The following is a 57,277-nucleotide window of genomic DNA, read 5'->3' as shown; positions in this document are numbered from 1 at the left end:
TCCAGGCCGGTGGAATAGAAGCAGCGCAGGGCATGCCAGGGGGACTCCACCACCGGCTCGCCCTGGATGTTGAAACTGGTGTTGAGCAACACCGGCGTCCCCGAGCGCGCCTCGAAGGCATGCAGCAGGCGATGGAACAGCGGATTGCTGTCCCGGTGCACGGTCTGCAGTCGGGCGCTGCCGTCCACGTGGGTCACGGCCGGCAGCCGGGCACGTGCCTCCGGGCGCACATTGCAAACCTTGAGCATGAAGGGCGCGTCCACCTCGATGTCGAAGTATTCGCTCTTGCGCTCCGCGGGCGCGGCCGGCGCAAAGGGACGGTAGGGCTCGCGGTACTTCACCTCGGCGTTGATCTTGTCCTTCATGCCGGGCAGCGTGGGATTGGCCAGTATGCTGCGGTTGCCCAGCGCCCGCGGCCCGATCTCCATGCGCCCCTGGTGCCAGCCGATGATCTGGCCCCGGGCGAGCAGATCCGCCGCCACCTCGACAATATCGCCGTGCTGGCGCGCCGGCAGCTTCGCCTGGCGCAGCACCCGGGCAATCTCCTCGTCGCTGTAGGCGTTGCCCACGTAGGGGTCCAGGTGAGCGTACCGGCGCGGCAGCCCCAGCAAACCGTTGTAGAGATAGAAGGCCGCGCCTATGGCCGTGCCGTTGTCGCCGGCGGCGGGCATGACGTAGAGGTCCTTGAAACCGGCTTCGCGCAGGATGCGCCCATTCATGACACTGTTCAGCGAGACGCCGCCGGCGAGCACCAGATAGTCGGCGCCGGTGCGCTCGCGCAGGCGGCGGCAGATGGCGAGTACGCGATCTTCCAGTACCCGCTGAAAGGCCGCCGCCACGTCCTGGTGGTGCTCGGCGAATGCCCCGCCCCGCCGGGGCGGCCCGAAGGTGCGGTGAAATTTCGGCGAGCAGCGTTGAAAACCCCAGTGCTGGTAGCTGAAATAGGACAGATCGACCCGCGTCCCCCAGTCACCGTCCGGGACGACGATGCGCGCCACCGTGGGCTGGAAGCGTCGCGGGTCGCCGAAGGGGGCCAGCCCCATGGTCTTGCCTTCGTCGTAGTTGGGCCGGAAGCCACAGAATTCGGTGGCGGCTTCGTAGACGGAGCCCAGGGAGTGGGGAAAATAATTGCCGCCCAGGCGCTTGACGCGGTTGCCCTCGCCTACGCCCACCCAGGAGGTGGCCCACTCACCGGCGCCGTCCAGCGAGAGCAGCGCCGCACGCTCGTAGGGGGAGACGAAGAAAGAGCCGGCGATATGCGCCAGATGATGCTCGATGTAGTGCACCTCCGGCCGACACGCCGGGTCAGGCCAATGGCGCTGCAGCCAGGCGCGGAAACCCCGCTGACGGCGCGCGCTGTTGAGGAACTCGTGGCGCAGGAATGGCTTCAGCTGCCGCGGGTGACGCAGGCCGTAGGCGAGTTTGGCGCCCCGGTCCAGGCCGGGCTTGATGGAGACCGCGATATGGTCGATATCGTGAAAATCCATCCCCTGTTGACGCAGACACTGTTCCACCGCCTGAACCGGAAAGGCCTGGGTATGCTTTTGGCGGGTGAAGCGTTCCTCTTCCAGCGCCACCCGCAGTTCACCGTCCACCACCAGACAGGCCGTGGAGTCGTGAAAGAAATAGTTGAGTCCGAGTATTACCATTGCGCCCTCCCTGGCGACTCCATCGAGGCCCATGCGTCGCGGCTATTCGACCGAAGCCGAAACGCCGATGCGCCGCCCCTGGTCCGGAAACCCTGTTTCAGGCTGCTCCTCAGCCGCAGTGCGAGGCGCGCCAAGTCCGCCCGCGGCCCGGGTCGAAACACCCATAGGTCCAGCAGTTCTTCCAATTGGGGGTTCCAGCGGCGGGCCCAGTCCGGCGCGGTGGTCAGATCGACCCGCGCCACATCGCCACGGGCCACGCAATCGCGGAGCACTTCATCGAGCAGAATGACCCCCGGCCCCTCGCTCTTGAAGGCCTCGTCGTAGCCGATCTTCAACACCGCCAGCCGCCCCCGGCCCAGCAGACAGAACTGCCCGGCCGCGTACTGATCACCAATGCGCAGCAGGTTGATCTGACAGCGCCCCAGCGCGGCGAAACCACGCATCAGACCGCGGTAGTAGCGGCGCAGATCCGGACAGCTGGCGATGGCACTTCCCGTGCCACCCGCCCCTTTCCAACCGGCGCTCTCCAGCCGAAGGAAGGTTTCGAACGCCGACTCCAGCGCGCCGGGCGCACGCACGATCTCGACCCGCAGCCCCCGCCCCTGCTCGGCGCGGCGCCGCAGCCTCGCCAGATTGCGGCGATGCGTCCCCGGATAACGCCCCATCACCCCGGCCTCGGTCCGGCAATCGAACCAGGCTCGGACGCGACGGGTCCGCACCAGCACTCGGCCAGGTGCCAAGCGCCGCATCAACTGAGGAACCGGCGAGGCTGCCGGAATATTGCGCAAGCGCAACACGTCCCAGTTCAGTCCCCGCCCCCGCGCCCCCAACAATGCCTGCAGGGTCGATTCCAGGTCCGCCGGCGCCGCCGCCACCGACAAGGGCACGCCCAGACCGCTGAGGTGCGGATGAGACGGTGTCTGCAGCAGGCGCAGACCCAGGGGCCCTCGGCCCAGCGTGTGGCGCTGCAGGGGGACGATCAGCGTCGGTGCCTTCTCCTGGCCCACCGCGAGCAGCAGGCCGGCACCGGGCTGGCGCTCCAGGCAGCGCTGATAAGCCCGGTAGTATTCAGGGCGCTCGTAGTAACACCCCCCGTCACCGGCCAGCATTCGCTCCCAAGCGGGCCATAAGGCTTCCAGCCCCGTCTCTCCGCCGTGTAGCGCGACTTGCCAATCCAGACCGGGCTCGTCCCGGTTCTCCCCGGGCGCTGCCGGACAGGGTTGCGACGAATCGGCGTCTTTCCCTGTCGCATCGGCGGATGCACCCCAGGAAGCCGCGGCCTGCAGCTTCCACGGCCCCTGCTGTTTGACCGGTTCCAGATTGCGCGTGCTGTCCATCCCCTCATCGGAGAGCCAGGCCACTAGGCCCCGCTCCCGGCAGGCCGTGCCCGCCCCAAGGCGCCAGAAACCAATCTCACCGGCCGGACCCGCTTGCCGGAGCATTCGACGGCAGTTTTCACGGCCATGCTTCGCCCCTCCCAGATTGATTGGATCAGCACTGACTTATTCTTCAATCCCCTGATAACTATCCGGGCTTGCGGGACAAGTAGATATTCACGTCGCTCCAGAAAGGCAAGACCCCGCCGAGGCCCAAACGCTTCGCGGCGCTTCGCAGGCGCCGGCTCAGCGCGATGGCGCTGCGCTCGGAAAGCAGGGCGCGACGTCGAAACCGCAATGGGCCCAGCCCCAGGCCTTCGCGGTGCTCCAGCACCAGGCCCGCCGCCTCCACCGCGGCGCGCACCGCCGCCGGGTCCAGGGGGCGACCCGGGCCTTTGGGGAAATCGTCCCCGCGCCCCAGCAGACGCCTCACCAGGTACCGGGTAAGCGCCACCGGATCCCAAAGCACCGGATTGAAACGGTTTCGGAAGCTCACCAGGGCAAGCCCCCCCGGGCGCAGCACGCGGTATATCTCCCGCAGCGCGCGTTGCGGATCGGGCACGTAGCTGATGACTCCCAGACAGACCACGCAATCCACGGAGCCCTCCTCGTAGGGCAAAGCGGTCACATCGCCTTCCGCGAGCAGGGCCGGATCGCCGCCCAGCGCAACCAGGCGCTGGCGCCCCAGCGCGAGCATGTCGGGTGCGCAATCCAGGCCCAGGGCGCGATATCCTCGCTCCCAAAGCCCGGCCACCACCGGCCCCGTGCCACAACCGACATCCACGATACGGGCAGCCGGGGAATAACGCGCGCCGATCAGATCCAGCGTGTAATCCCGTCGCAGGCGAAAGTTTTCCTCCTCCAGGCTTTCGGTGGGGACGTCGTACATTCTTTTCCACTTCGGCGCCGCCACCGCGGTGGAGAACCGTGCCCGCGCCTGTTCCTTCCATGTATTGTTCATCAGCCACTCACTCCCGCATTCCCTGCGCGCAAAAAGCCCTATACACCGTCGCCGATCGACGACCCGCCGAATCAGCTCACAAAACCCGCGTGAACCCCCGCACAGAGCGGGCATGCCGCCGGCACACGCCCATCGAACTGTGACGAACATCGAACTCGACCCTGCTCACCCTCGCTAGGCTCCAGTGCGACACCAGAACCGGACCCTCCCAACCGGTCACCCGTCAATCATGAGGAGTTCCATGAATACCGTATCCTTGCGTTACGCCCTGCGGGCGGCCCTGCGCGTGCCCGCTCCCCGCGTCGCCCTGCCGGCGATATCCCTGACCCTGGCCGCGGCACTGCTGCCCCAGACCGCCGGCGCCGGCGCCATCCTGCAGCCCGCCGACGATGCCGGCCTGCTCGTCATCGAGGCCGAGGATTTTGACCGCAACGAGGCCCGCGGCGCGCATAGCTGGGTGGCCGGGGAATCCGGCGACGCCAGCGGCGCCCGCATCATGCGGAGCACCCCGAACAACGGCACTCGGCTGGATTCCGGACTCGCCAGCCGCAGCCCCCGACTCGACTATGAAATCGAGTTCCGGCAGGCCGGCACGCACTACCTGTGGTTACGCGGCCTGGGCGCGAGTGGCGATGATGATTCGGTACATGTGGGCCTTAACGGCCTACGGCAAGATGGCGGTAACAGCATCGCCAATTTCAGCCCGAGCAACGGCTGGTCCAATCTGCGTATGGGGCAGCACGTGGCTGTGCTGAATATCCCCGCGCCCGGCCGGCACACCTTGAACGTGTGGATGCGGGAGGACGGCTTCGAGCTGGACAGGATCCTGCTGACCGCAGACGCCAGCTACCTGCCCGAGGGTGACGGCCCGGCGGCCAGCCCGCGCGCGCCGAGCACCGTGACCGCCGTGTTCATGCAGGGCGATGATGGCCTGCTGACGGTCGACGCGGAGAACTACCATCGCAATACGCCCCGCGGCGCGCATGCCTGGCAGGACAGGGCGGACAGTGCGGCCGTGGGGGGCGCCGCCCTGATCGCGACACCCAACGACGGTGCGCGCCTGGACAGCAATCTGGCTGAGCTCAGCCCCCGACTGGACTACGAGGTGGAGTTCCAGCAGGCCGGCACCCATTACCTGTGGCTGCGCGGCCTGGGCACCAGCGGCGCATCCGATTCGGTACATGTGGGCCTGAACGGCCAGCGCCAGGAAGGCGGCGACAGGCTCGCCAACTTCGGCCCCAGCTTCGGCTGGTCAAATATGGCCATGGGCCAGAGGATCGCCACCATCGAAGTGCCCGCCCCCGGTCGGCACACCATCAACGTATGGATGCGCGAGGCCGGTTTTCAGCTCGATCGCCTGCTGCTGAGCCCCGCCGCCGACTATGTCCCCGAAGGCGAGGGGCCTGCCCAAAGTACCCAAAGCGACGTCGGGGACGGCGAAGAAACCCGCCTTTCGGCGATTCGCCAGCAGGCCGACGGTCTGGTGGTCATTGACGCGGCCGACAGCGATGACCGCGAATCGCGCAACGGCATGGAATGGCGGGACCTGAGCATCAGCGGCCAGACCGGTGCGGGCGCCCTGCAGGCCTGGCCCAATGACAATGTCGGCATCGATACCGACTTTGTCACGCAAAGCCCGCGGGTGGATTACCGGGTAGCCTTCAACGCGCCCGGCACCTACCAGGTCTGGGTGCGCGGCCTCGGCGCCACCGGCAAGGACGACTCCCTGCACGTGGGGCTCAACGGCGCCGCCGTGGACAGCGCGGACCGCATCGAGGGCTTCGGCGCGAACTTCGGCTGGTCACAGGACACCCGCGACGGTGCCCCGGCCAGCCTGACGATCCCCAGCGCGGGGGTGTACACCGTGAACGTGTTCATGCGCGAGGACGGCTTCGTGCTGGACAAGCTGCTGCTCGTCCCCGAGGCCAACGGCTATGTGCCCAGCGCGCAAGGCCCCGCGCCCAGCCCGCGGGAAATGGTGGACGCCGACGACAGCGGGCAGCCGAACGATGGCAACGACGACAGCCACACGGACAGCCACCCGCGGGCGAACCCGGATCAGGCCCTGACCGAGGAAGGCCAGAGTGTCCTTATCGCCGTGCTCGACAATGACAAAGACCTGAACGACACGCCGCTGACGGTGCGACTCAGCCAGCAACCCAGCCACGGCAGCGCGGTGGTGGATTCCAGCAACCGCATCCTCTACACGCCGGACACCGGCTTCAGCGGCACCGATGACTTCATGTACTCGGTCACCGATGCCGATGGCGACCGGGCCGACGCCAATGTGCGTGTCACGGTGGAATGCAGCCGCTGCGCCGACGGTGTGCAGGTTCGTCTGAACTGGGCCCCCAGCGGTGGTCCGGTGGAGGGATACCGGATCTACACCGGGCCCGACAGCGACCGGATTTCCACGCTGCTCAAAGACCTGCCCCTGGAGAGCCTGGACGCGGGCAAGCCGGCGGCGAGCTTCGATGCCGCGGCCGGGCTGGGCCTGCGGCTGGGCGAACAGGCCTGCTTCACGGTCCGGGCCTACAACCCACAGGGCGAATCCGAACCCACCACGCCACGCTGCGTGAAACTCTAAGCGGACGCCCGCGAACCGGCGAAGGGCCCACTACGGGCCCTTCGCCCTTTACCGACCCCAGACCGCGCCTAGCTCGCCCCCGGGGACCCCTCCTCCAGGGATCGGCGCGTGTCTTTGCGACCCAGGACCCGCTGGTAGACTTCCAGCACCCGCCCCGCGATCCGCTCCATGCGCAAATGCTGGCTCCGCGCCCGACCGTCCGGTGGTTGCGGCGAGCAAAGCACCTGCTCCAGCTTGGTGGCGATATCCTCCGGCTCGTAGTCGCACAGCGCGCTCGCGCCGATCCCGTCCAGCAACTGCTCGGTGTCCCCGACGCGGACGGCGACAACCCGCGTATTGCAGGCCAGCGCCTCCTTGACGGTGTTCGGCGAGCCCTCCCAGAAGGAGGCCAGCACCAGGACATCGGCGGCATTCATGTACAGGGGCATGCGCTCGTTGGGGACGCCGTCGGCGAACAGCACCCGGGCGTCCAGACCGCTGCGCCGATTCAAGGCCTCCACCGCCGCCTTCACGCCCGCGTAGTTCTTGCGCGGACGCTTGGGGTCGTAGGGAAAGAGGATATAGACCCGATCCTGCTCCAGCCCGAGTTCCCGGCGGCAGGCGGCCCGATCCAGGGGGCGGAAGCGCTCGAAATCCACGCCGTTGGGAATCACCGTGACCTCGGCGCGGGTGCTGGGCAGAAGTTCCGCCATCGCCGCGCTCTTGACGATCACGCCCTGCATCAGTCGGGCGGACTGTCGATGCAACCAGGCGAGGATCAGGCTGCGCCGGGTGGCCTTGCCCGATTCATCCGCATGCCCGTAGAGATCATCGCCGCAGAACGAGACCACCACCGGCGCGCGAAACTGCAGCCGCGCCGCCAGCGCGCTCAGACCGTAATGGGCATGCACCAGGTCGTAGCGCCGGCGCAGCGTCGCCCACAGCACACCGAAGGGTGCGCTCAGATAACTGAGTTTCCGGCGGTAACCGGGGATGTAATACAGATCCACTTCCACACCGGCGCGGGCCAGGGAGTCGATCTGGGATTTGACGAAAGCCCCATAGCCCGGCCTGTCCGCGCTGGGGTACATATTGGTGACCATCAATACTTTCATGCTCATGCCTGCCTCCCGGAACCCATGCTCGCCACGCCGGCATCTGCCGCACCGGGTGCCGCGCTCGCCGCGGGCATTCCCGCGGCCCCCAATGCCTGCTCATACGCCGCGATCATGCGCTCGATGCCGAAGCGCCGCTGCACCCGGGGCCTGGCGGCGGCGGCCAGGCGAGCGCGATGCCTGGGGTCGGTCACCAGAGGGCGCAGCCGCGCGACCAGGCGTTCCACATCCCCGGCGGGATAGATATGGCCGTTCACGCCTTCCTCGACCATTTCCGCCGCTCCGCCCAGGCGGGAGAGCACCACGGGCAGCCCCATGGCCATGGCCTCCAGCGCGGCATTGGAGAAGGTTTCGGAGGCCACCGAGGTGAGCAGGAAAATGTCCATGGCCAGCAGGGCCGGGCGCACATCGGACAGTTCCCCCGCCCAATGCACCGGCACCCCCAGCGACTGCGCCAGAGCCTGCAGCCGGGCGCGCTCCGGCCCATCGCCCACGACCAGGCCGCGCACCGGATGGCCCTCGGCGCGCAGGCGCGCCAGTGCGTGCAGATAATCCGGATAGCCTTTTTTCGGCAGGCACTGGCCGACCATGCCCAGTACCAGCTCCCCGGGAGCACGCCCCACCGTTACCCCGCCCCCATCGCGAGGCGCCGCCAGCGGATCGAAGCGGGCGGTATCCACACCGTTGTAGATGTACGTGCAACGCTCGGGCGGCAAACGATAACGACGCAGCCATTGGCTTTGCTGGAAACGACAGCCGAACACCACGCGCCGGGCGCGGCGCAGCACCAGGCGATAGAGCAGCATCTTGGCTTCTTCGACCCGGTTCGGCAGACGCGTGCTATTGAGATAGACATGGAAACGGCGGCCCGCATCGTCGCGGGGCGCGACCAGATAGCCGTACAACATGGGGTATCGGTTCACGCAGTGAATGCTGCCCACGCCGTGTTCCCGCATATAGGCGCCCAGGGTTCGCACCGCACGCCAGTCCAGCTTGCCACGGCGCTCCAGACACAGCCGCGGCACGCCCGGGTCCAGCTGGGCCAGCAGGGTATGGGGCGGATTGAGGTAGATCAGGTGCACTGGCCAGCCCCTGCGATGCAGGGCGCCCAGCAGGGCGACCATCTTCTTCTCGGACCCCCCCACCTGCAGGGAATTCAACAGAAAAACCACGGGCGCCGCTTCCCTCGCGGCGCCTGGTGCTGCGTCCTGCATTGATGTCTCTCCGTGTTCCTTGTCGTCAGGGTCTCAGCGGGGCAAGGCTTTCACCCCTGTTCCGTACGAGCGCTCGCCGGGAAGGCATCGCCACCGCCGCGCCGCGCGTACAAACGGGCATAGACCGCCAGATAACGCCTTGCCAGCGCCTCGCTGGAGAACTCGCGAAGCACCCGTTCCCGGGCGGCCTCGCCCAATCGGCGGCGCAAGTCCGCATCGGTGCACAGGCGGCCCAGCGCTTCGGCCAGCTCCGCCGCACTGCCCGGGCGCACCAGCAAACCTTCCTGCCCGTCGCGCAAGGTGGCGGGAATCGCCCCCACCCGGGTGGCGGCCACCGCCAGCCCGCGGGCCATGGCCTCCAGCAGGGATACCGGCTGCCCCTCTTCCACCGAGGAGAGCGCGAAGATATCGAAGCGGCGCAGCCAGCCATCCACATCGGACTGGAAACCGGGCATGCTCACCTGCCCGCCCAAGCCTCGCTGGCGGACCAGCGTTTCCAGTTCGGCGCGTTGCGGCCCATCCCCCAGCAGGCACAGCTCGAAGGGCAGCCCCCAATCGCGCAGCAGCGCCGCCGCCTCGATGAGTGTGCGAAAATCCTTCTGCCAGACCATGCGCCCCAGGGTGCCTATCCGCACCACCGGGCGCTCCCCCACCGACACCGGTTCCGGCACCTCGGTGCCGTTGACCACCAGCTGCAGCTTGCGCGCCGGCACGCCGCAGCGTTCGTGCAGCATTCGGGCTATGTGGCCGGAGACGCAAAAGCGCAAGTCCGCCGCGCGCCCAATCAACTGGCCATCCAGCCAATGGTGACGCGGGCGTTTCCAGGCGCCTATGCCGTGGTCGGTGGTGACGACCACCGGCACGCCCGCCAACCGCGCGGCCAGGGTGCCGTAGAGGCTGGGCCAGAACATGTGGGTATGCACCACATCGATGCGCTGGCGGCGCAACCAGCGCGCGAGGCGCCAGATCTGCCAGGGGCTGCTGCGCACGCGCATGAAGCTTCGGCGCAAGGTAATCTCCGGGGCCAGCTGCGCGGCGAATCCGGGCTGACCCTGGTCACGCAGCACCACGGCGAACTTCTTCGCCACGGGCATGGCATTGAGGATGCTGACGAACTGGCGCTCGGCGCCGCCGTATTTGAGGGTGTCGATGATATGGCAGACCCGCAGCCCGCCTGCGGCCGGGGGCACCGGCGCCGGACCCTGCCGGAGTGTTGCGTTCATGTTCTTGCTGTCTCCCTGCCGGAATCCTTATCCGTACCGGGAATGGGGGCGGTAAAACGAAAAATCTCCCCCCGCGACCAGCGCGGAGGGAGATTTTCTCAGGGGCGGTACGGGGCGGCGCCCCGCCCGGTCAGGGATAGAGCACGTCCACCTGCAGATCCGTCGGCGCCTTCGGAATCGTGGGGCCGGCATTGCCCTGCTCCACTTCCCGTGCGTAAGCGTGCAGCCACTCTTCCAGGTTGGTGTAACCGTCGCGGTTATCATCGCCGTTGGGGTTGGCGGGCAGCTGCAGCGGGCGGGTATTCACCGCCAGGCTGGGCCAGCCCCCCACCTGTCGCTGGCTGCCGATGATCCGACCACTGCCGCTCTTCACATCGTTGACCACCCGCTGATCGACGCTGTCCCGATCCGCGGGGCGCGCACCGGCGTACGTCAGCACATAATCGTAGGCGTCGCGGGCCGCGAGCGGCTTGTAGCCGGACTGCCGCACCGTGGGCGAACGGCTGTCGGTGAAGCCGCAGCCGATGTTATCGGCCATATACAGCGCCGAGGGGGCACGTTCATGGACACAGCTGCCGCGGGTATCCGCGCCTTTCTTGAAGTAGTTGCCCACCAGGTTGGCGTCACCCTCGGTGTCCAGCGCGTGGTTGCCCCAGTTGTAGACCACATTATTGTGGAACTCGGTTTCGGAACCTTTCTTGAGGCGCGGGTTGCGGGCGTTGTTGTGAGCGAACAGGTTGCCGGTGAGGGTCACCCGCTTGATGTCCGGCCCGACAATGATCCCCATGGAATGGGGGCCCTTGGGGTGGATGGAGTCGTGCAGCGCCTCGCTGGAGATGGAGTTTCGGATGGTGATATCGCTCACGCCGGTATGCCAGAGCTGGAAGTTCTCGTCGACGCCCCAAGACACCGAGACATGGTCCACCACCACGTTCTTCACCGGCGCCTTGCCGGCAATGATCTGCAAGCCGTCCCGGTTGTCCGGGGAGGCGCCACCGGCGCCGTTGGCGTCATCGCCTACGCGGATGCGCAGATGCTGGATCAGCACATCATGGGTGTTGGCCACGGCCAGCGGTGCGCCGCGCAGGGTAATGCCCGGTGAAGGCGCGGTCTGCCCGGCAATGGTCAGGTAGGGCTTCTCGATGCGCAGATCGCGGTTCAGGCGGATGGTGCCGGAGACCTCGAATACGCACACCCGCGGCCCGCTGGCGTCGATGCAGGCCTTCAGGGAGCCGGGACCGCTGGCGTTGAGGTTGGTTACCTTGATCACCTTGCCGCCACGACCCGCCGGGGTATCCATGCCGAAACCGGAGGCCCCCGGAATCACCGGCAGCGCGCCGGCGGCCGTGGCGCCCAAACCCAGCGCCAGGCCCATTGCAATCGTCATCGCATTCTTCATATCGGATTCACCCTAAAGTCTGTCTCCGGAAGGCAACATTGCCCGAGCGACGAGACCCGTCGCGTCCGAGGAGGCATCCTAGGGGCCGCACGATGAGTGCCACCATGACTCGAATCACAGACCCGGCAGCGACTGGGTCTCAGTTTTCAGGGGAACGACCAAAGGGTGGCTTGGCTCACACTTGCCGTGAGAAGGGCTCGCGCTTGGGGCTGGCCGAAACGTCGTCAAGGCCCGACAGTACGGCGTCTGGCGCGAAGGGCTCGCCCTGCTGGCAGCGCCACTGCAGCGCCGCCTCGCTGAGCGTCATGGGGCGCAGCCCCAGTTCGCGGGCCTTGGCAAAGACTTCCGTCAACCTGGCCCACACCGCGTCGGCCTGCTCCCGCGTGCGCGAGAAAGGGCTGCACCCGAGCAAAAGCTCCGAGGAATGCAGCGACAGGTTCACTACCCGCCCCGGGGCCCGTGCCGCCCGACCCACGGCCTGGGACAGAGCCCCCCGCGGATAGCGTGGATCGGGGCACAGGCGTCGACCGCCCCCGACCCGGTGATGCTGAAATACCCGGGAAACCGGCCCCGCGCCCGGCAGGCCGCGACGCAGCCAACCGGCACAGCCACGAGCGATGAAGGAATCCGGCACGTCGATGGTCGCCGGCAATTCCACCAGATTGCCGCAGCCCGGCTCGGTCACGTAATGGGCTCGCGGATCGGCGGTGTGGAATTCCGGGCCCTGGGCATCTCGACCGCGGCAACGACGCAGGCTGCGCAAGGGCAGCACCGAGGAGTCCACCACAAAACCGCGCTCTGCCAGCCACCGCAGGGTGCGCGCATCCACGCCCCAGCGCCCCGCTCGATGGGCGCGGGGGTTCACCCCGTAATGGTGAATGATCGCCTCGCGCAGGGTTTCCGCCTTGTCGATGAACAGCTGCTCCGGCAGCTCGTACTGATAGGCATGCAGCCAGGCGTCATCTATGCCCGGCGCACCCTGGCGCTCGAAGGGCGGCGTGGACCAACAGTGCAGGTGATGACCCAGTTCGCAGGCATCGCGGGCGACGATGGGGCCTAGCACGGCCAGGGCCTCCGGGCTCGTTGCGCATTCGTAAGCGAGCAGATAGGTGGGCCTGATCCCGAAACGCTCGCACAAGGCCTGGAAGCGCGGTATCTGCGCCATATTGGCCAACCCGATGCGGTCCGGATGTCGCCAGGCATCATCGGCTTCGGTATCCACGGTCACCACCAGGGGTGCCACCTCGTCGTATGCGCCACGCCGTAGGGTATCGCTCATGTTTCGGCTCCCGATTTGTCCGCGTTGGCAAGGACGGCCCCCCCACCACGCCTGCTCATGCGCGCGGCGTGCAGGGCCTGACGCAGGGCACGGGCCTGGCGCTCCACCCAGAACTGGGGTCTGGGCTTTTGCAGCGTGCACCAGAGCAAACGCCCCCGGCCGGTGGCGAGACTCGCCTTGTATTGACCATCACCGGCCAGAAGCTCATAGCGCCGGTGACCCTGCCGGGCATTGTGTTCCACGGCCGCGCTATGACAGGCCAGGCCGGGCTTGAGCCGGTTGTCGGACTCGAACCGAAAGCCACTCTGGTAGGCGTACACCCGCCCCTGATGGCGAAAGTTGTACAGACAGCCCACCGGCTCTCCGTCCACCGAGAAGCGCAGCAATTGTATGTCGCCCGCATGGAAACGTTGGCGTATCAGCCGACGATGGAAAGCGAGGACGTAATCGGTATCGAAGTTGCTCGGGCTGCCCCGCTGTGCCCACATGGCCCGGTGCAGGCCGAGCAACTGCTCGAACAGCGCCTCCGCCTCCGCCAGGGTGGCGGCCTCTTCCACTTGCCACTCACCGCGCTCCGCGTAGCGGCGCCGGGCACGTCGTATCTGGGCGCGAGTGTTCGCACTCAGCAGGGCCAAGTAATCCTGCCCCGCTCGCAGCGGCGCCAGGTCCACGTAGTGCGCCGAGGTATCCCGGCGGACCTCCAGCCGGTATCCCCGGGGAGCCTGACCGAGACTCGCGCCGGGGAAGGCCTCCCGGTCCAGCCCCGGCAGCACCAGCTCATCCCAACCACCGGGCAGGCCCTGCAGCAGCGCCGGCAGGGTCGGGGCCACATCCGGGCGGCAAGGCACGGCGTTGAACTCGATACAGATGCGGTCCAGGGCGGGCACACCGCTGCTGTTCAGGTGCAGGCTGCGCGCGGGTATGAAGCCATGGCGCAGACGCCGCCGGCGCCCCAGGAAACAGGCGGCCGCCGGACCCTGGGCGTCGGAGAACAGCGCCAGCTGCGGCCGCGCACCATAGCTTGCGGCGGTGTCCAGCCAGGCTTCCATCCATCCCCAGGACAGGAAATAAGCGTGATCCCCCTGCTCCACCAAGGTGCGCCAGGCGCGCACCACCCCGGGCCGATCCCGCAGCCCATCCAGCACCTGCAATTCCATTGCCTGTTGCGCCCCCTCAGCGTGTGCGATAGATGAATTTTCCGCGCAGCGAACGCAGCGCGTCCGTAAACCGGGCTTCCGCCCCCAGCACGTGCCGCGCCATGCGCAGGGCATCGCCGGCGCGCAAGGCGCCCAGGCGCAGCCGGCTCACCCGGCGCGCCGGCCCCCGGTGGTGACCGAGCGGATAGCCGCAGTCCCGCAGCACCGGCGCGCAAATGGCCTCGATGCGGGCAATCTCCCGAGCACTCATGGCAGAGCGCCATTTCGCCGTGTTGCCGCTGACGATGCGCCGCGCCCCCCGCGCTGCCCCCAGATTCTCCGCATCCTTGTCGGGCACGGTGGTGGCCGGCTCGTAGGGCAATCCCAGGAAAGCACTTAGCCGGCGCATCAGCCGCTCGGGATCGGTGAGCAGATCCTCGTAGCGCAGCTCCAGATAGCGCGCGGGGCCGAGTTCCGCACCCGCCCGTCGGCAGGCCGCCACATCGTCGTGCCAGCGCTGGGCGGCGCGCAGCGGATGCTTGCCCCAGGCGGCGCGGGCCGACAGGCAGTAGTCCCGCACGTCGCGCACGATGTGCACGAAACGCGCGCCGGGATAAAGCGTGCTCAACAGCGGCAACTCCCGCAGATACAGCGGCGTCTTGTCCCCCCAGATGCGCTTGCCCCGGGCCTGGGCGAAGAGGCGAAAGAGCGCTTCCATCACCCCCGCGCAGCTCCATTCGCGCACCGCCCCGCGCCAGCGCTCGGCGGAGGGCAGTTCCGCGCCCAGACCACGGCCGAAGTTGCTGCGGGCGATCCGCCGATGAAAGCGATGAAAGCGCTGGGGGTCCCGCAAGCGCTCCCAGTTCAGCCCGCTGCGGGCATAAAAGGGAATGAAGTGGGATTCGTACTCCGGCAGGCCGACCTGGCTGTGACGGTTGACCAGGGTACGCAGCAACTTGGTGCCCGAACGGGGCATGCCGACGATGAAAAGCGGGCCATCGAATCGCTCTCCAGCCCCCGGAATACCTCCTGCCGGATCCTCAACCATGAAATGCACCATTTCCCCTGCCCGTTGACTGCTCATGAGCCCGCCGTCGGGGCCGGGCGTCGCATCGCCGACAATCGACGCCCGGCCCGGCGCCGCAGGAACGCCCCCATGTCCACCACGGACGGCGCCGGATCATCCCAGGCGAACACCGCGCCCACCGCGGGGCCACGCAGGGAGCGCCACCACTGGCCCAGGCTCAATCGCCCCTGGCGATGCAGGGTGCGGGCCGCGGCCCAGTCCTGCAGGAAGCGGCGCCATTTGACCCCCTGTCGCCAGTCGGTGACCGGCGGCAAGGGCTCGCCCAGGGCATCGCGATAGGCGATATAGGGCAGGTCCACCCCGCAGGCGGCGGCGATGCCGATGGTATTGACCGCCCGGGCGTTGATCTCGATGAGTTTGTACAAACCGGTGCGCGGATCCAGTTTCCACTCCACGCCGACCAGACCGTGGTAGCCGAGCCCCCGCAGCAGCCGCAGCGACTGCGTCTGTACCTGGGGCTGGCGGCAGGTCACGGTGAGGGTGCAGTAGCCGAAATCCACCGGCAGCTGGCGGATCTTGCTGCGCAGGCAATAGGCCAGCGGGCGCGCGTCGCGATCGAAGTAGCCGAGGAAGGTATAGAGCTGTTCATCGCGCCCGCCGATGACCTCTTGCAGCATTACGCCCCGCGCCTGGGCGCCCAGCTGCTCGTAGGCGTCCAGCAACTCCCGGGCATCGGCCACCCGTATGCCCTTGCGCCCGGCGGAAACCCGGCGCATCGAGGCCAGCCGCCAGCGATGCGCCACGGTGGGCTTGATGACATAGGGATAGTTGCGCAGTTTCGGCAGCAGCTCGCGCAGTTCGGCCTGGCTCTCGGGATACCAGGTCTCGGGCACCGGCACGCCCAGGGCTTCGGCCGCCTCGTACTGCGCTCGTTTGTCTATGATGCGCTCCATCACGCCACGGGCGGGAACCGGCAATTGGAAGTGCGTGCCCAGGCGTTCGCGGTGGGTGGCGAGGAACCAGGCGCAGTCATCGCTGGCGGGGATGAGCACGCGGCGGCCCGGATGGCGCTGCGCGAGCCCTTCGAGAAACTCCAGCAGCCGCGTTTCCGACTGATAGAGGTCGGGACAAGGCTCCACGGCGGCGCAATAGCGCGAGCGCAATCCCGCATCCAGATGGTTGGGGTGCAGACGCACCACCCGCACGCCACGCCGGCCCAGCGAGCGCACCAGGCTCAAGGCCTGCACGCTGAGCGAGGTCGCCCGGCGGTGGGGATCCGATTCATGGGTCATGACAAAGGCAGTGGTATTTTCCATCAGGACCAGACTCCCTGTCCCGGCAATGAAACCCCCGCGCCCGGGCGCGCGCCGTACGCGGCGGGCGCGGGCTGCAGCGCGTCCTCGCGTACCAGTATGTGACCTTCCATCAGCCGACGGGCGGTGCGCAGCACGCTCACGCCCTGAATGTGGGGGATCGGGCCTGCTCCCGTGGCGCTCACCGCGACCTCCATGACACCGGCCGGATGGGCTATGCGCAGAGTCCCTGGCGCCTCGACCGCAAGTCGAGGCAGATGGGCCACACTGCCCGGCACCCTGGCGGCACAGGCCAGGGCAATGGCGCCGGTGACCGCGAACGCCTTGTGGACCCGGCCGGGATTGAGGATGCGCGCGCTGATCTCGGGCTCGCTCGCGCGCGCGTCTCCGAGCAGCGCGAGCTTGCAGGAGAAGGCCAGCTGAGCCCCCAGACCCGGGCGCACCGCGCCAAGATGCACCAACAAGGCGGCCACGCGGCGTCGGATGGCATCGGCCTGCGCCAGCAAGCCGGCGCAGGCTTCGAGTTCGGCGGGCGTCTCGTCGCCGCGCAGACCGAAGTATGCGGCGGGCACGAAGGCGTAAAGATTGCCCGCATCCACCACCGACAAGCGCATCGGCCCGAAAGCGCCGGGCAGCGTGTCCATGGCTTGCCCGGTGGGCAGGAGGCGGCCGGTGACGCCCCCGGCGGGCTCGAAGAATGTCAGCCTGATGGCGGCACCCCGCCCCGGAACCCCATCGATCACGCAGTCCCCCGCCGTGCAGGCCCGACCGTCGCGTACCGGCACTTCGGCCAGGATCAGCTTGCCGGTGTTTCGGTTGAAAATGCGCACCGTCGCGCACGGCTCCCGCGCCGGCACCAGGCCCTCATCCACGGCGAACTGGGCGACCGCCGCGGCCAGATTGCCGCAGGTCACCGTGTAGTCGACAGTGGGTTGCTCTATGCCAACCTGCCCGAAGAGATAATCCACGTCCGCCTCGGCGCGCTCCGAGGGGCTGACGATGGCGAGCTTGCTGCTGAGCGGATCGGCACCGCCCAGCCCGTCGACCTGGCGACGATCAGGACTGCCGAACATGGCGAGTATCATCGCCTCGCACTCCCGCGCCCCGGCGGGCAGCGCCCCCGCGTGCAGCACCAGCCCCTTGCTGGTTCCGCCCCGCATCAGCACACCTGGTACTCTCATATCCATGAGCTTCGCTCTTCCCTAGAAAAGATCAGGCGGGACTGCGTCGCCAACGCGGCCAGATCCGAGCCAGTATCTGCACCGTGGTCTGGCTGCCGAAGCGACGTATGAAGGTCAGATAGGCCAGCGCGAACAGCAACCCGCCGATCATCGCCGCCACCAGTTCATTCAGCCCGGTGGGCTCCAGCACCACCAGCAACGGTGCCGCGAGCAGGCAGCCCAGCGCCAGTCGCCCCGTATCGGACCAGGGCAGCAAGCGGGACAGACGTATGCCATAGAGATGCATGATCACCGGAAAGAACATCACGCCGGTGATCAGCCGCGTGAGCAGATAGGCCCAGGCCGGCCCGAGCAGGCCGAACAGGTGGTAGAAGGGGAACAGCAGGGCGGCATTGATCGCCAGGCCCGCCAGATTGGCATAGACGAAGTAGCTGGTTTTGCCCGCCGAGCGCACGGGCAGGGTCAGATCGAAGCATTCCCGCAGCAGCACCACCCCATAGATGGCGAAAATCGGTGCGGCGGCGACGTACTCGGCGGTGAACAAGGTGCGCACGATCAATTCCGCCTCGACGATCATTACCGTCGCGGCCGGGAACAGCAGCAGACACAGCAAGACCGTGGATTGTTGCCACAGGCGCAGGCGCTCCATGGGCTCCCGTGCTTCACTCTTCTGCACCATGTCCGGGAATATCACGTCACCCACCGAACTGCGGATCACCGTGCGCAGCGGTATGGCGTAGGTGCCGATGACATACAGCGACAGGGCCGTCGCGCCGATCTGGGTGGAGACGAACAGCCGACTGAGATTCTCGGTAAGGGTAAACAGAATGGTGGAGCCGCCGAGCGGAAGAAAGTAGGCCATTTGCCGCTTGCACGTGGCCCAGTCCCAGCCTCCCGAAAGCAGCCCCTGGTGGGCGCTGTAAGCGAGCACCAGAAGCGCGCGGCTCGCCTCGAAGGCCACCAGCCCGTAGGCGATGTGCAGCGCCTCGCCACTCCACCAGGCCACGGCCACCACCACCAGCAGGCGCAAAATGAGCTGGCCGGTGGAATAGAACAGCACCACGTCCGAGCGCTTGCGCGCCAGCCAGTAGAAAAGGAAATAGTCGACATTCACCAAAAAGAACAGGTACAGCACCAGCGGCAACACGAAGTCGAAGCTGGTCCAGGCGCGCAACAGGTCGCCGCCCAGCCATACCAGCGCGCAGCCCACCGCGCTGAGCAGCAGGCTGAACAACACCGCCTGGGTGACGTAGCGCCTGGAGCGCTCCGGCTCCAAGGGCAGGAAATAGAGCAGGCTGCGACCGGCGCCGAGACTGATGCAGGCCTTGATGAGCATCGCGTAGAGGATGAATTCCCGGTATTGCCCGTAGGATTCCACATCGAGGATGCGCACCAGCAGCAGCGGGCTGAACATCATCACGGCCTGATCGGCCGCCCGGGAAAAGGTGAGAATGAGGCCGCGTTTCTTCAGAGACGCCATCTCGCCTAGCCCCGCTCCCGGCGCGCGCGGGCCGCGCCGTCCCAGCCCGGATCGGTCACCGGCTCCGGAGAATGCGGGTCCGGCGCGCCGTCAGGCGCCTCCGCCGTCCGGGATGCGCTGACCGCCACGCGCATCATCAGGCCCAGGTAGGCCCAGATCAGCAGCCAGGGCTTGTAGAGGTTGACGAAGAACACCGCCCACATCAGCCCGATGAAGCCGATGACGAACATGATCAGTTCGGCGCGCTGGGCGGCGGGCAGCCGCCCGATGGCGCTCCTGGCGGTGCGCAGCATGGCGTACACCAGCACCAGGTAAAGGCTCAGCCCGATCATGCCCAGATCGTAGAGAAAGGACAGGAAGGTGTTGTGGGTGGCGTAGAAGTAGATGCCCAGCGCGCGCATGTTGTCGTACATGTTCCACCCGCCCCCCACCAGCCAGGTCAGCGGGTGCTCGGCCATCGTTGCCAGCGCCGCGCTCCAGATGTAGCTGCGCCCGGAGCTCAGGGTGCGCATGTCGTCGGGGTCGCTCTGGGCATAGAGCCGCTCATAGAGCAGATCGCCGTAATGCAACATCGCCACGGAGACCACCACTGCACACACTACGCCGGTAATGAGCACGCCGCGGGTGAGTTGTCCGCGAGGGATATACCGGTACAGGTACAGGCAGCCGAGCACGGTGCCCACCACCAGTGCCGACAGCGCGCCACGGGAAACCGCCAGCAGCAGCGCCATGGCGCTCACCAGGCCGCCCAGTATCCAAAAGACCCGCCGCAACCCGCGACTCATGAAGGCCATTGCCAGGATGCTCGGGAGGAACAGGACCATGAAGGCACCGAATTGGTTCGATTCCCCCATGGGGCCACTGACCCGGCCGTCCTCGCGCTCATGGATGATGCCCAGATCGAGGATGTTGTAGACGTCTACCAGGGTGATCAGATTGCTCAGGGCGATGCAGGCAAGCATGCCGCGGGCCACCCACAGCGCATCCTCACGGCTGCGCAGGGTGAGCAGAAACACCAGGAAGAGCATGTATTGATCGAGCAGGCGTTTGAGGGTGATGAAGCCCTCGACGCGATCATAGGGCAGGTTCCACGGATTCAGCTGGCCGGCGAAATACCAGGACAGGGCGGCATAGCCGAGCAACAGCAGATAAGCCAGATTGACACCGTGCGGCGGTGCGCTGAGAACAATGCGACCGCGCATCAACGCGCCCAGGGCCAGCAGACCCAGAATCGCGTAGATATAGAGGTTCTTCAGACTTAGGCCCTTGGCAAGACCCAGTTCCAGATCCAGCATTCGCTCCAGCAACAGCAGAACGAACAAGCCAAGCAGCAGCACCCGCGCCATGCCATCTCCCAAGAGCCGGCGCGCGCAAGCCCGCCGGTTCAACCTTCCCTGATTCAAACACTGGTTCGGGTGGCGTGCGGGCCCGCCGGCCCGCACGCCGGCTTCAAGCATCGTCGTCCTCGCCCTTGTTCAGCACGGTGCCGATAATCGGGGTATCGCCCAGCGCTTCCGCGGCGCGCCGCAGCGTTTCGCGATTGGTGCTGCCCTCTTCCACCACCAGCAGCACCGCGTCCACGTGGGGGAACATGGCCAGCGCACCATCCCCGTCGGCGACGGAGGGCATGTCGAAGAGTACGGTGCGGTTGGCATAGCGCCCGGTGATGTCCCTGACCAGGGTGTGCATCTGCCCGGAGGCCAGAAAGTCGGAGGAGTCCGCGACGGATTCGCCCGCCGGTACCACGCTCAGATTCCCCACCACCGGGTGGAGCATCAGGCTCTCCAGCGGCGCGCCATCACAAAGATAATTGGCCAGACCATGGCGTTTGGCGATGTCGAAGTAGCGATGCACGGCGGGACGACGCAGGTTGGCGTCCACCAGCAAGGCGGTGTGTCCCACCCGACGGGAAATGCTGATGGCGAGATTCACCGCGGTCCAGGTTTTGCCCTCACCGGGGCGCGCACTGGTGATACCCAGGGAACGCCAGCCACGCCGCTCCATAACGGCGAGCACCTGGCTGCGCAGGGTGCAGAAGCGATCCCAAAGCGGTTCGCGCCCCGGTGCGCCCACCAGACGCTGCCGCTCCAGCAGTGAGACCGGGACCGGCACCGAGGGGATCATCCGGTAACGCACCAGCCCGCGGCTGCGCACGGGGGTTATCCTGCGGCCGCGCTGTGTCTTGGCCAGCGCCGCCTGCACGTCGGTGGGTTTGAAGCTGCTGATCTTGGTTCCCATGAATTCCCTCTCCCACGCCAGGCTTATTGTTCCGCCGCATCAGGTTCGCTGGCTTGTGGCCACCAGCCCGGCAGGAAGGACGCGGGCGCGCCCCGCTCGGATGTATCGAGCCCCAGAAGACTTGGGCCACGCTGGTGCAGGAAGGCCACCAACAACAGACCCGCCACCACGATCAGAATCGCCCGCAGATAGCGGCGGCGGCTTTTTCGCTGTCGGTCCTTGCGGTTGTCTACATAGGGCATGATGATTAGCGGCGGTTGTTTCAAGACCGATCGCACGCCATCGCGGCCCCGCACCCCGCGATCCCAATACTCGCTGAAGGCGGCCGCGCCAACACCGCCACCCATGCCCAACACGATGCCGAACAGCATGATCGCCATGGGGGTGGGGTTGCGGGGCTTGCTGGGCAGATTGGCTGCGCGCACCAGGTGCAGGCGCTCGCCCACCTGCTCGCCTTCCAGCTGCATGGTCATCTGCGCGCCCAGCAGACGGTCACTCACTTCGCGGTAACGTTCATTGAGGCTGTCCCGCTGGCGCAGCAGCGCCTGGTACTCCTTCTCGACCCCCGGTGAGGCGAACAGGCGTCGCTCGTAGTCATCCATGGAGGCGACCAGGCCGTCGAGCTTGCTGCGTTGGGTGCGCAAATCCGCTTCAACGGCATCCAGCTCACCGCGCACGGCGATGTAGGCGGGATTGTTGACCGGGGATTCCTCCGCCCCCCCAACGCCACCACCGCCGGCGAATTGCGATTCCATTCCCCGGATTTGTCGTTGCAGGGCAATCACGTCCGGGTGTTCGGCGGAGCGGGTGTCGCGCAGCCGCTCCAGTTCCAGCCGCAAGCGGGCCAGTTCGCCGGACAGGGCGCCACCGCCACCGCGGGCGGCTCCGTCCAGGGCCTGGATTTCGCTCTTCAGGCGCAGCACGTCCGGATGAGTCTCGCTGTACATGGCCCGAGCCCGAGCGTACTGGCTGCGCAACAGGCGCAGCCGTTCGCCGGCGGTGGACACCCGGCGACCATCCTCGGAGTAGATGTCGACCTGGGGCGAGAGGCCGGCGAGCCGGGTGCTCAGGGCGATGCGCCGCTGCTCCAGGTTGCGGATGGTCTCCCGCGTGGTGGCCACGTCCGCCATGGCCCGGTCATACAGGCTGCGATTGACCGGCGTCAGCTCCGGCAGGCTCTGCAGATGCGTGCTCTTGAACTCCGAAATGGTTTGCTCCAGCTGATCCATGCGCGCCCCCAGGCGCTCGGACTGCTCTTCCAGAAAACCCACCACCGCGGCGGTCTCGGATTGGCGCATCTGGTTGTCCTGCAGGTACAGGGATGCGAGCTCCTGGGAAACCTGCTGCGCCACTTCCGGCGTGCGCCCGTCGAAGGACACATCGAAGGCGACGGTGACCAGCATCACCCGTCCGCGCTGCGGGTCGGTCACCTCGATGTCCACCTTCTCGACAGTGATGGCTTTCCGCATGGACTTGAGCCAGTCGCCACTCGTCTGCCAGTTCGATCCCGGGGGGAACACGGCGTATCTTTCGGCGATGGCGCGAAGATTCTCTTCGCTCTTGATGCGCTGACTGAGCACGTGCAGTCGCTCACTGAGATAACCCAACGAGGGGCCGGAGACCCACTCCGCCGGGATCGCGCGCCGCTCGATCTGTATGGTCGCGGTGGAACGGTAGCTTTTCGGCATCAGCACCACCAACGCCACCGTCAACGCCACTATGGTGAACAGACCCAGAGCCAGTGCCCCCTTGCGCCGCCGCAGCACCCGCAGATAATCGCGCAGTTCCATTTCTTCCCTGGCTGCCATGACCTTTCCTGTCTCCCTCACACCTTTCCAGGCGCCCGGGCCCCATGCTTGAGGCCCGGGATGCCACTTGCTGCAAACGCGGCCCGGTTACATTGCGCCAGGCCCCGCCACCACTTGATCCAGGCTGCCAGGCGCGGACTGGGGCGCCCCCGGCGGGACCCGCTCCTCGGGTTCCAGCTCCAGCGGCGGCAGCGACGGCCGCCCTACCGCGTAATAGATGAAGCCATAAGCGGCCATGTCCCGCGGGTCGTAGAGGTTGCGGCCGTCGAACACCAGCGGTGCGCGCAGCCGCCGACGCATGCCCTCAAGGTCGGGGCTGCGATACACATTCCATTCGGTGAGCACCGCCAGGGCGTCCGCCCCCTCCAGGGCCTGCTCCGGGCTACCGGCCAGCACTAGATCGGGGCGTTCGCCATAGATGCGGCGCGCCTCCTTCATGCCCTGGGGATCGTGGGCACGCACGGAGGCGCCGGCCGCCCAGAGGGATTCCATGAGCCTGCGGCTGGGCGCCTCGCGCAGATCATCGGTGTTGGGCTTGAAGGACAGCCCCCACAGCGCGATGCAGCGCCCGCGCAGCTCGCCGTCGAAATGCCGATGGATCTTCTCGAAAAGACTGTTCTTCTGCCGATCGTTCACCCGAGTGACCGCTTCCAGCAGACGCGGCCGATACCCCACGCCCCGGGCCGAGCGGGTCAATGCGTTCACATCCTTGGGGAAACAGGAACCGCCGTAGCCGCAGCCGGGGTAGATGAAGGCGTAGCCAATACGCGGGTCGGCGCCTATCCCCACCCGTACCTGTTCGATATCGGCCTGCAGCCGCTCGGCCAGGTTGGCCAGTTCGTTCATGAAGCTGATCTTGGTGGCCAGCATGGCGTTGGCGGCATACTTGGTGAGCTCCGCCGAGCGCACATCCATGACCATGAGCCGGTCGTGGTTGCGGTTGAAGGGTGCGTAGAGCGAGCGCAGCATCTGCGCCGCGCGCTCGGAGTCGGCGCCCACCACGATGCGATCGGGCTTCATGAAATCGTTGACCGCGGCACCTTCCTTGAGAAATTCCGGGTTTGAAACCACGTCGTATTCGCCGCGCAGCCCTCGCCGAGCCAGGGTCTCGGCCATAACGGCGCGTACCCGGTCCGCGGTGCCCACCGGCACGGTGGACTTGTTCACCACCAGGCGGTAGCCGTCCATGTGCTCGGCGATGCCCCGCGCCACCTTGAGCACATGGCTGAGATCCGCGGAACCGTCCTCGTCGGCCGGAGTCCCCACGGCGATCATGATCACCGCGCCATGGGCGACACCCGCGGCCGGGTCGGTGGTGAAGCGCAGCCGGCCGGCCGCGCGATTGTCCGCCAGCAACTCGCCCAGGCCGGGCTCGTAAATGGGGACTTCGCCACGGTTGAGCGCATCGACCTTGGCCTCGTCTACGTCGACGCACAGCACATGATTCCCCACCTCGGCGAAACAGGCGCCGGTCACCAGCCCCACATAACCGCTGCCAAAAATGGTGATGTTCATGGAAACCTCCTTGTAAGAATTGTCAGGACACGGCCCCGGAGGCGGCACCCGCCGCCGGGGCGCCGGCTGGCAGGGGTATGCGCCCGTAACTGTCCTCGAAGCGCACGATGTCGTCCTCGCCGAGATAGGCGCCGGTCTGCACCTCCACCAGTTCCAGCGGAATGCGGCCCGGGTTCTCCAAGCGGTGCAAGGCGCCTATGGGTATGTAGACGGATTGGTCCTCGGAGAGCAGGAACTCCTCTTCGCCCCGCCACACCCGCGCCGTGCCCCGGACCACCGTCCAGTGCTCGGCGCGGTGATGGTGCATCTGCAGAGAAAGGGAGGCACCGGGCGCCACGGTCAGGCGCTTGACCTGGAAGCGCTGGGAGCTGACCAGGGTTTCGTAGCCACCCCAGGGGCGGTGCACCTGGCGATGCACCAGGGGTTCTTCCCGGCCCTTTTTCCGCAAGCCGTCCACCACGCCGCGTATGTCCTGCACCCGATCCCGGTGCGCCACCAGCACCGCGTCCGCGGTCTCGACGATCACGTGATCATCCAGCCCCAGGCTCACCACCAGCCGATGCTCGGAGCGTATGTAGCAGTTGCGCGTGTCCTCGCTGAGCACGTCACCCTGCAGGACATTGCCCTGGCCGTCCCTGGGCAGCGCCTCGTGCAGGGCCCGCCAGCAACCGATATCGCTCCAGCCCGCATCCAGCGGCAACATGACGGCACGGTCGGTTTTCTCCATGACCGCGTAGTCGATGGAATCGGCCGGGCAACGGGCGAAGGCTTCCGCGCCCGGACGGCGGAAACGCCCGTCATGAACCATTCCGGTGTACGCCGCCTCGCAGGCTTCCGCGATGGCCGGTGCGTGGTGGTGCAGCTCGGCCCGGTAGACCCCGGCCCGGAACAGGAACATGCCGCTGTTCCAGTAGTAGTCGCCAGCGGCCAGAAAACGTTCCGCCCGCTCCAGGTCAGGTTTCTCGGCGAACTCCAGCACCGGGCGCGGCCCCTGTGCGCCGGCCGCGGCCTCGGCACGGATGTAGCCATAGCCGGTTTCGGGACGCGTGGGCGGCACCCCGAAGGTGAGAAGCTGATCCTGCACGGCGGCATAGGCCTGGGCTACGCTCTCGGCGAAGGCCTGAGGACGGCGGAACAGATGATCCGAGGGCAGCACCAGCATGCCGGTCTCATCGCCGTACTGTTCGCGGATCAGCAGGGCGGCCAGCGCCACCGCCGGTGCCGTGTTCCGGCCCTGCTCCTCGAGCAGGATCAGCGCCTCCTCCTCGCCGCAGGCCTGTAGCTGTTCAGCCACCAGGAAACGGTGCGCTTCGTTGCAGACCACGATGCAGGGACCATGATCGGGCACTGTCCGCAAGCGCTCCAGCGTCTGCTGAAGCAGGCTGCCGGCGCCGTTCAATTGAAGAAACTGTTTGGGATACAACTGCCGGGACAAGGGCCACAGCCGGGTGCCGGAACCACCACAAAGAATCACCGGAATCAACATCTTCCCCCCTGAGCCAGACCAGGCCTGTTCTTCGCTTGCAATGCCTCGTTGCGCTGAGAGCAGCTAATAGCGACCCCGAGGTCGTTGTGTGGTCTGCGGGGGCAAGTTCCAAGTGCGAAGGGTGTGGCTGGCGGGGAATCGCTACGCGCCGTCCGAAGGCCTGGCTCGCCAACGATAACGGCGCAGCACACCCGCCCCCCGGCCGAGCAACCAGGCAAGCGGCCCGGCAAGCAGGCGGAAAAGTATCGAGAGCAGGTAAAGCATGGGCAGCAACAACAGGGTCCACCCCGCAATCTGCACCAGCCACGGCGGCCAGCCTGCCGCACGCGCCAGACCCGCCAGCGCATCATTGATGAGCGCTGGATGGTTGAGCACCAGATAGGCCACGCCAATCGCCGCGGGCCATTTGGCATAACGCATGCCCTGCAGGCCGTAACGCCCGGCCTGCAGCAAGCGGCTGCCGTAGCCGGCGGCGCGACCGGAGCGCGCCGCCGTCCCGACCCCGGCCGCCGCCCGGCCCAATCGAAGCACTTTCACCGCGCTCATCACCACCAGCGCATCCACCGCGGCCCAGCCCAGATCCTCCGCGCGCAGTTGCTCACCGCGCAGCGCCCTGACCTCCAGCCCCCTGATGCCGCTACTGAAGAACGCCGTGGTGCCCTCAAGCACCCGCTCGGTCTGGATCCATTGGACTTCGCCCCGGGCACCCATGAGAAACTGGCCGAGAAAATCATGCCCCTGCGCGGCGATGAAGTTCACCGCAACCCAGCCGCGCTGCGCGGGGCCGAGCGGGGTGGCCGCCGGCATCGGCTGATCGCCGGTGCCGTCCCACCAGTTCGTCGCGGCCCACTTCAGGGCCTCGTAGCGATCGAGGAGCTGGTTCAAGGCCGCCACCGAACCCACATCGTTGCGAATGAAATACTCGATCGGCAGCAGGACGGCGGGGCCATGATCACGCAGAACCCGATGAAACTCCGGCTCCGGCCCATACCGCGCCAGTATCGCCCTGGCCATCTCGGGGTGGCGCAACAGTGCCGCCCGGGCCTGCAGCAACAGCAGAGGGTCCCGGGCGTAATCGACCAAAACGGCCTGCACCTCCAGGGGCTCTTCGGCCAGACCCGGGAAGTGGGGCACGGCCTCCTCGGCGCGGATGCGTACCAGGCGCTCCTCCACCGGCATGGGCTCCCAGGCCGTCACGATCAGCATGGAGGCCAGCAGCGCAAGCCACAGAATCGTTCTCACCGCGCCCTCCCCCACGACGACCACCGGATGCCGTCCCATGCTACACCAGGAGGCCCGCGGCCAATGGCCGCAGCCCCCGGCAAGGGCGGCAACGGAGCCGCGGGGCGCCGCGCCGTCGCCGCTGTCCCCGGACATCGATCAGTGCCTCCCTAGCCATGTGGTCGCTGGAAGTCAGCTGGCTCGCGCTGGGGCTGGCCGTGGTCTGCATCACCGCGGCGGGCACCCGGCTGGTGGCCATCGCCGACGAGGTCGCGGACCGCACCGGCGCGGGCGAGGCTTTGATAGGCGCCACCCTGCTCGGCGCAGTCACCTCGCTGGCCGACATCACCGCCGTCACGTCGGCGGCGGCTCAAGGCTACGCGTCGCTGGCGGTCTCCACCGCCGTGGGTGGCATCGCCGCTCAGACCGCTTTCCTTGCGGTCGCCGACGTCACGCTGCGGCGGGTGAACCTGGAGCACGCCGCCGCATCCCTGCCCAATCTCCTCTCCGCGACCGTGCTGTTGTTGATCCTCAGCCTGATCCTGGTCGCCACCCTCGCCCCGCCCATGAGCCTGTGGAGTATCCACCCGGTCACACCGCTGTTGCTGCTGGCCTACGCGCTGGGCATGCGCCTGGTGGGTGCCGGCCACCAGCAACCCATGTGGCAACCGCGCATCACCCATGAAACCCGGCTGGACCTGCGAGCGGAAAACCACCCCCCTAGAAGCGGCCTCTCCCTGGCACTGGGGCTGCTGTCCACCGGTGCGGTGGTAGCCGGGTCGGGTTGGCTCCTGGGAGAGTCCGGGCAAGCGCTGATACACCACCTGGGGCTGGCGGAGACAGCCGTGGGCGCCATGGTGGTGGGCGTGGGCACCTCCTTGCCGGAACTGATCACCTCGGTGGCGGCGGTACGGCGCGGCGCGCTGACCCTGGCGGTGGGCGGAATCATCGGTGGCAACACCTTCGATACGCTAATGGTGGGCGTGGCGGATGTCGCCTACCGCGAGGGGCCGATTTATCAGCATGTCGACGCCCCGGACCGGACGCTGATCGCGCTGACACTGTTCATGACGGCGGTCGTGCTGCTGGGCTTGCTGTATCGACAGCGCCGGGGGCCGGGCAATATCGGGCTGGAGAGCGTCGTGATCCTGATCGCCTACGCCTTGGCCATGGTGCTGATCAATCTGCGCTACTGACTCGCGAGGAGCGAAAGGCATGAACCGGCACTCGCCCCGCGACAGGGGCACGGCGGCTGGGGCACCGTTACCGGGGGAACGTGCCGGGCGTTCCCACCGCGCCGGGACCGTCCGCCGCGCCTTGATCTGAATCAAGGCCAAAGATCTAAAGCCGCGCTATCTTTTGTTCCATTGGTTTCATTTCGGCTTGCTCCTCCAAGCCCTCAACGCCCTCCTTGGAGGGCGTTTTCTTTATCTTCGACCCAGCGGATAAACCCGCACCCTCTCTTGAGCTGGATCAAGTTAAACATTGCGATCATGCACTACTTTTGTCCCCGACGGCTTGAAACCCTCGTTAGTGGAGACGAAAACCATGAAAACCCATGCCCGACTCACCCTGGGCGGCTTGATAGTCGCCCTTCTGTTGGCGGCGCTGGTGGCGACACCGGCGGTGGCCAAGCACCCCTCGCCCTCCGACATCACCCCGGATGTCACCTTCACCCTGCGCACCGCGATCTCCGAAGGGAAACTGGTGTTCATCGGCGACAAGGGCGAGATCAAGGATCAGGTGAATCCTGATCTGCGCGTGCCGTCCGGCGCCGTGGTACAGATCAACCTGATCAATGGCGACGGCGCCATCCACGACGTGGCCGTGCCGGAATTCGGCGCCGACTCCGACGACATCGGTGGCAAGGGCTCGGCCACGGCCATCTCCTTCCGCGCCAGCAAGGACGGTGTGTTCGAGTATCTGTGCACCCTGCCCGGTCACAAGGCCGCCGGCATGTTCGGCAAGCTGATCGTCGGCGAGCCCCAGGAAGAAGTCGAGAGCGACGCGCTGGACATCTCCAAGGACCCGACGGAAGTGGGCGAACCGGTGGGTAACCGCGGGCCCAAGACCCTCACCCTGAACCTGGAGACCACCGAGGTGGTGGGCAAGCTGGCCGACGGCAGCACCTACACCTACTGGACCTTCAACAACACGGTGCCCGGCCCCTTCGTGCGGGTGCGCGTGGGTGACACGGTGAAGGTAAACCTGGCCAACGCCGAGGACAGCAACCATATCCACTCCGTGGACTTCCATGCGGTCACCGGCCCCGGCGGCGGCGCCACCTACACCCAGGCGGCCCCGGGCCAGAGCAAGAGCTTCAGCTTCAAGGCGATGGCGCCCGGGCTGTACGTGTACCACTGCGCCACCCCCATGGTCGCCCAGCACATTTCCAATGGCATGTACGGGATGATCCTGGTGGAGCCGGAAGGCGGCCTGAGCAAGGTGGATCGGGAGTTCTACGTGATGCAGGGCGAGCTCTACACCGCCGAGCGTCACGGCACCCGCGGCCATCAGGAGTTCTCGCTGGACAAGATGCTGGACGAGCGGCCGGAGCACCTGACCTTCAACGGTTCCATGGACGCCCTGACCAAGACCCACAACATGGAAGCCAACGTGGGTGAGAACGTGCGCATCTTCTTCGGTGTGGGCGGACCCAACCTGGTCTCCAGCTTCCACGTCATCGGCGAGATCTTCGACAAGGTCTACGACCAGGCCTCGCTGACCAGCCCGCCGCTGACCGACGTGCAGACCACGCTGGTGGCCCCGGGTGGCGCGACCATGGTGGAGTTCGAAGTGGACTACCCGGGCCGCTACCTGCTGGTGGACCACGCCCTCTCCCGGCTGGAGAAGGGCCTGGTGGGCTTCCTGCAGGTCAACGGCAAGGCCGACCCGGAAGTGTTCGACACCGAAGAGGCCTACGACCCCGACTCCGGCCACTAAGGCCGGCGGCTCCCGGAAAAAAGGCCCGGGCATTCGCCGGGCCTTTTTGTTTGCTTCTTCGCGATCGTGAGGAGGCGCTGATCAAGGAAAACACCAGCTCAGCCAGGGAACCGCATCGGCGCCAGCCCAGAGCACGGCGTACTGATCGAAGGCGCGCCCCAGGGCAAGGCCGCGCTCTCGCGCCAGCCCCAGGGCCAGAAACGCGGGCTCGTCCGGCCACTCGCCGGCCGGATCGCCGCCCACCGCCTCCAGCACACAATCGCTCTCCTGCTTCAGTACGGCACGCAGGCGCTGCTGGGCAGCCGCATTGACCTGCTCGCTGCACAGACGGCTGAAGGGGTTGCAGGCGCTGATGAACAAGGCACACTTCGCGCCGCGTTCACGATACAGGGCGTGCAGCGCCGCACAGGGCTGGCCCGGTTGCAGTCGAAAAGGCGTAGGCGCCGCGTCCACCCGGTACCAGGCCTCGGCATAGGCCTGCCGCAGCGCCGCGGGCGGATCGGCCGGGGGCCTCATGCGCCGCTCCGCAGCGCCCCGCTGCGGCCGTGGTCCAGGGGCGCGCGACCCGCCTCGGCCCCCAGCGGGCCGGTCTCTCGCCAGCCATCGCTGGCGGCCACATTGAGCGGCTGGTGGTATATCACCCCCTGCTTGCCCGGCAACAGCTCCTCGGCCGGGCCCAGAAAACCCCAGCCCTTCACCTTGCGGCCGTGCAGGAACAGCGTCCAGGTCTCCGGATGCGGCTCGGTGATGCGGTGAAAGGTGCGACGACCGATGAAATTCGGCCGCCACCAGCGCACTCGGCGCACCTTCTGGTGCCACCCCCGGACCGGGTCGAAACCGGTCAGGCGCTCTTCTTCATAACCCCCGGCCAGCACCCAGCCCAGTGACCAGGTCCAGGGGTGATCATGCACGTGCCTGTCACCGTCGCCCTGCACGAAGCGGTGCAGGTACACGGTGATGCCGAAGGGCTTGCCGACGAAGTAGCGTTCCATGTACGGCTCGCCGTCCACCGTGATCAGGCGGCAGCGCAAGCGGGCTGTCCAGCGGTACAACAAACGACGGATCATGAACTCCCTCACAGTCACTACCCGGTAGGCGCGAACCGCCTCCTGGCCAAGAGATTGACAGAGCCCACGACAAACCCTGTCGTGGCGATCGTCCGGCGCCCGCTCAAGCGCTGCTGCTGAGCTTCAAGCCGATGATGCCGATGAAGATCAGCAGCAGGGAAATCACCCGCCCCGGGCTGGTCGCATCCCCCAGCCAGAGCATACCCGCCAGCGCCGTGCCCAGCGCGCCTATGCCGGTCCACACCGCATAGGCCGTCCCCACCGGCAACTGGCGCATGGCCAGCCCCAACAGCGCAAAGCTCGCCACCATGGCCAGCAGAGTCATCAGCACGATCCAGGGCCGGGTGAAACCGGCGGAGAGCTTGAGCCCCAGCGCCCAGACAATTTCCAGCAAACCCGCCACGGAAAGCATCAACCAGGACATCGCGATTCCCCGAACAGCCGGGGCCGTCCCCGAAACCTCATGTCGCGCACCGGGGTCGTCCCCGGGCGCCGCGCCACGCCGGCCGCGGCTCACTCGTGGTTATGCAGCCCCATGGTGGCGGCTTCATTGGCATCCCGGGCCTGCTTGCTCTCTTCCGAGCGCTGCGCCTCCAGCTCCGACAGATACTCGGTGCTGACATCGCCGGTGATGTACTCGCCGGTGAAACAGGAGCAGTCCAGCTGCTCCAGCTCCTTGTTGCCGCGACGCACCGCCGCCACCAGGTCATCCAGCTCCTGAAACACCAGCCGGTCCGCGCCTATGGCCTCACAGATCTCCTGCTCGCTACGGTTGTGTGCGATCAGCTCCTGGGCGGCCGGCATATCGATGCCGTAGACATTGGGGTAGCGCACCGGCGGCGCCGCCGAGGCGAAGTACACCTTTTTGGCGCCCACGTCCCGGGCCATCTGGATAATCTGCTGCGAGGTGGTGCCGCGGACAATGGAATCGTCCACCAGCATCACGTTCTTGCCGCGGAATTCCAGCTCCACCGGGTTGAGCTTCTGGCGCACGGACTTCTTGCGCTGGGTTTGCCCCGGCATGATGAAGGTGCGGCCGATATAGCGGTTCTTCATGAACCCTTCGCGGAAGGTCACGCCCAGCTTGTAGGACATTTCCAGAGCCACGGTGCGGCTGGTATCGGGAATGGGAATGACCACGTCGATATCATGATCGGGCCACTCGCGCAGCACCTTGGCCGCCAGCTTCTCGCCCATGCGCAGCCGCGCCTTGTGCACCGCCACATCATCGATCATGGAATCGGGGCGGGCCAGATAGACGAACTCGAAGATGCAGGGCGCGTAGACCGGCTTGTCCACGCACTGGCGGGTGTGCAGCTGCCCGTCCATATCGATGAACACCGCCTCGCCGGGCGCCACGTCGCGCACCAGCTTGAAGCCCAGCACATCCAGCGCCACGCTCTCCGACGCGAGCATGTACTCCGCCCCGGCCTCCGTCTCGCGTTTGCCGAAGCACAGCGGGCGGATGCCGTAGGCGTCGCGGAAGCCGAGAATGCCGTAACCGTTGATCATGGCCACCGCCGCATAGGCACCCCGGGCGCGCTTGTGCACGGCGGTAACGGCGGCGAACACATCCTCGGGGCCGATGCGCAGCTTGCCCTGGGCCTGCAGCTCGTGGGCGAAGACGTTGAGCAGCACCTCCGAGTCGGAGCTGGTGTTGATGTGGCGCAGATCCTCGCGGTAGATCTCGCCCTTCAACTGCTCGCCGTTGGTGAGATTGCCGTTGTGCGCCAGGCTGATGCCGTAGGGGGAGTTGACGTAGAAAGGCTGGGCCTCGGCGGAGCTGGAGCAGCCGGCGGTGGGGTAGCGCACATGGCCGATGCCCATATTGCCCCGCAGCTGCAGCATGTGCCGGGTACGGAACACATCCCGCACCAGGCCGTTGTCCTTGCGCAGGAACAGTTGTCCCTGGTCGTAGGTCATGATCCCGGCCGCGTCCTGGCCGCGATGCTGGATGACGGTCAGGGCGTCATAGAGCGCCTGGTTGACCGGGCTCTTGCCCACCATGCCGATAATGCCGCACATAAACCCTCTTGTCTTGAGCGCTCTAAAAGCTAGGAACCCGGCGGTCGTTCCGCTGCCGCACAGAAGTCCGACCAATAGGAGGCGGCGGGCCGCCCCGCCGCCATTGCCTGGCCGTCCAGCACAGGCGAGTAAACCATCAGACCCGCGAACAGCTCGCTCACCGCCACCGCGCATACGCCGCGCTGCAGGTGGCCGATCAGCCGGGAATCACGCCACCAGCCCTCCTGGGGCAAGGCCGTCAGGCCCGCCAACAGCACCAGCACGCCCACCACCAGCACTCCGCGCAGCACACCGAAGACCACGCCCAGCATACGGTCCGTGCCGCTCAGCCCGGTCTTGCTCACGAGCTGGCTGGCCAAATGATTGATCAGCGCGCCCAGCAGCAGGGTGGCGACGAACAGGACCACGAAGGCCACGCCCATGCGCAGGCTCGGGGAGGCAATGTAGTCGACCAGGTAAACGGAGAGGGAGCCGGCGAAACGCACGCCGATCCAGACGGCGGCAACCCAGACGATCACGGACATCACTTCGCGCACGAAGCCGCGCAGCAGGCTGATCAGCGCCGACAGGGCCAGGATCCCGAGGATCACCAGATCAACGATAGTCATCACCAGGACGCGCTTCCAGCCGCCGTCGGCAGCGCTGCGATCAGGGCCGCTGATGGTAACAAACTGACCACCGAATTGACATTGCCCGATGTCATCAGGGGCGGGACACCACCATGCCCTTGAAGCCCTGTTTGGCCTGCAGGCGTTCCGCCAGCCGCTCGGCCTCGTCGCGGTCGATCACCGGCCCCAGGCGCACGCGATAGAGGGTGCCGGTGCGGCGGTCCACGGAATCCACATACACGGTGTAACCCGCCTCACGCAGCTTGTCGCGCAGCGCCACGGCGTTGCCACGCTTGCTGAAGGCATGCACCTGTACCGCCCAGGACTGCACCCCGGAGTGGGCGGTGGATTGCGCATCGGGCCTGGACGGGGCCTGGGGGGCATTCGTCTCCGCCGGGTCCGTGGAGACCCGCGGCACCGGCTCACTGCGATCCGCCTCGGGGGCGCGCCGGGCCTCGCTGCCGTAAACCGGCTGTGGTCCGCGGCGAATGGGCTGCAGGCCCGTGTCGGCCTCCAGCGCCGCCGCGCCGCGCCGCGGCAGGGGGGGGACGTCCGCGACCGATGGCTTGGGTGGTATATCGACGGGCATGTGCACGCGCCCCCCGGGCTTCGGGCCGGTAAGCAACATGGGTATGAAAATGACCCCCAGGGCCACCAGCACTACCGCGCCAACCAGTCGCTGCTTGAGCTGTGAACTCATGCCACCCCCCTTTGCCTGTCGCCATGCCAACGCAGCGCCTCTTCCACGCTGCGAAAGGAGCCGAAAACCACTATCCGGTCTCCAGGCCGCGCGTCCGCCTGCGCCTGTGCCAGCAAGTCGGGGGCGGCGCCGCGAGCGGCGACCGGCCCAGCGGCCAGCCCTTCGATGATCGTAGCCAGCTCCTGCGGCTTGCGCGCCTCCGGGTCCGGCAGCGCCAGTAGATACCAGGCATCGATCCGCCCGCGCAGCGGTGCGATCAGCCCTTGGGCGTCCTTGCGCGCCATGGCCGCGCAAACCGCCAAGGTGCGCCCGCCATCGGCCGGCGCCTGCGCGGCTAGCAACTGCGCCAGATTGCCCGCGCCGTCCTGATTATGAGCCACGTCCAGGATCCACTCCACCGGGCCGGGCAAGCGCTGGAAACGGCCCCTGAGGAGCGCGCCGCGCAGGCCCTGCTCCAGCGCCGCGCGATTCACCGGCAAGCGTTCGGCGAGCAACTGAACCGCGCACAGGGCCGCGGCGGCGTTGTGGATTTGCCAGGGCCCGGGCAACGCGGGCGGGGGCAGGTTGTCGTGCTGGTGCGTGCCAAAACGCCAGTGCCAGCGCGAGGGGGAGTGCGACGAGAGGGATCGCGGCCGGGTGCCGCTCCTGCAGGGAGCCGCCGCATTGTCAGCACGGCTCATGGCGGCGATCTCCACCTGAAAATCCTCGCCGATCCGATAAAGCCTCGCCCCTGCCTGCCGGGCCGTGGCGGCCAGGCTTGCCGGCGGTTCCGGGTCGGCGCAGATCAGCGGCCGCCCCGCTCTGGCAATCCCCGCCTTCTCCCTGCCTATGCTCTCCCGGTCCGCCCCCAGCCAGTCGGTGTGGTCCAGCCCGATGGAACTGATCACCGCCACATCGGCATCGACGATGTTCACCGCATCCAGGCGCCCGCCCAGGCCCACTTCCAGCAGAATCAGGTCCGGCTCCGCGCGGGCGAAGCACCACAGGGCCGCCAGGGTGCCGAATTCAAAGTAGGTCAGGCTGATATCGCCGCGGGCGCGGTCTATGGCGTCGAAGGCCGCCATCAACTCCTCGTCCGAGGCCTCGCGCCCGTTCAGGCGAATGCGCTCGTTGTAGCGCAGCAGGTGCGGTGAGGTATAGCTGCCGACCCGGTGGCCGGCGGCACCGTAGATGGCCTCCAGCAAGGCCACAGTGGAGCCCTTGCCGTTGGTGCCCGCCACGGTGATCACCGGGCAGGCGGGCCGGAGCAGATCCAGCCGGCGGGCAACTTCCCGCACCCGCTCCAGGCCCAGCTCAATGGCGGCGACATGAAGGCCCTGCTGCCAGTTCAGCCAGGCCTCCAGGGTGGTGTGGCGCATGGCCGCTCAGGCTCCCAGCCGCTGGGTCTCCGGACTGGGCTGGGCGGTCAGCATGGCCAGCACCCGGGCGAGCCGATCGCGCATTTCCCGGCGATCCACGATCAGGTCCACCGCGCCGTGCTCCAGCAGGAATTCGCTGCGCTGGAAGCCTTCCGGCAGGGTCTCCCGCACGGTCTGCTCGATCACCCGCGGCCCGGCGAAGCCGATCAGCGCGCCGGGCTCGGCCACGTTCAGATCGCCCAGCATGGCGAGGCTCGCCGACACACCGCCCATGGTCGGATCAGTGAGCACCGAGATAAAGGGCACGCCGGCCTCGCGCAGTCGCGCCAGCGCCGCGCTGGTCTTGGCCATCTGCATCAGCGAGAACAGCGCTTCCTGCATGCGCGCCCCGCCGCTGGCGGAGAAACACACCAGGGGTATCCGCTCGTCCAGCGAGATCTGGGCGGCGCGCACGAAACGCTCGCCCACCACGGAGCCCATGGAGCCGCCCATGAAGCGGAACTCGAAGGCTGCCGCGGTAAGGGGCATGCCCTTGAGGGTGCCACGCATGGCGATCAGGGCGTCCCGCTCTCCGGTGCTCTTCTGAGCCTGGGCCAGGCGGTCCTTGTACTTCTTGCTGTCGCGGAATTTGAGATGGTCCACCGGCTGTACCTGGGCGCCGATCTCGCTGCGAGACTGCTCGTCCAGGAACATTTCCAGTCGACGGCGGGCACCGATGCGGTGGTGCTGGCCGCACTTCGGGCAAACCTCCAGACTGCGTTCCAGCTCCGGGCGGTAGAGCACCGCCTGGCAGCCCTGGCACTTGGTCCACAGGCCTTCCGGCACACCGCGCCCATCGCCCTTGCCGCCCTCGGTGCGAATCCGCGAGGGCATCAATTTCTGAAACCAACTCATACGCTCGTCTTCCCTACCGGGCCCGACCTCAGGCCGTGGCCCTGCTGCTCTGATCCATGGCGGCACGCATGCCGCCCAGCAATTCGCCCACCACCGCACGCATGCGCTCTGGCTCGGCACCGTATTCGGCAATGCGCCGGACGAGGGCGGAGCCTACCACCACCGCATCGGACACCGCCGCGACCCGTGCCGCGGACTCCGCATCGCCAATACCGAAACCCACGCCCACGGGCAGGTCGCTGTATTCGCGGATGGCTTCCACCCGCTCCGCCACGGCGGCCACGTCCAGGCTCGCCGAGCCGGTCACGCCCTTCAGGGAAACGTAGTACACGAAACCCCGGGCAACGCCGCAGATCTTCTCCAGGCGCGCGCGGGTGGTGGTGGGCGCCACCAGGAAGATCGGGTCCAGGCCCAGCTCGGCCATGGGCTCGGTCAGCTCCGCGGCTTCCTCCGGCGGCAGGTCCACGGTGAGCACGCCATCCACACCGGCCTCGGCGGCCAGTTCGGCGAAACGACGATACCCCATCACTTCCAGCGGGTTCAGGTAGCCCATCAGCACCACCGGGGTGTCCGGATCGGTCTGGCGAAACTCGCGCACCATCGCGAAGATGTCGGTGAGTTTCACATCGTGGGTCAGTGCCCGCTCGCAGGCGGCCTGAATCACCGGGCCGTCGCTCATGGGGTCGGAAAAGGGTACGCCCAGCTCGATCAGGTCGGCGCCGGCCGCCACCAGGGTGTGCATCAGGGGCACCGTCTGGCTGGGGTCCGGGTCTCCGGCGGTGAAGTACGGGATCAATGCCTTGCGCCCCTGGGCGCGCAATTCGGCGAATCGCTTGGCGATACGGCTCATAGCTCGATGCCCTCCCGGGCCGCCACGGTGTTGATATCCTTGTCGCCACGCCCGGAAAGGTTGACGATGATGATCTTCTCCGGCCCCAGCTCCACGGCCAACTTGCCGGCATAGGCCAGCGCGTGGCTGCTCTCCAGCGCGGGGATGATGCCTTCGCAGCGGCACAGATCATGGAAGGCCGCCAGTGCCTCGGCATCGGTGGCGTCGGTGTAGGTCGCGCGCCCCACATCCTTCAACCAGGCATGCTCGGGGCCAACGCCCGGGTAGTCCAGCCCCGCGGACACGGAATGGGTGCCGACGATTTGACCGGAATCGGTCTCCATGAGGTAGGTGCGGTTGCCGTGCAGCACACCGGGACGTCCGGCGGCCAGCGGCGCGGCATGACGCCCGGTCTCGATACCCTCGCCCCCGGCTTCCACGCCGTAGAGCGCGACGTCGGGGTCGTCCAGAAAATCGTGGAACAGGCCAATGGCGTTGGAGCCGCCACCGATGCAGGCCACCAGCGCGTCGGGCAGGCGGCCTTCGGCTTCCAGGATCTGGGCGCGCGCCTCGCGACCGATGATGGCCTGGAAATCCCGCACCATGAGCGGATACGGGTGCGGACCGGCGACGGTGCCGATGATGTAGAAGGTATCGTCCACATGGGTGACCCAGTCGCGCAGGGCCTCGTTCATGGCGTCCTTCAAGGTCTGGGAGCCGGAGCTGACCGGCACCACCTTGGCGCCCAGCAGGCGCATGCGGAACACGTTGGGCGCCTGGCGCTGGATGTCCTCGCTGCCCATGTACACCACGCATTCCAGGCCCAGCCGGGCGGCCACGGTGGCGGTGGCGACGCCGTGCTGGCCGGCGCCGGTCTCGGCGATCACCCGCGTCTTGCCCATGCGCTTGGCCAGCAGGGCCTGACCCACGGTGTTGTTCACCTTGTGGGCGCCGGTGTGGTTCAGGTCCTCGCGCTTGAGGTAGATCTTCGCCCCGCCCAGGCGCTCGCTCCAGCGACGGGCGTAGTACAGCGGGCTGGGGCGGCCCACGTAGTAACGCAGATCATGATCGAACTCGGCGATGAAATCCGGGTCGTTGCGATAACGCTCGTAGGCCTCGCGCAGTTCCTCCAGGGGAGCCATCAGGGTCTCGCCCACGAACTGGCCGCCGTAGCGGCCGAAGTGCCCCCTGGTATCGGGGAACTGGCTGAAATCGATGCGGTCCTGCTCAGTCGCTCTGGACACGTCGTACCTCGTCGATGAAGGCCGCCATCCGGGCGGCGTCCTTGATGCCTTTGGCCGATTCAACGCCGCTGCTCACGTCCACGGCGTAGGGGCGCACCTGGCGCAGGGCCGCGGCCACATTGTCCGGACCCAGACCGCCGGCGAGTATCAGCGGGCGCCCCAGGTCGGCGGGAATACGCCCCCAGTCGAAGGCCTCGCCGGTACCGCCCAGCGCCCCGCCGGCATGGCTGTCCAACAGCAGGCCGGTGGCATCCGGGTAGCGGGCGGCGTAGGCCCGGCAATCCCCCGCGGCGTCTCCGGCCATGGGCACGGCCTTGATGTAGCGCCGGCCGAAGCTACGGCAGTATTCCGGTGCTTCCTGGCCATGGAACTGGAGGATCTCCACGGGCAGTTGCGCCAGCACTCGGCGCACCAGATCGGCCTCCTGGTCCAGGAACAACGCCACCACGCTCACGAAGGCGGGAACCGCCGCCGCCACCGCGCGGGCCTGGGCCAGATCCAGCTGGCGGCTGCTGCCCTCGGCGAACACCAGCCCCACCGCATCCACGCCCAGGCGCGCGGCCTGGGCCACGTCCTCGGGGCGGGTGAATCCGCAGATCTTGATCCGGCTGTGCAAGGGGCCTACCGCGCATTGGCTCGTCAGAGGCGCAATCCTAACCCGCGCCCCGCGGACTGGCAAAAAACCCCGGTGGAAACCGGCACGGGATGCGCCCGGCCAAGCTCAGCGTGTGGGAGCGCCGCCCGGGCCGCGAAGGCCTGGGTGCCTCCCCCCGAAGACCCCGTCCGGATTTGCCCTGGTGCGGGGTTTGTCAGTGGTCGAGAGGAGCCTTCACGGCCGAACCCGCCCAGCAACGCAAAGAGACACGCATGCGTCGCACGTGGCTGCCCTCCCAGTAGAGCTTGTCGCAGGGTGGGCAAATGCGCTTGTCCGCCTCGTCCGCCTGCTCCAGCGGATGATTGCAGAGCATGCAACGGCTGAAAGGCGCGCGCAGCCAGTCGATTCCGAGCTCCCCGCGCAGCCGCCTTGCCTGTTCATCGAGGCTGCCATGGCCGAGAAAGAACACCTGCTCATCCGCCCCCGAGCGTTGCAAAAAGCCGCGATCGGCGGTGATCAGCACCCGGCCCTCGGCCTGTGCCTGATGCATGATGTCGCGATCCATGGCGCCCGGTTCCGGTTGCGCGGTGTCATAGCCTGCCGCACGCAACCAGCGACAGAGCCGCAGGTGCATTTCATCGCACAGCAAACGTCTCGGGCTACCCGTGTCCACGCGCCCTCTTCCGCTCAGTACCAGCACGCCATGAGGCCATAGGCGCAGAGCGCCATGGGCCATCTTCTCAAGACCATGACAGGGCGGAATAATTCCGGACGCCGGGCAACGCCGCGTGGGAAGCGCCACGCGCGTCCCGCCAGGAGGGGATCAGGAAAAGACCGGCAGCCGCCCGGCGCCGGGCATGGCGTATCTCGGCGGATAATCGACCCGCACCAGATACAGCCCTTGCGCCGGGGCGGTGATACCGGCGGCACAGCGATCCCGCGCCGCCAGTACGTCGCCGGCCCAGCCCACCGGCTGATCGCCACAGCCTATGGCCATCAGGGTGCCGGCCAGATTGCGCACCATATGATGCAGAAAGGCGTTGGCCTGCACGTCCAGATAGATGAAATCCCCCGCCCGCCACACGTCCAGCCGCTGCAAGGTGCGCACCGGGTGCTTCGCCTGGCAGGCCACGGCGCGGAAAGAGGAAAAGTCATGCTCGCCGAGCAGCGGGCGGGCCGCCTCCTGCATGCGCTCGGCATCCAGTGCCTTGTGAGTCCAGCTGACCTGGTGACGCAGCAGGGCCGGACGCGCGCGGCCCATGTAGATAACGTACCGATAGGCCCGGGCGCGGGCGGAGAAGCGGGCATGGAAGCTCTCGTCCACCCCCTTTGCCCAGCGCACGCTGATGGTCTTGGGCAGATTGGCGTTGCAGCCGAGCACCCAGGACTGCTCCGAGCGGTGGGCCGCGGTGTCGAAATGAACGATCTGGGCGGTGGCGTGCACGCCGGCATCGGTGCGCCCCGCACAGACCAGCTCCACCGGCTGATCGGCGACGCGGGAAACCGCCGCTTCCAGGCATTCCTGCACGGAGCGCGCATCCTTCTGGCGCTGCCAGCCGCGAAAATCACTGCCGTCGTATTCGATGCCCAGGGCGATGCGGGTCACGGGATTCAGGGTCCTTTGGGCCAGCTCGGAGCCGGGATGTTCCGTGCCAAGGCGCTCACAAATACCACAGGGCAGCCCCCAACAGCAGCGGCAAGGACCACTGCCAGCAGGCCGGGGGGGCGGATTCGGGCACGTCCACCCGGGGCAGGGGCGCGTGCTCGGCCTCATCCAGCACCCGGGCGACTGTGTCGGCGGCGTAGTCGGCCACGGCACTCAGGCGCGGGGCGCCGGCGGGCATGCTTGGCCGAGGCACCAGTTCGCGCAGTCGCGGCAGGCTATCGAGGACCAGCACCAGTCGCAAGGCCAGGCGCTGGGGCTCCAGGCCAAACACCACCAGCGGTCGGGCCCACCAGCGGATCGCCGCCAGCAATGCTCCCCGGGTCGTGCTCTGCAACAGCAGCTGCACCGCCGCCACCAACAGCAACAAGGCGCCCACCCGCTCCAGCGCCAGCCAAAGCCCCGCCCGGCTGGGCGAGACCGGGCCCAGAGCGGCCCACAGCGGCTCACCCGGCGTGAACCACAGGTACACCAGGGCAATGGTGAGATAAAAGATGCGCAGGCGGCGAGCCATGGCCATGGCCTGGCCCAGGCCGGCGAAACGGCGCCCGGCATACAAGGTGATCAGCAACGCCGCCCCCAGGGCGAGCGCCGGCCAGTCGGCGGCGGCCAGGCCTGCCGCCGCCGTGCCCAGCAGGGCGATCCTGATGACCGGGTGTATCACGCGCCGCACTGCTCCAAGGCAAGACACCGGGGCAAGCCCCGGTGTCCATGTTCAAGCGCCGTGGAAGCTTCCACGGCGCGGCCTCGGCCTTTCCTCAGACCTGCTCCAGCATGGCCTGGGCCCGCTGTTTATGCTCGCCTTCGGCCTCGTCCAGCACCTCGGTGAGCAGCTCCTTCGCGCCGTCCGCATCGCCCATGTCCAGATAGGCCTGGGCCAGGTCCAGCTTGGTCTGCATCTCGTCGCCGCTGGGGAAGGCCGTGTCGTCCTCGCCACCCAGGGCGGATTCGAAGCTGGCCTCACCCGCTTCGGCGTCGGCCGGAGCGGATTCCTCGACGGCTTCCCCGGCGTTGCTCCCGGCGGGCGACTGGGCAGCCGCCTCGCCGCCGGTGCCCAGATCGAAATCCAGCTCGAAGCTGTCGGCCGCCGCGTCCTCGGCCGCCGATGGCGCTTGCGCCTCGGCTGCCGGCTCGGCATTCACTGCAGTCTCGCCGGCTTCATCGCCGAAACCGCTCAGATCGAATTCCAGATCCCCCAGCCCGCTGTCGTTCGTGGCTGCCTCGGCCTCCGGGCTGGCTTCGGCCGCTGGGGCGGGCTCTTCAGCCACCGGCTCGGCCGGCGACGCCAGGAAGGATTCGTCCAGCGACTCGAGGCTTTCCTCCGCCGGTGCCGCCTCGGCACCCAGACCGGTATCGTCTTGCTCGAACAAAGGCTCCGCGAGTTCCTCGGAAACCAGCGGCTGATCGTCCTCGATGCTGTCATCGGCGAACAGCGGGTTCTCGGGGGCGATGGCGCGGCCCATTTCCGCAACCTTCTGCCACTCCCCATGGGAGGCATCGCCCAGCATCCCGTACAGGGCCTGGGCCTGGGCCTCGAAAGCGCCCCGGTCGTCCATCAGGGCCAGCGTCTCCAGCAGCTTGACGCGCAGATCGGTGCGCGCGGGTTCCGCCTGCATGGCGCCTTCCAGCGCCTCCCGGGCCTGCTCGTAACGACCGTAGGCCAGATACACTTCCAGCCCGTCGAGCACATCGCCCTCGTCGTCGCTGCCGGCTTGCGCCTGCTCGGCGGCCGCCTGAGGCTGGGCCTGAGGTGCTTCCTCCCGGTGAATCTCGCCCAGCTCCACCACGCCGCTGTCCTCGCCGTCGTCGCGACGACGGCGCAGCACCATGAACGCCAGGCCCAGGAGCGCCACGATGGCCGCGCCCAGAATGCCCATGATGCGGGTGTCCTGCCAGATGCTCGGCGGGGCGGCAGGTTGTTCGGGCGGCGCGGGCTGCGCGGCCGGCTGGGTGGCCGCCGTCTGCGGCGGAGCCTGCTCGGCTTCGCCAGGCTCCGTGCCGGCCACCGGCTGTTCCTGTTCCGCGGCGGGCTCGGCCGGCGTGCTGGCGGATGCCTCCGCAACCGGGTCGGCCGCGCCTTCCGCGCTCACTGAAGACCCCGGCTGACCCACGCCCTGGGCCATCTGCAACTCGACCAGCCGCTCCAGTCGCGCAACTTCGGTACGCAGAGCGCTGACCTGCGATTCCAGCTCGCTGTTCTCGGACTCCAGACTGGCGCTCTGCTCCTGAGCCAGGCCCAGTTGGTTCTGCAGGCGACGCAGGTTGTCCTCGTTGGGAGCCAAGGCCTGATCCAGCAGGCCGGCATCGCCGCGCGCGCGCTCGTCGGCCTGCGGGGCGATGATCTCCAGTCGCGCCTGGCCCGGTGCACTCGCCTGGCTCTGGCCGCTCGGGCCGCCGTCGCGCTCAGCGCCGCTGGCTGCCGCGTTCTGCTGCTGGCTGGCCCGCCAGCGGGAAACGTGCTCACTCACCACCTGCTGGGCCTGTTCGCGTCCCACGGCGATGCGCTCGGCGGAGGGCACACGCAATATCGCGCCGCGGCGCAGGCGGTTCATGTCCTGGTTGATGAAGGCCCGGGGGTTCTCTTCGAACAGGGCCACCATGGTCTGGTGCACGCTCACCGAATCATTCGGGCGCACGTCCCGGGCGATGCCCCAGAGGGTGTCGTTGCTCTGTACCCGGTATTCGCCGCCCTCATCGGCGGGCACTTCGGCCACACGGCGGTTACGATTGGCGGCGGCGCGGGTACTGCCGGTATCAGAAGCGGCGGGTGCCCGGGTGGTGGCGGGCTGAGCGGCGCGGCTGGCGCTGCCGCGCGCCGGCGTGGTCGCGGCGGCGGGCGTCTGGCGGCGTTCGCTGTAGACCGGTGGGTCCAGCAGCAGCGTGTACTGGCGCACCATGCGCCCGCTGTTCCAGCTCACCTCCAGCAGGAAGTTCAGGAAGGGCTCACGCACCGGGCGCTGGGTGCTCACGCGGATGTAAGGCTGGGCGCCATCGGCGTCCACCACCTCGAAGTCGAGACTGGCGAGGAAGAAGGGCCGCTCTACCCCGGCACGGCGATAGGCCTCGGCGGAAGCGAGGCTCACGGTCATGGTTTCCCGCTCGTCCAGCGATACCGAGGTCAGAGGTATGCGTGCCGACAGCGGCTCATTGAGCGCCGAGCGCTGTTCCAGCTGTCCCAGGCCGAGTGCCCAGGCGGGCACATGGAGGGCAAGACCCAGGACAGCGGAAGCGAGGGTCAGTTTGCGTCGCATGGTGTATTCCTATCGCAAAGGGTCGGCGGCCGTCACCACCGTGTTATGGTTCTTCTGTTTTGCTCCCCCACCGCGCGGCGCTCAGGCCGAAACGCGGGCAAGCTGCTCTGCTATCAGTAGACTGTTCAGAGCGGCGCTCCTACGAACATTATCCGCCACGACCCAGAAATTCAAACTCCGCGCCTGTGCCGTATCCTCGCGGAGGCGGCCGATGAAAACCGGGTCCTGGTTCGCAGCTTCGCCAACCGCCGTCGGGTAATCCGCGCCCCCCTGCCCTTCCACCAGCTCCAGCGCCGGCTCGGCGGCCAGCGCCTCGCGCACCGCGCCGAGGCTCACCGCCTCTCGGGTCTGCAGGTGCACCACCAGCCCGTGGCCGAAGAACACCGGCACCTGCACCGCGCTCACCGAGAGCGCCAGCTCGGGCAGTTCCAGCACCGCGCGGGTATCGGCCAGGATGGCGGCCTCCTCGGCGCTCACCCCCTGCGCGTCCAGCTCGCCGATGCGCGCCAGGCAATTGAAGGCAATCTGGCGCTCGAACACACGGGTCTGCAGCGGCTGGGCATTGAGCAGGCGCGCCGTCTGGCTGGCGAGCTCCTCCACCCCGGCCCGGCCTGCGCCGGAGACTGCCTGGTAGGTCGCCACATGCACCCGCTCCAGGCCCGCCAGTCGGGCAATGGGAGCGAGGGCGTGGATCAGCGCCACCGCCGCCGGATTGGGGCAGGCACGGTAGCGCTGCTCCGCGCCGGGCGCATTGACGCCAGGCACCTGCAAGGCGGCACCCGCCGCACGCCCATGGGCGGTGGCGTCCACCACCCAGCAGCCCGCGGCCCGGGCACGCTCGGCCAGGGCCGCGGTCGCGCCGGTCGCATCGCCGAGCAACACACCCTGGACCTGGTCGACGTCAAAGTCGGCCGGGTCTCTGACCGTGATGCGCTTGCCCGCGAAACGCAGCACTTCGCCGGCCTGGGATTCGCTGAGGGCATGGAGCCGACGCACAGGAAAACGGCGCTGTTCGAGCAGCTCGATGATGAGCTCCCCGACAGCGCCGCCGGCGTCGACTACGGCAATATCAACGTCCGCCATAGTCGTCATGGACCTCTCGGCCTCAGCCTTCCTGGAGGATGCGCAGCATCCGCCGCAGCGGCTCCGCCGCGCCCCAGAGCAGCTGATCGCCCACGGTGAAGGCGGACAGGTACTCCGGCCCCATGGCCAGCTTGCGCAGCCGGCCCACCGGGGTCTTCAGGGTGCCGGTGACCGCCGCGGGGGTCAGGTCCCGCTTGCTGGCCTCGGGCTCGTTGGGAACCACGCTGACCCAGTCGTTGGCCTCGTCGAGCATCTGCGTCAGCTCGTCCAGCGGGGCGTCCTTCTTCAGCTTGATGGTCAGCGCCTGGGCATGGGAGCGCATGGCGCCGATGCGCACGCACAGCCCATCGATGGGCACCGGGTTGGAACCGCGGCCGAGGATCTTGTTGGTTTCCACCCCGGCCTTCCACTCTTCCCGACTCTGGCCGGACTCCAGCTTCTTGTCGATCCAGGGGATCAGGCTGCCGGCCAGCGGCACGCCGAAGTGCTCGGCGGGGTAATCCTGGCCGGTCATGGCGCCGGAAATCAGCCGATCCAGGTCCAGAATGGCGCTGGAGGGATCGGCCAGCAGCTTCTCGCCGACCTGGTGCAGATAACCCATCTGCGCGACCAGTTCGCGCATGTTCTGCGCGCCGGCGCCGGAGGCGGCCTGGTAGGTCATGGGGCTGATCCATTCCACCAGATCATGTTGGAACAGCCCGCCGATGGCCATGAGCATCAGGCTGACCGTGCAGTTGCCGCCCACATAGGCCTTGGTGCCGGCGGACAGGGCGTTCCTGATCACGTCCTTGTTGACCGGGTCCAGCACGATGACGCTGTCATCGGCCATGCGCAGGGTGGAGGCGGCGTCGATCCAGTAGCCGTCCCAGCCGCTCTTGCGCAGGTCGGCGTACACGGCCTCGGTGTAATCGCCGCCCTGGCAGGTGATGATGGCTTCCATTTCGGCCAGGGCCGCGATGTCCCTGGCGTCCTTCAGCGGCGGCACGTCCTTGCCCACGTCCGGGCCCGGCTGACCGGCCTGGGAGGTGGTGAAGAACACCGGCTCGATGTCGGCGAAGTCGCCTTCCTCACGCATGCGCTGCATGAGCACCGAGCCGACCATCCCGCGCCAGCCGACAAAACCAATCCGTTTCATAGATTCACCTCATCATAAGGTTGAAATTGAATCCTGCGAGCTCGTTTTCACCACAGAGGCACAGAGTGAAAGCCCAGGAAGGTCTTCTCTGTGCAGCTCTGTGCCTCTGTGGTGAAAAACGCCGCCATCTACTCCGCCAACGCGGCGATCACGGCCTCGCCCATTTCGGCGGTACCCACCCGGCGGGTGCCTTCGGTGTGGATGTCGCCGGTGCGCAGACCCTGGTCCAGTACCCGGCCCACGGCCGCCTCGACCCGATCGGCCAGGGCCGGCTCGTCCAGGGAGTAGCGCAGCATCATGGCCACGGACAGAATGGTGGCCAGGGGGTTGGCCAGGCCTTGACCGGCGATGTCCGGGGCGCTGCCGTGGATCGGCTCGTACATGCCCTTGGAATGGCGATCCAGGGAGGCCGAGGGCAGCATGCCGATGGAGCCGGTGAGCATGGCGGCGCAGTCGGAGAGGATGTCACCGAACATATTGGTGGTGACCATCACGTCGAATTGCTTGGGCGCGCGCACCAGCTGCATGGCGGCGTTGTCCACGTACATGTGGGAGAGTTCCACGTCCGGGTACTCGGCGTGCAGGCGCTCCATCACCTCGCGCCACAGCTCGGAGACCTCCAGCACATTGGCCTTGTCCACCGAGCACAGGCGACCGTCGCGCTTGCGGGCGGTCTCGAAGGCGAGCCGGCCGATGCGCTCGATCTCGGATTCCTTGTAGGCCAGGGTGTTGTAGCCCCGGCGCTCGCCGTCGGCCTGCTCGATACCCCGGGGCTGACCGAAGTAGATACCGCCGGTGAGCTCGCGCACGATCATGATGTCCAGCCCCGAGACCACCTCGGGCTTGAGACTGGAGGCGGAGGCGAGCTGCGGGTAGAGAATGGCCGGGCGCAGATTGCCGAACAGCTCCAGCTCGCTGCGGATGGCCAGCAGGCCGCGCTCCGGGCGCAGCGGACGGTCCAGCTTGTCATACTGGGGGCCGCCCACGGCGCCCAGCAGGATGGCGTCGGCCTCGCGGGCCGCGCTCAGGGTCTCGTCGGGCAGGGGCTTGCCGGTGGCGTCCACCGCGCAGCCGCCCAGCAGGCCCTGCGTGAGCTCGGCGTCCAGGCCATGGCGGCTTCTGAGCACGTCCAGCAGCTTCACCGCCTCGTTGACGATCTCCGGGCCGATGCCGTCGCCGGGGAGTACCAGTATCTTCTTGCTCATATCGCTACGTCCGTAGGGGGATTGAACCGCAGAGGTGCATTGATTAGGCCGGGAACAACCACGGCGCCTGCTCGGCGCGGCGCTGTTCATAGGCGCGGATATCGTCGGCGTGCTGCAGGGTCAGGCCGATCTCGTCCAGGCCCTCGATCAGGCAATGCTTGCGGAAGGCATCGATCTCGAAGGGGATGCGCTCGCCGCCGGGGGTGGTGATGGTCTGCTCGGGCAGATCCACCGCCAACTCATAGCCTTCGCTGGCCTCCACTTCCTGGAACAGCCGCTCCACCGTGTCCTCGTCGAGCACGATGGGCAGCAGGCCGTTCTTGAAGCAGTTGTTGTAGAAGATGTCGGCGAAGCTCGGGGCGATGATCACCCGAAAGCCGTAGTCTTCCAGCGCCCAGGGGGCATGTTCGCGGGAGCTGCCGCAGCCGAAGTTGCGCCGCGCCAGCAGCACCCGCGCGCCCTGGTAACGGGGCTGGTTGAGCACGAAGTCCGGGTTCAGCGGCCGGCCGCTGTTGTCCGCGTCCGGCTCACCGATGTCCAGGTAACGCCACTCGTCGAACAGGTTCGGGCCGAAGCCGCTGCGCTTGATGGATTTGAGGAACTGCTTGGGGATGATGGCATCGGTGTCCACATTGGCCCGATCCAGCGGCGCGACGATCCCCTTGAGGCTGACGAAGGCTTCCATTTACAGCTCCCTCACATCGACGAAGTGGCCCGCCACGGCGGCGGCGGCGGCCATGGCGGGGCTGACCAGGTGGGTGCGCCCACCCCGGCCCTGGCGGCCCTCGAAGTTCCGGTTGGAGGTGGACGCGCAACGCTCGCCCGGCTCCAGCCGGTCGGCGTTCATGGCCAGGCACATGGAGCAGCCCGGCTCCCGCCACTCGAAGCCCGCCTCGATGAAGATCTTGTCCAGGCCCTCTTCCTCGGCCTGGGCCTTCACCAGGCCGGAGCCCGGCACCACCATGGCGAGCTTGACGTTGTCCGCCACCTGGCGGCCGCGGGCCACCTCGGCGGCGGCGCGCAGGTCCTCGATGCGGGAGTTGGTGCAGGAGCCGATGAACACCTTGTCGATGTGGATATCGGTGATCGGCATGTCCGGCTTGAGGTCCATGTACTCCAGCGCCCGGGCGATGCCCTTGGCGCGGGTCTCGTCGGACTCGGCGAAGGGGTTGGGCACCCGGCCGTCCACCGGCGCGACCATCTCCGGCGAGGTCCCCCAGCTCACCTGAGGCTTGATCTCGGCGGCATCCAGCGCCACCACGGCGTCGAACTCGGCGTCCGGGTCGGAATGCAGGGTCTTCCAGTATTCCACCGCCCGATCCCAGGCCTCGCCGGTGGGGGCGAAGGGGCGGCCGCGCACGTAGTCGATGGTCTTTTCATCCACCGCCACCATGCCGGCGCGGGCACCCGCCTCGATGGCCATATTGCACACGGTCATACGCCCTTCGATGGAGAGCTCCCGGATGGCTTCGCCGGCGAACTCCACCGCATACCCGGTGCCCCCGGCGGTGCCGATGCGCCCGATGATGGCCAGCACGATGTCCTTGGCGGTGACCCCCGGGCCCACCTTGCCGTTGACCTGGATCTGCATGCGCTTGAACTTCTGCTGCACCAGGGTCTGGGTGGCCAGCACATGCTCCACTTCGGAGGTACCGATGCCGTGGGCGAGACAACCCAGCGCACCGTGGGTGGAGGTGTGGGAATCCCCGCAGACCACCGTCATGCCCGGCAGGGTCGCACCCTGCTCCGGGCCGATGACATGGACGATGCCCTGGCGACGGTCGTTCATGTCGAATACGGTGATGCCGTATTCGCGGCAGTTGTCATCCAGGGTCTGCACCTGCAGGCGCGAAACCGGGTCGGCGATGCCCTGGCTGCGGTCGGTGGTGGGCACGTTGTGGTCGGCCACGGCCAGGTTGGCGTCGATGCGCCAGGGCTGGCGACCGGCCAGACGCAGGCCCTCGAAGGCCTGGGGCGAGGTCACTTCGTGGACCAGATGCCGGTCGATATAGATCAGCGCCGAGCCGTCCGCGTTTTCGCGGACCAGATGCGCGTCCCAAAGCTTGTCGTAAAGGGTTTTGCCTGCCATTGACGTCCTGCGGAGTTCGGTGAACGGGCGTTGCGTAACGGGGCATTATAACGGAAAGCGTGCGGCGCTTCAGACTGCCGGAAGGATAGCGACATGACCGGACCTGTCGCTCACGCCACAGGCTGCCGGACCAGTGGCAGCGCCCTGCCCGGGCGAATAACACGCGGCGGCGGCACTGCCGATAGGCGCCAATTGGGAACGGATTTGCGAGGTGGGAGCGCTTGTCCGCGGCTACGGGCGAGTGGAAGAAGCCCGGGGGCGGCTCGGGGAACAAAAGAATCGCCCGCGATGGGCATTATCAGTTGGACGATCCTGGTGTTCGAGAGCATCGTGGCAAGTGCTCTGTGGGCCGCCGCTCATGCCGCGCCCGATGGCGAGGGCTTTGCCGGTGATCGTGGCCGCCAGGGCTATCTGATGTTCCTCGGCATTCTGATGCGCCCGCCGCTGATGGTGATCGGCTTCTTTGCCGCGCTGGTGCTGATGTACGCCTTTGGCGCGTTCATCGGGCTGAACTTCGTGGTGTTCAGCTCGGGGCTGATGGAGGGGAGCTGGTACGGGATTCAGGCCTGGCTCAGCCTGACCGTGCTCTCCGTGATTATCGTGGTGGTGGCCACCCACAAGGTGTTCAACCTGGTCACCTGGCTGCCCGAGAACACCATGCGCTGGGTGGGTCAGCAGGTATCGAACCTGGGCGAGCAGGCCGATGAGAACCGCATGCGGGCCATCTTCGGCGGGGTTATCAGCAAGGCCGGTCCCGCCGGCGCGGCCACGGCCAAGGGCGCCGGCATGGCCAGCGGTGGCGGGGATAAACCGGGCGACACCACCAAACCCTCCGACACCGGCGCCCTACAGCCGGGCGAGAAGCAGGGGCCGGGGGGTGGAACTGGCGGGAAAGGTGGGCGCGACAGCGGCTAGTCGGTTTGCACTTTTTGCACACCCAGCCGCTGCCGTTCAGCGTGAGCGCGAGCCTTCATCTCGTTGTGTGCTACCTCCTCGGGCACTCCCATCTTGGCGGCATAGCTTCGAGCCGTATCCGCCCAGGCACCGCGCTGGATATACAGATCATTCCGCTGGGCGATGGCCTGGCGGAACATCTCTTTGTATTGGGCGATCACCTGGTTGGCCTTTCTGACCTCCTGGTTCGCCGAACCAATTGCTTTGTTGGCGTGATGGCGCGTCCAGTACGCATCCGTCTCCGCACTGCCCACACGATAAGCATCCCAAAATGCGTCACCCATTGTTCTTCTCCTTCTGTATCAGCGCCCTGGCCGGAGACCGGGGCGGATTCCCACCTGGCTGTGGCCAATCTTATAGCAGGCCATTCAAATCCGCGCAAAGCCCCTTGGGAGCACTCATGCACCGGGCCGCCAAACCAGGGAAAGTCGCCGATCCAGGGAAGGCGCGCATACCGTATCCTCCCGCAAGGCCTTGCGCATTTCGCCGAGCCAGCCCACCAGACCCACATTGCTCAGCGCCCTTCGCAAGGGGACGTGCAGCGACTCGACCCGCGGAAAATCCGGCGCTTCCACCCTGGCTGCCGCTCGCGCGAAAAGCTGCCCCGGCTCACCCCTGAATCGACTCGCGTCAAATAGATAAGCGGGCATGGGCACCTCCTCACCGGGTTGCGCGGCCAGCAGCAACCACAACAGAAGCCAATCCCCCAGCTCATCCTGCCCCCCGTACCAACCGGTTGCACGGTGCAGTCCGCGACAGTAAAGATGCCTTGAAAGCAGTGCCGCCAGCGCGAACAGCAATAGCCACGCGGGCAACGGCACCCTCAACCCGAACAGCGGCCACACCGCTCGAGCAGCGCGTGCCACCAGGGGTGCCTGCGCCGCAGCCCGACGGTCCGGCAAGGGACAGTCCTCGCCGGCGTCGCCGTGCAAACACCGCACGGCCTGCCACAGCACATGCCCCATGCTCTCAGCCACCCCTCGAGCCACCGGCAGCGCCCCCGGCTCTTCCGGCCAGGCTTCAGCCAGGCTGCGCAAATCACACAAGATCACCGGTAGCAGGCAGGGGGCATTGCGCAAGCCGCCTACGTGGCGGAGGCGATCCTCCAGCGGCAAATCATCGAGCATATCCGCCTCTGCAGAAAGTCGCGCACTCAGAGCACCGTAGTCCGCCAGCATGGCGCTCGGCGCCCCATCGGCATGGGGCGACAGCCGATGCCACAGCCCTGTCGCCGCCAACAACTCCGCCACCGCCGCCCGCTGCGGGCGGCGCCGGAAATCACCTCGCTCCAGTCGCCCCAGGTAAATGCGGGCGGCATGCAGCTTTCTCTCATGGGCCTCACTCCCGCGAGCGCACCCCACCAGGGCAGATTTCGCCCAAATGTCCGCCACTTCATTCTGGGACAAGCCGAGTTCTGTCCGCCATTGGGCCACGATCCGCCGCATGACCTCCACACGAGGCTCCGGACCCACCTGGTCGGACCGCAACGGCACAGACGCTACGCCGCATACCGAAGGCCACTCCCCGGCCACCCGCCGACAGATCGCCTGATCGACGCTATCCGACGCCGCCTCAAGCAGGCTGGACTCCCATTGCGCCTCGGCTGGAGGATATATTTTCCGGCTGAACTTTATCATTTTTGTATCTGGCTCTTGGCTTTATATTTCATGATCATATGCGTTCTCGCCACAAGTGCGTAGTTTTTTATATCAAGGAAGGCAAGCATGAACAGCAACAAGCAAGCGGCCGAGAACGTATTCGACGAGCATGATGTACCGAGCCTGGACAAGGACGCGGACAGCGGCCTTTCCATGCGGGATTCCGCCCTGATCCCACGCGCGGGCCTGCCCGTGATACGCGGCCCCATCCCCCCCTCCGGCGACTACGGCGAGAAACGCGCACTTTTTCGCTACGAGCCCCTACGCCGCCACGTGCCAACCGCGGCTTCACCGGACCCGGTGCAGTTGCGGGATCAGCTGGAGGAGGAATTTCCATGGATGGGGAAGGCGATCGACGGGATATACCGGCAGCTGCTTAGCCACTCCCTGAGCCCCGCGCAGGTTTTCGCCATCCAACCGATGCTGCTGGTCGGCCCTCCCGGTTGCGGCAAGAGTCGGCTGGCGCGTCGGATAGCGGAGCTGGGCCGGCTGCCGCACACCCTGATTGCCGCAGGCGGCAGCCGAGACAATATGGCGCTCACGGGAAGCGCCCGGGGCTGGAGAAGCGCCAGGCCAGGGAAGCTGATCGAGCTGATGCTCATGGCGGAATGCCGGAACCCACTGGTTATCGTCGACGAACTGGACAAGACCAGCACCTCGGCGCACAACGGCTCGATACTGGACTCCATGCACCTGTTGCTTGAACCCGAGACGGCGCGTCGCTGGCACGACGAGTACCTGATGGCGCCCTGCGATATGACGCAGATAAACTGGATCGCCACGGCCAATTGCACGGACAAGCTGCCAGAGTCGCTGTTGAACCGCTTCCAAGTGATCGAGGTGCCTGAGGTGCCGCCTGAGCAACGCCCGCTGATCCTGCGCGCAGCGCTTGCCGAGCTGACGAGTGAACTGGGGCTCCCGCCGCACTTCCACAGCATGATAAGCGACGCGCAATGGCTGCAACTCCAGGAAATGGCTGCTCTCATTGGCCCGCGTGATGTTCGCAGGCTGCTGCAGGGCTTTATTGGCGTCGTGGTACAGGAATTACGAGACAGGCCACATTGATGAGCAAGACGAGCGAATACACCCCGGGCTTCGGCACGGCCCCGATCCGTCGCCTGGAAGCCAATACCCGCGGCCGGGACTGGGTGGCGGGCGATATCCACGGCTACTTCCCGGAGCTGGCAGAGCGGCTGTCGGCCGTCGGCTTCGAGCCGGCAACAGATCGCCTGATCTGCGTGGGTGATCTGGTGGACCGCGGCCCTTGCAGTCATGAGGTCCTGCAGTGGCTGGAGCAGCCCTGGTTCCACAGCGTCAGAGGCAACCACGAAGACATGCTGCTGGAGGCCGCTCAATCCACCGACCCCCGGGCACGCCCCTTGTGGTTCGCCAACGGGGGCGCGTGGTGGGACCGACTGGAAATGCTGCAGCGTCTGGACATTGCAGATGCGCTGGAAACACTGCCCATCGCTGTGGAGGTTCCCACCGAGCAGGGTCTGGCGGTGATAGTCCACGCCGAAGTGCCGGCGGAGTTCGACACCTGGCTGGACTGCCGACAGGCACTGGAGGCCGCCGGCAGCAACAGCCCCCTGGCCGAGCGGCTTACCCGCGGGCGGGAACGCTACTACAACGCCCTGGAAACGCGACTGCCTGACGTGTCAGCGGTTGTCTGCGGCCACAGCCGGGTGGAAGAACCCCGGCGGCTGGGCAATCACTGGATCATCGACACCGCGATAGACCAGGGCGGGCGCCTTAGCGTGCTCTCGCTGGATGCGCTTTGCGCAGAGGCCGCAACAGCAACAGGACGCTGAATCAAGCGGGACCCGGCGAAGGCCAGCATCGAGCGGTATGCACCACAGCAAGTATGCGTATCTGACTGCCCCGCAGCTCGTACACCAGCATGTAGCTGCCATGCACCACCAATTCCATGGTGTCCGGGACCCGTCCGGGCCGCCCACTGTGCGGATGGGATAAAAGCCTTCGGGCCCCAGCGGAGAACAGCTCGTCCAGCGACAAGGCCGCCTGGGGGTTATCCGCGTCTATATAGTCGTATATCTCGTCGCGATCCTGGACTGCCTCTGGCGTCCACAACAGCTCCATCAATTCCCTGGCGCCAGCTTGGCGCGGGTGGCGGCTCGTCGGGCGGCGAAATGCGCCTCAACGTCCGCCGCCGGCACCAGCTTGCCGGCTTCAGCCGAAGCATGCGCCAGTTCCACCTTGTCGGCCAGCCAATCCTCATGGCGCTGGGCCTGCTGTTGCTGGGCCACATAACTGCGCATGAAATCACGCAAAAGCTGTGCCCCGGTCCGGTCATGCGACCGGGCCGCATTGGCAAACTCTGCCTTCAAGTCCTGATCGACCCGAAAGGTAAAGGTGGCGTCGCTCATGGCCCTGCCCTCATGTGTTACGCATGCATCACAGAATCGCACATGGTACCCCGCGAGCCAACATTGCAAGTGAGACCATGATCAAGCCCGCAAGGACTCTGCGTCAGCCCCGCTAACCGACCGTACGCGACAGGCCCCGCCGGGCATCAGCGCCGAGCCGTCCGCGTTTTCGCGGACCAGATGCGCGTCCCAGAGCTTGTCGCAAAGGGTTCTGCCTGCCATTGGCGTCCTGCGGAGTCCGGTGAACGGGCGCTGCGAAACAGCGTGTCATAACGGAAAGCGTGGCGCAGTTCAGGCAGCCGGAAGTTGCGAAGCATGACCAATCTTCGGCTGGTCGACCCGGGGAAAATCACCTACGCCGGGCTGCGACATGAGCTCATCGGCTGCGTGATAGAGAAGCCGCGCGGACGGGAGCGCTACTACAACGCCCTGGAGGACAGGATTGCCGACGTGACGGCGGCTATCTGCGGCCACAGCCGGATGGAAAAACCCCTGCGCTTGGGCAAGCACTGGATCATCGGCACCGCGATCGACCAAGGCAGCTACCTGAGCGTACTGACGCTGGGCTACGTGTGCGCCGCGACCGCGACGCCCGCCGGAAACTGATGCAGGGGCAGGTGGCTTCCGATCGGCGCCCGAAGGTGCCGCCGCGGAAGCGGGCGCTTCCGCGGCGGCACCGGGCGATTACCGTCAGCCCAGAGTATTCAGATACTCCTCCTCCGGATCACTGAACGGCACGAAGATCGGCGCCTCCGCCGTGGTTTCCACCTCGTCGGTTTCCGCCTCCTGCCGCGAAGCCCGCTGTTCGTCCAGGCCCTGCGAGTCGGCGATCGGCTCCCGCGGGTCACGCTGTCCCAGGTCCGCCGGTATCCACTCATCGGCGGTCGATCCCAGAATCACGTGATAAAACCGCCCATCGTTGCGGTCCGCTGCGAATCCCGCGCTGCCGAGCCCCAGCGCCGCAACCATCACCAACACCATTACCGCTTTCATCGCCTTACCCTCCGCCAGCCCAGGCTGGTCGTCTCGTGTACTTGAAGGATGGCCCCATAGCCGGCGAGCCGCCATGCGTATTAGCACGCATGCCAGAGGGCGGAACCTTTCCGCCAGCACAGGGTCTTCCTACACGGTTCGCGGCAGCCCCCAGCGGGCGACCGCCCCCGCGCCCGCCGCCAGCAGGGCCGCCAGCAGGAAGGTCTGCGCGCCGCCCAGCGCCTCCCAGCCATAGCCGGCCAGCAGGCTGCCCAAGGCCACCCCGGCGCCAAAGGTGAGGCTGCTGTAGAGCGCCTGGCCACGCCCCTGATTGGCGCCGACAAACAGGCGGTTGACCATATAGATGCCCACCGCGTGGTACACACCGAAACTCGCCGCGTGCAGGGTCTGGGCGAAGATCAGCAGCGGCAAGGAGCCTACCGCCGTGGCGATCAGCAGCCAGCGCAGCGCCGCCAGCAGCAGGGCGGCCGTCATCAGCCGGCGCGGGCCGTAGCGCGGCAGCCAGCGATGGATGAGCAGAAACACGCCGATCTCCGCCACCACGCCCACGGACCACAGCAAGCCGATGGCCGTGGCGGAGTACTGGTGATCCTGCAAATAAATGCTGAAGAAGGCGTAATACGGCCCATGGCTCGCCTGCAGCAGAAAACACACCAGAAAGAACAGCAGCACCGGCGGGCGGCACAGCACCCGCAGAAAAGGCGCGGGGGCTTCGCCGCCCAGGACGTACCGCTTCTCCGGCGAGACCACGCCGGCCAGGAACAGGCCGGCGAAGATCAGCAGCAGCCCGGGGGGCAGCACCGTCAGCCCCCAGCGGTCTATCGCCTCTCCCAGCCCGATCACCGCGACGATGAAGCCCACCGAGCCCCACAGGCGCACCCGGCTGTAGAGATGATCCGCCCGCCCCAGGTGGTTCATGGTGTTGGCCTCGAACTGAGGCAGCGCCGCGTTCCAGAAAAAGCTGTAGGTGGCCATCACCAGCGCCATCCACCAGTAGCCGTCCCCCAGCAGCACGCCGGCGAAGCTCACCATGGCGCCCAGCGCGGCCAGGCGCACCACCAGCATGCCCCGGCCGCTGCGATCGGCCAGCCAGCCCCAGAGATTGGGCGCGATGATCTTGGTGGCGTGCAGGATGGCCACCAGCTCGCCGATCTCGGCGGCGGAAAAGCCCCGATACTGCAGATACGGCGACCAGTAGGGCACCAGGCCGCCGAGGATGGCGAAGAAGCAGAAATAGAAGGAGGCCAGCCGCCAGTAGGGCACCGCCGGCATCAACCCTCCGGCGCGGCCGGGATCACCGGCGTGATGCTCTCCACATCGGCGTTCTGGGCCCGCTGGCGCAGGGCATGATCCATCAGCACCAGGGCCACCATGGCCTCGGCGATGGGGGCCGCGCGCACACCCACGCA

The 57,277-nt window shown here is 67.2% G+C and carries 53 protein-coding genes (2 of these 53 only partly in view); 7 read left to right on the top strand and 46 right to left on the bottom strand.

Annotated elements, in window-relative coordinates; genetic code table 11:
* From GBG68_RS02640 to GBG68_RS02630, 3 genes are all read right to left on the bottom strand, one after another.
* Positions 1-1,649: the 5' portion of a carbamoyltransferase gene (locus GBG68_RS02640; protein ID WP_152144824.1), read on the bottom strand. The gene continues 136 nt to the left of window position 1, outside the view; only the first 1,649 of its 1,785 coding nucleotides appear in the window; it begins with the start codon at positions 1,647-1,649; the stop codon falls past the left edge of the window.
* On the bottom strand, positions 1,643-3,010 hold the full coding sequence (locus GBG68_RS14605) for a GNAT family N-acetyltransferase (RefSeq protein WP_152144822.1): 1,368 nt from the start codon (positions 3,008-3,010) through the stop codon (positions 1,643-1,645). The genes GBG68_RS02640 and GBG68_RS14605 overlap by 7 nt, the downstream gene beginning before the upstream one ends.
* 163 nt (positions 3,011-3,173) lie before the next feature.
* Positions 3,174-3,986 (bottom strand): class I SAM-dependent methyltransferase, encoded by an 813-nt coding sequence (locus tag GBG68_RS02630; RefSeq protein ID WP_193222191.1) that lies wholly within the window; start codon positions 3,984-3,986, stop codon positions 3,174-3,176.
* Positions 3,987-4,227: 241 nt separating this feature from the next.
* Here GBG68_RS02630 and GBG68_RS02625 point away from each other — a divergent pair, with 241 nt between their 5' ends.
* Complete coding sequence (locus GBG68_RS02625) at positions 4,228-6,573, top strand: Ig-like domain-containing protein (protein WP_152144818.1); 2,346 nt, start codon at positions 4,228-4,230, stop codon at positions 6,571-6,573.
* Between the two features lie 68 nt (positions 6,574-6,641).
* Here GBG68_RS02625 and GBG68_RS02620 read toward each other — a convergent pair whose 3' ends face one another.
* The 16 genes from GBG68_RS02620 to GBG68_RS02545 form a co-directional block, all read right to left on the bottom strand.
* A complete protein-coding gene (locus GBG68_RS02620) occupies positions 6,642-7,673 on the bottom strand; it encodes a glycosyltransferase (RefSeq protein ID WP_152144816.1) in 1,032 nt (343 codons plus the stop codon).
* Positions 7,670-8,839, bottom strand: a complete 1,170-nt coding sequence (locus GBG68_RS02615; RefSeq protein ID WP_193222190.1) for a glycosyltransferase family 4 protein — start codon at positions 8,837-8,839, stop codon at positions 7,670-7,672. The genes GBG68_RS02620 and GBG68_RS02615 overlap by 4 nt, the downstream gene beginning before the upstream one ends.
* A 92-nt stretch (positions 8,840-8,931) precedes the next feature.
* Positions 8,932-10,104 carry a glycosyltransferase gene (locus tag GBG68_RS02610; RefSeq protein ID WP_152144812.1) on the bottom strand — a complete coding sequence of 391 codons (1,173 nt, stop codon included), beginning with the start codon at positions 10,102-10,104 and terminating at the stop codon, positions 8,932-8,934.
* A gap of 130 nt (positions 10,105-10,234) precedes the next feature.
* A complete protein-coding gene (locus GBG68_RS02605; protein WP_152144809.1) occupies positions 10,235-11,491 on the bottom strand; it encodes a polysaccharide lyase family 1 protein in 1,257 nt (418 codons plus the stop codon).
* A gap of 187 nt (positions 11,492-11,678) precedes the next feature.
* On the bottom strand, positions 11,679-12,782 hold the full coding sequence (locus tag GBG68_RS02600; protein ID WP_152144807.1) for a hypothetical protein: 1,104 nt from the start codon (positions 12,780-12,782) through the stop codon (positions 11,679-11,681).
* Positions 12,779-13,939 carry a GNAT family N-acetyltransferase gene (locus GBG68_RS02595; RefSeq protein ID WP_193222189.1) on the bottom strand — a complete coding sequence of 387 codons (1,161 nt, stop codon included), beginning with the start codon at positions 13,937-13,939 and terminating at the stop codon, positions 12,779-12,781. Before GBG68_RS02595 ends, GBG68_RS02600 begins: the two co-directional genes overlap by 4 nt.
* Positions 13,940-13,955: 16 nt before the next feature.
* Positions 13,956-15,002: a sulfotransferase family protein gene (locus GBG68_RS02590; RefSeq protein ID WP_152144803.1), complete on the bottom strand. Its 1,047-nt coding sequence runs from the start codon at positions 15,000-15,002 to the stop codon at positions 13,956-13,958.
* Positions 14,999-16,261 (bottom strand): ATP-grasp domain-containing protein, encoded by a 1,263-nt coding sequence (locus GBG68_RS02585; RefSeq protein ID WP_152144801.1) that lies wholly within the window; start codon positions 16,259-16,261, stop codon positions 14,999-15,001. Before GBG68_RS02585 ends, GBG68_RS02590 begins: the two co-directional genes overlap by 4 nt.
* Positions 16,261-17,439 carry a PrpF domain-containing protein gene (locus GBG68_RS02580; RefSeq protein ID WP_193222188.1) on the bottom strand — a complete coding sequence of 393 codons (1,179 nt, stop codon included), beginning with the start codon at positions 17,437-17,439 and terminating at the stop codon, positions 16,261-16,263. Before GBG68_RS02580 ends, GBG68_RS02585 begins: the two co-directional genes overlap by 1 nt.
* Before the next feature lie 31 nt (positions 17,440-17,470).
* Entirely contained in the window at positions 17,471-18,919 is a 1,449-nt protein-coding gene (locus GBG68_RS02575) for an oligosaccharide flippase family protein (protein ID WP_152144796.1), read from the bottom strand.
* Positions 18,920-18,924: 5 nt separating this feature from the next.
* The gene (locus GBG68_RS02570; protein ID WP_193222187.1) at positions 18,925-20,265 is read right to left on the bottom strand and encodes an O-antigen ligase family protein; all 1,341 of its coding nucleotides are present in this window, start codon (positions 20,263-20,265) and stop codon (positions 18,925-18,927) included.
* Between the two features lie 103 nt (positions 20,266-20,368).
* On the bottom strand, positions 20,369-21,157 hold the full coding sequence (locus GBG68_RS02565) for a CpsD/CapB family tyrosine-protein kinase (protein WP_152144792.1): 789 nt from the start codon (positions 21,155-21,157) through the stop codon (positions 20,369-20,371).
* Positions 21,158-21,180: 23 nt separating this feature from the next.
* The gene (locus GBG68_RS02560) at positions 21,181-22,965 is read right to left on the bottom strand and encodes a GumC family protein (protein ID WP_152144790.1); all 1,785 of its coding nucleotides are present in this window, start codon (positions 22,963-22,965) and stop codon (positions 21,181-21,183) included.
* Positions 22,966-23,052: 87 nt separating this feature from the next.
* The gene (locus tag GBG68_RS02555) at positions 23,053-24,480 is read right to left on the bottom strand and encodes a UDP-glucose dehydrogenase family protein (protein ID WP_152144788.1); all 1,428 of its coding nucleotides are present in this window, start codon (positions 24,478-24,480) and stop codon (positions 23,053-23,055) included.
* A 22-nt stretch (positions 24,481-24,502) separates the two neighbouring features.
* The gene (locus GBG68_RS02550) at positions 24,503-25,966 is read right to left on the bottom strand and encodes a mannose-1-phosphate guanylyltransferase/mannose-6-phosphate isomerase (protein WP_152144786.1); all 1,464 of its coding nucleotides are present in this window, start codon (positions 25,964-25,966) and stop codon (positions 24,503-24,505) included.
* 141 nt (positions 25,967-26,107) lie between these two features.
* Complete coding sequence (locus GBG68_RS02545) at positions 26,108-27,208, bottom strand: hypothetical protein (protein ID WP_226801555.1); 1,101 nt, start codon at positions 27,206-27,208, stop codon at positions 26,108-26,110.
* A 155-nt stretch (positions 27,209-27,363) separates the two neighbouring features.
* On the opposite strand from GBG68_RS02545, the gene GBG68_RS02540 reads away from it, so the two are divergent.
* Entirely contained in the window at positions 27,364-28,383 is a 1,020-nt protein-coding gene (locus tag GBG68_RS02540) for a sodium:calcium antiporter (protein ID WP_152144781.1), read from the top strand.
* Positions 28,384-28,735: 352 nt separating this feature from the next.
* On the top strand, positions 28,736-30,130 hold the full coding sequence (nirK, locus tag GBG68_RS02535; RefSeq protein WP_193222186.1) for a copper-containing nitrite reductase: 1,395 nt from the start codon (positions 28,736-28,738) through the stop codon (positions 30,128-30,130).
* An 81-nt stretch (positions 30,131-30,211) separates the two neighbouring features.
* On the opposite strand, the gene GBG68_RS02530 is transcribed toward nirK, so the two are convergent.
* The 20 genes from GBG68_RS02530 to leuC form a co-directional block, all read right to left on the bottom strand.
* Positions 30,212-30,646, bottom strand: coding sequence for a DUF3293 domain-containing protein (locus GBG68_RS02530; RefSeq protein ID WP_152144780.1), 435 nt, complete (start codon positions 30,644-30,646; stop codon positions 30,212-30,214).
* Positions 30,643-31,197 carry a hypothetical protein gene (locus GBG68_RS02525; RefSeq protein ID WP_152144778.1) on the bottom strand — a complete coding sequence of 185 codons (555 nt, stop codon included), beginning with the start codon at positions 31,195-31,197 and terminating at the stop codon, positions 30,643-30,645. The genes GBG68_RS02530 and GBG68_RS02525 overlap by 4 nt, the downstream gene beginning before the upstream one ends.
* Positions 31,198-31,300: 103 nt before the next feature.
* The gene (locus GBG68_RS02520; protein WP_152144776.1) at positions 31,301-31,621 is read right to left on the bottom strand and encodes a DMT family transporter; all 321 of its coding nucleotides are present in this window, start codon (positions 31,619-31,621) and stop codon (positions 31,301-31,303) included.
* A gap of 89 nt (positions 31,622-31,710) precedes the next feature.
* Positions 31,711-33,222 carry an amidophosphoribosyltransferase gene (gene purF / locus GBG68_RS02515; protein ID WP_152144774.1) on the bottom strand — a complete coding sequence of 504 codons (1,512 nt, stop codon included), beginning with the start codon at positions 33,220-33,222 and terminating at the stop codon, positions 31,711-31,713.
* Between the two features lie 29 nt (positions 33,223-33,251).
* A complete protein-coding gene (locus tag GBG68_RS02510) occupies positions 33,252-33,830 on the bottom strand; it encodes a CvpA family protein (RefSeq protein ID WP_152144974.1) in 579 nt (192 codons plus the stop codon).
* Positions 33,831-33,924: 94 nt separating this feature from the next.
* Positions 33,925-34,530: an SPOR domain-containing protein gene (locus GBG68_RS02505; RefSeq protein WP_152144771.1), complete on the bottom strand. Its 606-nt coding sequence runs from the start codon at positions 34,528-34,530 to the stop codon at positions 33,925-33,927.
* Positions 34,527-35,888: a bifunctional tetrahydrofolate synthase/dihydrofolate synthase gene (gene folC, locus GBG68_RS02500; protein WP_152144769.1), complete on the bottom strand. Its 1,362-nt coding sequence runs from the start codon at positions 35,886-35,888 to the stop codon at positions 34,527-34,529. Before folC ends, GBG68_RS02505 begins: the two co-directional genes overlap by 4 nt.
* A gap of 6 nt (positions 35,889-35,894) precedes the next feature.
* Positions 35,895-36,782 carry an acetyl-CoA carboxylase, carboxyltransferase subunit beta gene (accD, locus tag GBG68_RS02495; RefSeq protein WP_152144767.1) on the bottom strand — a complete coding sequence of 296 codons (888 nt, stop codon included), beginning with the start codon at positions 36,780-36,782 and terminating at the stop codon, positions 35,895-35,897.
* 28 nt (positions 36,783-36,810) lie between these two features.
* Positions 36,811-37,632, bottom strand: a complete 822-nt coding sequence (gene trpA, locus GBG68_RS02490) for a tryptophan synthase subunit alpha (protein ID WP_152144765.1) — start codon at positions 37,630-37,632, stop codon at positions 36,811-36,813.
* Positions 37,629-38,855 (bottom strand): tryptophan synthase subunit beta, encoded by a 1,227-nt coding sequence (gene trpB, locus GBG68_RS02485; RefSeq protein ID WP_152144763.1) that lies wholly within the window; start codon positions 38,853-38,855, stop codon positions 37,629-37,631. Before trpB ends, trpA begins: the two co-directional genes overlap by 4 nt.
* The gene (locus GBG68_RS02480; RefSeq protein WP_152144761.1) at positions 38,839-39,471 is read right to left on the bottom strand and encodes a phosphoribosylanthranilate isomerase; all 633 of its coding nucleotides are present in this window, start codon (positions 39,469-39,471) and stop codon (positions 38,839-38,841) included. Before GBG68_RS02480 ends, trpB begins: the two co-directional genes overlap by 17 nt.
* Positions 39,472-39,664: 193 nt before the next feature.
* A complete protein-coding gene (locus GBG68_RS02475; protein ID WP_152144759.1) occupies positions 39,665-40,186 on the bottom strand; it encodes a DUF5615 family PIN-like protein in 522 nt (173 codons plus the stop codon).
* A gap of 87 nt (positions 40,187-40,273) precedes the next feature.
* Complete coding sequence (gene truA, locus GBG68_RS02470; protein ID WP_152144757.1) at positions 40,274-41,056, bottom strand: tRNA pseudouridine(38-40) synthase TruA; 783 nt, start codon at positions 41,054-41,056, stop codon at positions 40,274-40,276.
* A gap of 55 nt (positions 41,057-41,111) precedes the next feature.
* On the bottom strand, positions 41,112-41,777 hold the full coding sequence (locus GBG68_RS02465; protein ID WP_152144755.1) for a hypothetical protein: 666 nt from the start codon (positions 41,775-41,777) through the stop codon (positions 41,112-41,114).
* A gap of 94 nt (positions 41,778-41,871) precedes the next feature.
* Positions 41,872-44,364, bottom strand: a complete 2,493-nt coding sequence (locus GBG68_RS02460) for a FimV/HubP family polar landmark protein (RefSeq protein WP_152144754.1) — start codon at positions 44,362-44,364, stop codon at positions 41,872-41,874.
* Positions 44,365-44,445: 81 nt separating this feature from the next.
* On the bottom strand, positions 44,446-45,456 hold the full coding sequence (locus tag GBG68_RS02455) for an aspartate-semialdehyde dehydrogenase (RefSeq protein ID WP_152144752.1): 1,011 nt from the start codon (positions 45,454-45,456) through the stop codon (positions 44,446-44,448).
* A gap of 13 nt (positions 45,457-45,469) precedes the next feature.
* Complete coding sequence (gene asd / locus GBG68_RS02450) at positions 45,470-46,582, bottom strand: aspartate-semialdehyde dehydrogenase (RefSeq protein WP_152144750.1); 1,113 nt, start codon at positions 46,580-46,582, stop codon at positions 45,470-45,472.
* Positions 46,583-46,710: 128 nt separating this feature from the next.
* Positions 46,711-47,787 carry a 3-isopropylmalate dehydrogenase gene (gene leuB / locus GBG68_RS02445; protein WP_152144748.1) on the bottom strand — a complete coding sequence of 359 codons (1,077 nt, stop codon included), beginning with the start codon at positions 47,785-47,787 and terminating at the stop codon, positions 46,711-46,713.
* A 43-nt stretch (positions 47,788-47,830) separates the two neighbouring features.
* Positions 47,831-48,472: a 3-isopropylmalate dehydratase small subunit gene (leuD, locus tag GBG68_RS02440; RefSeq protein WP_152144746.1), complete on the bottom strand. Its 642-nt coding sequence runs from the start codon at positions 48,470-48,472 to the stop codon at positions 47,831-47,833.
* Positions 48,473-49,876, bottom strand: a complete 1,404-nt coding sequence (leuC, locus tag GBG68_RS02435) for a 3-isopropylmalate dehydratase large subunit (RefSeq protein ID WP_152144744.1) — start codon at positions 49,874-49,876, stop codon at positions 48,473-48,475.
* Positions 49,877-50,164: 288 nt separating this feature from the next.
* Here leuC and GBG68_RS02430 point away from each other — a divergent pair, with 288 nt between their 5' ends.
* The gene (locus GBG68_RS02430; protein ID WP_193222184.1) at positions 50,165-50,791 is read left to right on the top strand and encodes a DotA/TraY family protein; all 627 of its coding nucleotides are present in this window, start codon (positions 50,165-50,167) and stop codon (positions 50,789-50,791) included.
* Here GBG68_RS02430 and GBG68_RS02425 read toward each other — a convergent pair.
* Positions 50,788-51,114: a hypothetical protein gene (locus GBG68_RS02425; RefSeq protein ID WP_152144739.1), complete on the bottom strand. Its 327-nt coding sequence runs from the start codon at positions 51,112-51,114 to the stop codon at positions 50,788-50,790. The two genes, GBG68_RS02430 and GBG68_RS02425, sit on opposite strands and share 4 nt — an antisense overlap.
* Positions 51,115-51,228: 114 nt before the next feature.
* Complete coding sequence (locus GBG68_RS02420; protein ID WP_152144737.1) at positions 51,229-52,236, bottom strand: hypothetical protein; 1,008 nt, start codon at positions 52,234-52,236, stop codon at positions 51,229-51,231.
* A gap of 318 nt (positions 52,237-52,554) precedes the next feature.
* Here GBG68_RS02420 and GBG68_RS02415 point away from each other — a divergent pair, with 318 nt between their 5' ends.
* Together GBG68_RS02415 and GBG68_RS02410 are read left to right on the top strand one after the other, a co-directional pair.
* On the top strand, positions 52,555-53,553 hold the full coding sequence (locus tag GBG68_RS02415) for an AAA family ATPase (protein WP_152144735.1): 999 nt from the start codon (positions 52,555-52,557) through the stop codon (positions 53,551-53,553).
* Entirely contained in the window at positions 53,553-54,299 is a 747-nt protein-coding gene (locus GBG68_RS02410; RefSeq protein WP_152144733.1) for a metallophosphoesterase, read from the top strand. The genes GBG68_RS02415 and GBG68_RS02410 overlap by 1 nt, the downstream gene beginning before the upstream one ends.
* A gap of 1 nt (position 54,300) precedes the next feature.
* On the opposite strand, the gene GBG68_RS02405 is transcribed toward GBG68_RS02410, so the two are convergent.
* Positions 54,301-54,588 (bottom strand): type II toxin-antitoxin system RelE/ParE family toxin, encoded by a 288-nt coding sequence (locus tag GBG68_RS02405; protein ID WP_152144731.1) that lies wholly within the window; start codon positions 54,586-54,588, stop codon positions 54,301-54,303.
* On the bottom strand, positions 54,588-54,875 hold the full coding sequence (locus GBG68_RS02400) for a CopG family ribbon-helix-helix protein (protein ID WP_152144729.1): 288 nt from the start codon (positions 54,873-54,875) through the stop codon (positions 54,588-54,590). Before GBG68_RS02400 ends, GBG68_RS02405 begins: the two co-directional genes overlap by 1 nt.
* A gap of 315 nt (positions 54,876-55,190) precedes the next feature.
* Between GBG68_RS02400 and GBG68_RS02395 the strand changes: the two genes are divergently transcribed.
* The gene (locus GBG68_RS02395; protein WP_152144727.1) at positions 55,191-55,481 is read left to right on the top strand and encodes a hypothetical protein; all 291 of its coding nucleotides are present in this window, start codon (positions 55,191-55,193) and stop codon (positions 55,479-55,481) included.
* 84 nt (positions 55,482-55,565) lie between these two features.
* Here GBG68_RS02395 and GBG68_RS02390 read toward each other — a convergent pair whose 3' ends face one another.
* The 3 genes from GBG68_RS02390 to aroC all read right to left on the bottom strand — a co-directional run.
* The gene (locus GBG68_RS02390) at positions 55,566-55,868 is read right to left on the bottom strand and encodes an acid shock protein (RefSeq protein ID WP_152144725.1); all 303 of its coding nucleotides are present in this window, start codon (positions 55,866-55,868) and stop codon (positions 55,566-55,568) included.
* A gap of 129 nt (positions 55,869-55,997) precedes the next feature.
* Positions 55,998-57,140 carry an MFS transporter gene (locus GBG68_RS02385; RefSeq protein ID WP_152765389.1) on the bottom strand — a complete coding sequence of 381 codons (1,143 nt, stop codon included), beginning with the start codon at positions 57,138-57,140 and terminating at the stop codon, positions 55,998-56,000.
* Positions 57,140-57,277, bottom strand: partial view of a chorismate synthase gene (aroC, locus tag GBG68_RS02380; protein ID WP_152144723.1) — the end only. 966 nt of this gene lie beyond the right edge of the window; the window shows 138 of its 1,104 coding nt (coding positions 967-1,104); its start codon lies beyond the right edge, outside the window; its stop codon occupies positions 57,140-57,142. The genes GBG68_RS02385 and aroC overlap by 1 nt, the downstream gene beginning before the upstream one ends.

The organism is Alkalilimnicola sp. S0819, assembly GCF_009295635.1.
Lineage (GTDB): Bacteria > Pseudomonadota > Gammaproteobacteria > Nitrococcales > WHIW01 > S0819.
The sequence above is the reverse complement of the archived record's forward strand: the minus strand, read 5'-3'. Positions and strand labels throughout refer to the sequence as shown.

Coding starts and splice junctions, on each gene's coding strand:
- GBG68_RS02595 (WP_193222189.1), bottom strand. CDS start 13,939: ATGGAATTGCAGGTGCTGGATGGGCTGCGGGATCGGCCCGGGGTGGTG.
- GBG68_RS02415 (WP_152144735.1), top strand. CDS start 52,555: ATGAACAGCAACAAGCAAGCGGCCGAGAACGTATTCGACGAGCATGAT.
- leuB (WP_152144748.1), bottom strand. CDS start 47,787: ATGAGCAAGAAGATACTGGTACTCCCCGGCGACGGCATCGGCCCGGAG.
- accD (WP_152144767.1), bottom strand. CDS start 36,782: ATGAGTTGGTTTCAGAAATTGATGCCCTCGCGGATTCGCACCGAGGGC.
- GBG68_RS02540 (WP_152144781.1), top strand. CDS start 27,364: ATGTGGTCGCTGGAAGTCAGCTGGCTCGCGCTGGGGCTGGCCGTGGTC.
- GBG68_RS02555 (WP_152144788.1), bottom strand. CDS start 24,480: ATGAACATCACCATTTTTGGCAGCGGTTATGTGGGGCTGGTGACCGGC.
- GBG68_RS02550 (WP_152144786.1), bottom strand. CDS start 25,966: ATGTTGATTCCGGTGATTCTTTGTGGTGGTTCCGGCACCCGGCTGTGG.
- GBG68_RS02585 (WP_152144801.1), bottom strand. CDS start 16,261: ATGGAAAATACCACTGCCTTTGTCATGACCCATGAATCGGATCCCCAC.
- GBG68_RS02525 (WP_152144778.1), bottom strand. CDS start 31,197: ATGATCCGTCGTTTGTTGTACCGCTGGACAGCCCGCTTGCGCTGCCGC.
- GBG68_RS02430 (WP_193222184.1), top strand. CDS start 50,165: ATGGGCATTATCAGTTGGACGATCCTGGTGTTCGAGAGCATCGTGGCA.
- GBG68_RS02520 (WP_152144776.1), bottom strand. CDS start 31,621: ATGTCCTGGTTGATGCTTTCCGTGGCGGGTTTGCTGGAAATTGTCTGG.
- GBG68_RS02510 (WP_152144974.1), bottom strand. CDS start 33,830: ATGACTATCGTTGATCTGGTGATCCTCGGGATCCTGGCCCTGTCGGCG.
- GBG68_RS02605 (WP_152144809.1), bottom strand. CDS start 11,491: ATGACGATTGCAATGGGCCTGGCGCTGGGTTTGGGCGCCACGGCCGCC.
- leuC (WP_152144744.1), bottom strand. CDS start 49,876: ATGGCAGGCAAAACCCTTTACGACAAGCTTTGGGACGCGCATCTGGTC.
- nirK (WP_193222186.1), top strand. CDS start 28,736: ATGAAAACCCATGCCCGACTCACCCTGGGCGGCTTGATAGTCGCCCTT.
- GBG68_RS02410 (WP_152144733.1), top strand. CDS start 53,553: ATGAGCAAGACGAGCGAATACACCCCGGGCTTCGGCACGGCCCCGATC.
- GBG68_RS02475 (WP_152144759.1), bottom strand. CDS start 40,186: ATGGCCCATGGCGCTCTGCGCCTATGGCCTCATGGCGTGCTGGTACTG.
- folC (WP_152144769.1), bottom strand. CDS start 35,888: ATGCGCCACACCACCCTGGAGGCCTGGCTGAACTGGCAGCAGGGCCTT.
- GBG68_RS02395 (WP_152144727.1), top strand. CDS start 55,191: ATGACCAATCTTCGGCTGGTCGACCCGGGGAAAATCACCTACGCCGGG.
- GBG68_RS02455 (WP_152144752.1), bottom strand. CDS start 45,456: ATGACGACTATGGCGGACGTTGATATTGCCGTAGTCGACGCCGGCGGC.
- GBG68_RS02600 (WP_152144807.1), bottom strand. CDS start 12,782: ATGAGCGATACCCTACGGCGTGGCGCATACGACGAGGTGGCACCCCTG.
- asd (WP_152144750.1), bottom strand. CDS start 46,582: ATGAAACGGATTGGTTTTGTCGGCTGGCGCGGGATGGTCGGCTCGGTG.
- GBG68_RS02405 (WP_152144731.1), bottom strand. CDS start 54,588: ATGGAGCTGTTGTGGACGCCAGAGGCAGTCCAGGATCGCGACGAGATA.
- GBG68_RS02575 (WP_152144796.1), bottom strand. CDS start 18,919: ATGGCGTCTCTGAAGAAACGCGGCCTCATTCTCACCTTTTCCCGGGCG.
- GBG68_RS02560 (WP_152144790.1), bottom strand. CDS start 22,965: ATGGCAGCCAGGGAAGAAATGGAACTGCGCGATTATCTGCGGGTGCTG.
- GBG68_RS02630 (WP_193222191.1), bottom strand. CDS start 3,986: ATGAACAATACATGGAAGGAACAGGCGCGGGCACGGTTCTCCACCGCG.
- GBG68_RS02570 (WP_193222187.1), bottom strand. CDS start 20,265: ATGGCGCGGGTGCTGCTGCTTGGCTTGTTCGTTCTGCTGTTGCTGGAG.
- GBG68_RS02390 (WP_152144725.1), bottom strand. CDS start 55,868: ATGAAAGCGGTAATGGTGTTGGTGATGGTTGCGGCGCTGGGGCTCGGC.
- GBG68_RS02460 (WP_152144754.1), bottom strand. CDS start 44,364: ATGCGACGCAAACTGACCCTCGCTTCCGCTGTCCTGGGTCTTGCCCTC.
- GBG68_RS02580 (WP_193222188.1), bottom strand. CDS start 17,439: ATGAGAGTACCAGGTGTGCTGATGCGGGGCGGAACCAGCAAGGGGCTG.
- GBG68_RS02565 (WP_152144792.1), bottom strand. CDS start 21,157: ATGGGAACCAAGATCAGCAGCTTCAAACCCACCGACGTGCAGGCGGCG.
- GBG68_RS02530 (WP_152144780.1), bottom strand. CDS start 30,646: ATGAGGCCCCCGGCCGATCCGCCCGCGGCGCTGCGGCAGGCCTATGCC.
- GBG68_RS02610 (WP_152144812.1), bottom strand. CDS start 10,104: ATGAACGCAACACTCCGGCAGGGTCCGGCGCCGGTGCCCCCGGCCGCA.
- leuD (WP_152144746.1), bottom strand. CDS start 48,472: ATGGAAGCCTTCGTCAGCCTCAAGGGGATCGTCGCGCCGCTGGATCGG.
- GBG68_RS02400 (WP_152144729.1), bottom strand. CDS start 54,875: ATGAGCGACGCCACCTTTACCTTTCGGGTCGATCAGGACTTGAAGGCA.
- GBG68_RS02625 (WP_152144818.1), top strand. CDS start 4,228: ATGAATACCGTATCCTTGCGTTACGCCCTGCGGGCGGCCCTGCGCGTG.
- GBG68_RS02425 (WP_152144739.1), bottom strand. CDS start 51,114: ATGGGTGACGCATTTTGGGATGCTTATCGTGTGGGCAGTGCGGAGACG.
- GBG68_RS02505 (WP_152144771.1), bottom strand. CDS start 34,530: ATGAGTTCACAGCTCAAGCAGCGACTGGTTGGCGCGGTAGTGCTGGTG.
- purF (WP_152144774.1), bottom strand. CDS start 33,222: ATGTGCGGCATTATCGGCATGGTGGGCAAGAGCCCGGTCAACCAGGCG.
- GBG68_RS02385 (WP_152765389.1), bottom strand. CDS start 57,140: ATGCCGGCGGTGCCCTACTGGCGGCTGGCCTCCTTCTATTTCTGCTTC.
- trpA (WP_152144765.1), bottom strand. CDS start 37,632: ATGAGCCGTATCGCCAAGCGATTCGCCGAATTGCGCGCCCAGGGGCGC.
- GBG68_RS02620 (WP_152144816.1), bottom strand. CDS start 7,673: ATGAGCATGAAAGTATTGATGGTCACCAATATGTACCCCAGCGCGGAC.
- GBG68_RS02590 (WP_152144803.1), bottom strand. CDS start 15,002: ATGAGCAGTCAACGGGCAGGGGAAATGGTGCATTTCATGGTTGAGGAT.